Source organism: Lachnotalea glycerini (assembly GCF_003201285.1).
In the GTDB taxonomy this organism is placed as follows: Bacteria; Bacillota; Clostridia; order Lachnospirales; family Lachnospiraceae; genus Lachnotalea; species Lachnotalea glycerini.
In genome coordinates, this window is record NZ_QICS01000005.1 from 1 (window position 1) to 57,472 (window position 57,472).

Genomic DNA, 57,472 nt, shown 5'->3' on the forward strand with positions numbered 1-57,472 from the left:
AAAACATTACTCACTTTTTATGAGAATTATAAAAGGCCGTAATCCAGTAAATACAGTGGATTCCAGCCTTTTTTAACGTTACAACTGTCAAACATGAGAGTATAATGCACATGTCAAGGATAATATAGTGTCCATATTATAATAAAATTATTTTGGCTGTTTTCCAATATAAGCTAGAATACCACCGTCTACATAAAGCACATGTCCATTTACAAAGTTTGATGCGTCCGAAGCTAAAAATACTGCCGGTGCTGCCAAATCTTGTGCTTCTCCCCAACGGTTAGCCGGAGTTTTAGCTAATATAAACTGGTCAAATGGATGTTTAGAGCCATCTGGTTGAATTTCTCTTAAAGGAGCTGTTTGTGGTGTGGCGATATATCCAGGTCCAATACCATTACACTGAATGTTATACTCGCCATATTCAGAACAAATATTCTTTGTTAACATTTTTAGACCACCCTTAGCTGCTGCATAAGCAGATACTGTTTCACGTCCTAATTCACTCATCATGGAACAGATGTTAATAATTTTTCCATGTCCTTTTTTAATCATAGATGGTATCACTGCTTTAGAAACGATAAATGGTGCATTTAAATCTACATCAATTACCTGTCTAAAGTCTGCTGCTGACATTTCACACATTGGAATACGTTTTATAATACCAGCATTATTCACTAAAATATCAATTATACCAACCTCTTTTTCTATTTTAGCTACCATTGCATTAACTTGCTCTTCATTAGTTACGTCACACACATAGCCATGAGCCTTTATTCCGGCTTCTGCATATGCTGCGATACCTTTATCTACTAATTCCTGTTTGATATCATTAAATACAATAGTTGCGCCTGCATCTGCATATGCACTTGCAATTGCAAAACCGATTCCATATGATGCGCCGGTTACAAGTGCTACTTTTCCTTTTAATGAAAAACTATCTAATACTGCCATTTTAATTCCTCCATTATCAATAAATTCTCTATTTTTAGTTACCTATATGCGTGTATCAAACGTTTTTATGACTTAGTATGAAAGCTATAGTCTATCTGATATCCTTCATAGCAACCGCATCCATATCATCAAAGTCTTGATTTTCTCCTACCATTCCCCATATAAAGGTATATGCTCTGGTAGCAGAAGCGGAATGAATGGACCAACTTGGGGAAATTACTGCCTCTTCATTTCTCATAACTATATGTCTTGTCTCAGTTGGCTCTCCCATGTAATGGAAAACAACTGCATCCTCTGGCAATTCAAAATATAAATAGACTTCCATCCTTCTGTCATGAGTATGACATGGCATCGTGTTCCAAACGCTTCCAGGCTTTAATGAAGTCATTCCCATAACCAGCTGACAACTTTCTACTTGTCCAGGTAAAATGTATTTTGTAATTACTCTGTGATTCGCTTCCTCCATACTTCCAAGTTCAACCCTTACACAATCTTCCGGCTTAATCAATACGGTTTTATATGTTGTATGTGCCGGAGCACTATTGAAATAGAATTTAGCCGCATCATTTTCATTCATACTTGAAAATGTTATTTCCTTTGCTCCCATGCCAATATACATTCCGTCTTTATAATCTAGTTTATAATCTTTACCATCTACAGTAATTGTACCTTTTCCTCCAATATTTATTACTCCCAGCTCACGTCTTTGTAAGAAATATTTTGCTCTGATTTCATCTCCTGCGGTTAATATTAAAGGCTTTATTGGTACTGCTGCTCCTGTAATAATACGGTCTATATGACTATATACCGTCTTAATTTCTCCTGGGACAAATAATTCCTGAATCAGAAATTCTTCCCTAAGTCTATCTGTTGTGTAGTGTTTTACATCTTTTGGAGATGATGCTGTTCTAATTTCCATGATTCTACTCCCTTTCTTTGAAAATATTTGACTAAAGTCAATTTAAATTAATTTGATATCATTAGTATAGCATACAAAATTAGCAAATTCTTTGCACTTATTGGCTAAAAACTTGAAAATATTGAACTGATATACTATAATTAGCTTATATTGATGTTTATTTTAAGTAACTAAACTATAGAAAGGAGCGATTTTTTGATCGAATTTACTTCATGCAAAAAGGCTATATCAGAATGTATACAAACCAAGCGTTTTGCAATTGCTCATCTTTATAATGAAGAAAAACCAATGGCAATGCACATTCACGATTGTTATGAAATATACTATTCTGTATCTGGTGGTAAGCGATTTCTGATAGACAATAAATATTATGAGATTCATGCTGGTGATATTTTTATTATCAATCAATATGAAAGCCATTATCTAGATCAGATTGACTCTATGGTTCATGAAAGAATTATCATATCCATTCACCCAGACTATTTGAAACAGTTATCCACACCAGAGACAAACTTAGACTATTGTTTTTCACATCGACCAAATGAATTTTCACATAGGGTAGAATTATCCAAAGAACAACAACAGCGATTTATCTATTATATTCATAAAATGGCCAGCTTATCTGGTTTTGGCAGTGATATCCTAGAACAAACAGCATTCACTGAGCTTATGGTTCTGATTAACAGTCAATTTCAGGCTCAATGTGATTTAGAAGCAGCGGGTGAAAGTTATCAGTATAACAGTCAAGTAGCTGATATCCTGAAATACTTGAATAAAAATATACGTAATGACATAACCATTAAGTGCCTGGCTGATCATTTTTATCTAAGTGAGTCCTATATATGCCGCATTTTTAAAGCTGAAACAGGCACTACGATTAACAAGTATCTAACGGCCAGAAGAATTAGTATCGCCAAATCACTTCTTAATGTAGGACTTAGTGTCACGGAAGTATGTGAAAAAAGTGGTTTCCATGATTATAGCAACTTTTTAAAGGCATTTACAAAAGCGGTTGGTATCTCACCAAAAAAATACTCGCAATATAGTTCCAGCTAAAAAAAAGACAATATATACGCGCATTGTTCTCGCTTATATATTGTCTTTTTCTTCTTACATAGACCAGGAAATATTATCGCCACTTATGCTTATTTTATCCGCTTTTTTTAATACATAGTACACATCTATTTTTGTTATCTTCATCTTAACTCCTTTAACTCTTTACCCGCTCTGTCACTCGATTGATATGAAGAACCAAATATACTATTTCATCTTTTGACAGCTCTTTTCCAAAGGTACTTTGTATATAGTTATTAATTCGTTGACTACATTCTAGTTCTTTTGAGTATTTTAATTTGATTTGATTATACAAAAAATCATCTTTTGAATCAATAAACCTATCTTCTAATAATCTTTGACTAAAGAACTGGATATGCGTAATAAATCGAATATAATTTAGGGAATCCTTATCAAGTATAATTTTAAAATGCAGCTTCACTATGTTAAGTATATCTTTCATTATATTTGCAATCATCATTGTTTGATACATATCTTTTTCGTTAGTTTGTGCATTGACAAAATGAAATGCGATATTTCCTGCCTCTTCCTCTGGTAGATTAATTTGAAATTTCTGATTTAAGAAATTAACGGCATATTCACCAATTTTAAACTCATTTGCTTGCTTCCTCAATTTATCTTGATATTATATCACTATTTCATTTGATTCAATCACTTTCTTATACCATTCAAATGATTTTTTCATTCTTCTTTCGTATGTTCCATTTCCATAATCATCTACATCCACATAAATAAAACCATAGCGCTTGCTCATTTGAGAAGTGGAAGCAGATACTAAGTCAATACATGCCCAGGAGGTATACCCCATAAGATCCACTCCTTCCTCAATCGCCAATGCCATTTCTTTAAAATGTGACTTAAAATATTCTATTCTATAATCATCTTGTATCGTCCCATCTTTTTCTATCTTATCGAGAAGGATGAACTAACAATGCTCCAACTGCCATAGCAAGGTATTGGTTTGTTTTAAACTTCACTGCCGTAGAATGTGCAATTAATATTGGTAAAAAGTAAAATGCCGCATCAGCAACAAAATTAATGATTTGATAATTCTGTCCATCTTTACTTAAGCCAAAATAGTTCGTAAGTATCAAAAGAACTGCCTTAAGCATACCAGCTGCGGCTATTGCAGCAATTAAAGGCTGAAAAATACCTGTTATAACATAAATAAGCCTTTCAAAAATATTACCTTTAAACTTTCCACTATTTTCTGATTCTTGCTTTTTTAAATCACCTAATTTTATTAACTCATTATAAACAAAGGCTACATCATTTCCAATTACCACTTGAAACTGAGCTTTATTAACCACCCCAATTACTCCTGGAAGTTCCTTGATCTTTTCCTCATTTGCTTTTGATACATTTTTTAAAGTAAAACGCAAGCGCGTAGCACAGTGTACCAAACTAATAATGTTTTCATTTCCACCGACATTTTTAAGAATGTCAGCAGCTAGTTTTTGAAAGTTCATATTTTTACTCCTTTTCATTTTATATTCATGCTGTTTTAAAACAAGCCATTTACGAAAGGAAATAAAAAAAACCCACCAAAAATGATATATTTCTATACCATCCTTAATAGGTCTTGCCTGAATTAACAGTAACACGCCTCTATATTAGGAAATTTTTATCTACCTTTATCTAAAAATTATAACATCAATTTCTAATTTTGGCAAGTTATTAGTATATAAAAAACCTACTGCACATTAGCTATACAGTAGGTACATTTCATTATATAATCTCTAATAATACTTCCATTGCAGCGTCACCCTTACGTTGACCAATCTTAACGATTCTGGTATAACCACCTTGAGTCGTACGTGCTGCACATTTAGGAGCAATTTCATCAAATAATTTTGCAACTAAATCAACTTCTTTTGTATTTTTTTTCTTTCCTGCCACAGCAGCTGGAATCTCTGTTACATTATAAAGAACTTTAAGCATTTGTCTTCTTGCATGTAAACGAGAAGAGTTATCCTTTTTAATCGTCTTTTCTACTTCATCATAAACAGTAACTTTTTTTCCATCTACAACTTCTTTCACTCTCTTGCCATCAGCATCCTTACGAGCTACTTTTGCCTTAACAGATACTTCTTCAAAATTGTCTTTTTCTCTAATTGCTAAAGCAATCATGCTCTCAGCAATTTTACGAATTTCTTTTGCTTTCGCATCAGTTGTAACAATTTTACCATTATGAATAAGATTAGTAACCTGATTTCTGATTAATGCATTTCTTTGACTTGAAGTTCTTCCAAGTTTTCTATATTTTGCCATTTCTATTTACCTCCATTTGTGGAACATTTAGCTACGCTTCTTCGGTCTTACTAACTAAATGCTATTAATCCATAAATTGTAACATTACGGTAACAAAACCGCTACCATATTCATTCGTCACTCGGATTTAATTGAAGTCCAAGTTCTTTTAATTTAGCAAGAACCTCTTCTAACGATTTACGTCCAAGATTACGAACTTTCATCATATCTTCTGATGTCCTGTTTGTTAGCTCTTCAACCGTATTAATTCCAGCTCTCTTTAAACAGTTATAAGAACGTACAGAAAGCTCCAACTCGTCTATGTTCATCTCAAGTACTTTTTCTTTTTCATTGTCTTCTTTTTCAATCATAACTTCTGCTGTTTTAGCATTTTCTGACAGATCAATGAACAGATTTAAGTGCTCGCTTAAAACTTTTGCAGCTAAGCTGACTGCTTCGTCAGGAACAAGTGTCCCATTTGTAAATACATCCAATGTAAGCTTATCATAATCAGTAATCTGACCAACACGAGTATTCTCAACAGTCAAATTGACACGCTCAACAGGAGTATAAATTGAATCAATTGCTATAACACCAATTGGTAAATCATCATGCTTATTTTTGTCAGCACTGATATATCCCCTACCTTTATTGATAGTAAGTTCCATAAACAATTTGCTGTCCGCTCCTCCATTCAGTGTTGCAATAACTAAATCTGGATTCAGAATTTCAATATCTGAATCTGCCTGAATATCAGCAGCTGTTACTACGCCCTCGCCTTCAAACTCAATATAAGCGACTTTAGACTCATTCGTATCACTACTATTTCTAATAGCCAAGCTCTTAATGTTCATGATAATTTCAGTTACATCTTCCTTAACACCAGGAATAGAGCTGAATTCATGCAAAACCCCTTCGATCTTAACTTGTGTTACAGCAGCACCTGGTAATGAAGATAGCATGATTCTTCTTAAAGAGTTACCAAGAGTTGTACCATAACCTCTTTCAAGTGGCTCAACAACAAATTTTCCATATTTTCTATCTTCTGAGATTTCAGCAATCTCAATTTTTGGTTTTTCAAAATCGAACACTACAAAGCCCCTCCTTTTTGGGTTATATAGTATTGAGGGTGAAAAATACTCAAAAAGCATAGGAAACTCGCAAAGCGTGTTTCCTGCGGTTTAACGCGATAGTCACCAAGTACAGGCAAGCTTTAATTGGCTCTTTACTCGCGTATACAAGATGAATCGGCAAGCCGCTTCACTTGTTATGAATAATCATTAACCTTAAAGTATAAACACTTTAAGGTTAAGATGTATTTTAACCCTTGTAAATAAATAAAAACAAGATATTTTATTTTGAATATAATTCGACAATAAGCATCTCATCAACCGGAACATCAATTACTGTTCTAGTTGGAAGTTCTTTGATTGTACCTTTTAGATTTTCCTGATCAACATCTAACCATTCTGGAACTAATCTTCCTCCAGTTGTCTCCAAGATGTCTTTGTATCTTTGAGATCCTTTAGATTTTTCTCTAATCTCGATTGTGTCTCCAGCTTTTACTAAGAAAGAAGGTATGTTTACTCTCTTTCCATTTACCAATACATGCTTATGGTCAACAATCTGTCTGGCTTCTTTTCTAGTTCTGGAAAAGCCCATTCTAAAAATCACATTATCTAATCTGCGCTCAAGTAAAATCATCAGGTTTTCGCCTGTCATTCCACGCATTTTATCAGCTTTTTCATAATAATTATGAAATGGTTTCTCTAATACACCATATATGAATTTTGCTTTTTGTTTTTCTCTAAGCTGAAGACCATATTCACTCATCTTCCTGTTAGCTCTTCTAAGTTCTCTATTTGATTTTTTATCTATTCCTAAGTACATTGGTTCTAAACCAAGTGATCTACATCTTTTAAGAACAGGAACTCTATTTACTGCCATCTCATTACACCTCCTATTAGACTCTTCTGCGTTTTGGTGGACGACATCCATTATGTGGAACTGGTGTTACATCCTTTATACTTGTTACTTCAAGACCGCAAGCCTGAAGTGCACGGATTGCTGCTTCCCTTCCTGATCCTGGTCCCTTAACCATAACGTCTACTGTCTTAAGGCCATGAACTAATGCTGCCTTTGTAGCTGTTTCAGCTGCCATCTGAGCTGCATATGGAGTAGATTTCTTTGAACCTCTAAATCCCAGACCACCAGCACTTGCCCATGATAGAGCGTTTCCTTCAGCATCTGTTAATGTAACAATTGTATTATTAAAAGATGACTGAATATGTGCCTGTCCGCGTTCAACGTTTTTCTTTACGCGCTTTTTTGTCACTTTTTTGGTAACTTTTTTAGCCATTTAAACTAACCTACTTTCTTTGTTATTTCTTTATTAGATGTAGCTATGCAGTTTCTAAGTTCAATTCTCGCTATGCTCAATTTTAACAAGAAACCCATAGCAAAGTTCGTACTTACTCTTATTTCGTTAAGTGCTTTAAAGATTGTTACACATTTCTAAGTTCAATTTCAACTTTCGTTTTATTTTACTACAAAACGAATAACAAAGTTCAACCTAAATTAATACCGCACTTACAGCTTGTATTTTATAAGCATTCACTTTTTATTTTTTCTTATTTGCAACAGTTCTCTTAGGACCTTTTCTTGTTCTTGCATTGGTCTTAGTCTTCTGACCACGAACCGGAAGTCCTTTTCTATGACGGATTCCTCTATAGCATCCGATTTCCTGTAATCTCTTAATATTTAAAGCGATTTCTCTTCTCAAATCACCTTCTACTGTTTGACTTTCTTCAATAACAGCACTAATTCTTTTCACTTCTTCATCTGTTAAATCTCTAACGCGAGTGTCAGGACTAACCTTTGCTTGTTCCAAAATTCTGTTTGAGCTTACTCTACCAATTCCGTAAATATAAGTCAAACCAATTTCAACACGTTTTTCTCTTGGTAAATCTACACCAGATATACGAGCCATGTGAATATTCCTCCATTTTCTTCTGAGCAGCAATAACTTCGCAGCCCACTGCATTGCAGTGTCTGAAATGTGTACGATGCTTTTGCCACTGTATTAATATTGTCCCTAATTGAGATACTAAAGCGTATCCAACTGTGATTAGATAGATCGCAGTCTTTCCGATAATAAATTACCGGTATTAAAAGCAATAACCGTGAGTATCTCACATTTTAATTGCACATTTGGAATAAACTTCATTCCAAAAATTACAGGCAGGCATGTATGTCTGTAATCTATGATATCAGCACGAACAACTTAGCCTAGTGGTTCATACTGCAGCCGCACTAAAAAAATAAGTTACTCGAAGTAAATATTACTTCTAGTCATACATGAGTCTTCTCATGTATTTACATAACAAAAACTAAACCCTAAATTAGCCTTGTCTTTGTTTGTGTTTAGGATTTTCGCAAATTACTCTAATGCTACCTTTTCTTTTGATAATTTTGCATTTTTCGCAAATAGGTTTTACTGATGATCTAACCTTCATGGTAAAATCCTCCTTTCCACAGCGAGCCCATAAATACCCCTTAAAAGGCGCACTTACACACGGGCATTTTCAAAAAAGTTCGCTTTGTATTATAACACTATATTTTGTAAATAGCAAGTGTTTTCTATTTATCTCTCCATATGATTCTACCCTTTGATAAATCATATGGTGAGAGTTCAATTGTAACTTTATCTCCCGGTAGAATACGAATAAAGTTCATTCTTAATTTACCGCTTATATGAGCTAAAACCTTATGACCATTTTCAAGCTCAACCTGAAACATTGCATTAGGTAGCTTTTCAATAACAGTTCCTTCAATTTCGATAACATCTGATTTTGACATTGTTTGATTTCTCCTTTCATGGCATCTTTTCACTAAACTAGATCGTAACGATACATTATTTTATTGATATGAGAATAACCTCATTTACTATTTTTCAAACAAAAAAGCTTAATCACTCTTTTAATGTCTTCATTTTGAATATTGTTGTTTTCAATTAGCCTGCTTTTTAATTGTTCATCGACATACTTTATAATTTGAATATGTTTTCTGTTTTTCTTTTTAGGCGCATTTAAAGTATGATTTTTACCATTTACTAAATATACATATTCTTTGTCTATTCCAATTATTACATATAACATATCTTTATCATGTCCTGCCTTTGATACAGCTAACATACCAATTTCAAATCGCTCCATATGATTACTCCCTGTACTTACCTATTTATGATGCTGTGATTTATTATTCATACATGGTTAATAACTCAGGTTCACCTTTTGTAATAAGTACAGTATTTTCATAATGAGCTGATAAAGAACCGTCCTCTGACACTACAGTCCAATCATCTTCCAACCATTCCACGTCATAACGCCCCGCATTAATCATAGGTTCTATTGCAAGTGTCATTCCTGCCTGGAGTTTTAAACCTCTTCTTCTCTGCTTGAAATTTGGTATTTGGGGATCTTCATGTAAATTACAACCAATGCCATGACCGACTAAATCTCTAACTACACCATAACCAAAACTTTCAGCATATCTGCCAATCGCTTCTGAAATTTCAAATAGATGATTACCTTCTTTAGCAAATTTAATTCCTTCAAAAAAGCTCTGTTTTGTTACTTCAATTAATTTTTTCGCATCAGCACTAATCTCTCCTACTGCGTGAGTACGTGCCGCATCTGAATGAAAGCCCTTATAAATAACACCGGCATCCAGACTTATAATATCACCCTCCATAAGAATTCTATCCTTAGAAGGAATACCATGTACGACCTCATCATTAATTGAAACACATATGGACGCAGGATACCCATTATAATTGAGGAAAGACGGAATACAATCATAGCTTCTAATAATGTCTTCACCTATTTTGTTGATATCCATCGTAGATATTCCTGGTCTTATCACTTTTTCCAGTTCCTTATGAACATTTGCAAGAATTTTTCCTGCCTCTCTCATAAGCTCAATTTCTCTATCTGACTTAATTGTTACAGCCATAGTCTATGCTCCTAAAATTTCTACAATTGCACGAAATACTTCTGCCATATCTTTTGTACCATCCACATCCACCAGTATTTTTTTAGCAGAATAATACTCAATTAGCGGTTGTGTCTGCTCATGATAAACACTAAGTCTTTTATTTACTGTATCTGGCTTATCATCATCTCTAAGTATGAGTTCATTTCCACATCTATCACATATACCCTCTACTTTTGTAGGTATGTGTTTGATATGGTATGTAGCTCCACATGAAAGGCATGCTCTTCTTCCTGCCATTCTACTTATAATATTTTCATCTGGAACATCAACATCAATCGCATAGTCAATTTTTTCACCCAGCTCTGCCAACGCAGCATCTAAACTTTCAGCCTGAGGAATTGTTCTTGGAAAGCCATCCAATACATATCCATTTATACAGTCTGGATTCTTAACTCTGTCGATAACCAAGTTTACGGTGAGCTCATCTGGTACTAAAAGTCCCTGATCCATATATGTCTTTGCTTTCTTGCCCAATTCGGTTTCATTTTTGATATTAGCTCGAAAAATATCGCCTGTCGATATATGTGGAATCTTGTACTTATCGGCTATTTGCTTTGCCTGTGTGCCTTTTCCTGCTCCTGGTGCTCCCAGCATAATAATTTTCACTAACATTTCCTCCAATCAATTAAATTATTGCCATTAAATGGATAATTTATACTTTAGAAAAAATAGTTTATATGGATATCTTTTAATTATAATTAACACTTTTTAAATATTATAATAGTGCACTACAGCCGAAGCTGCAGAACACTATTTATGTTATCTGGTAAGCTTAGCACCAGAATTAGTCATTTAAAAATCCCTTGTAATTACGAACAATCATTTGAGATTCTATCTGTTTCAATGTTTCGAGGATTACACCTACTACGATAATGAGTGATGTTCCACCGAATGATACGGAGGCACCGAATATACCAGAAAACATTATTGGTATAACAGCTACGATAATAAGTCCTACCGCTCCAATGAATATGACATAATTTAAAATTTTATTTAAGTAATCAGTAGTTGGCTTTCCAGGACGAATACCCGGTATAAAGCCTCCTTGTTTTTTCATATTATTAGCCACTTCCATTGGATTAAATGTAATGGATGTATAAAAATAAGCAAAAAATATTACTAAAACAATATATACTAAAAGTCCTATGCTATAAATAGGTTCTTTTGGATTACACCAATTTGAAGATGTCAATCCTTTCAGAATCTTAGCACCGATTCCAGTGCCTTGATTTTTACCAATTAATGAAGCAATTACAACTGGAAATTGCATAAGTGATGATGCAAAAATAATCGGGATAACGCCCGCAGTATTTACCTTTAAAGGAATATGCGTCGATTGTCCACCAACCATTTTTCTCCCCTGCATCTTCTTAGCATATTGAACAGGAATTCTTCTTTCTCCACCTTGTAAAAATACTACAAACACAACTGTTGCAACTATAACTGCAATAATAATCAGAACAGCCAATGCGCCCTTTGCATAATTAGACGCCGAAGCAACAAATTGTTCATATAGTGAAACAAGATCATCTGGCATACGTGAAATAATGTTAATTAAAAGTACAATTGAAATACCATTTCCAACACCCTTCTCTGTAATTCTTTCACCAGTCCACATAAGAAATGCGGAACCTGCAGTAAGAGTCACAATAACCATAGCTATATTAACAAAATTATACTCCTCCAATAACCCTTGTCTACCAAATCCGATAGCCATTGCTGATGCTTCCATTAAAGCTAATCCAACAGTCAAATAACGTGTGATTTTTTGTATTTTCTTTCTTCCGTCTTCTCCATCCTTTTGCAATTCCTCTAATTTAGGAATTGCAATAGTCAATAATTGAATAATGATGGAAGATGTAATATAAGGTGTGATGTTTAACGCAAATACTGACATTTGCAAAAATGATCCTCCGGTAACGGCATCAAAAAAATTGAATGCGTCACCAGATTGATTTGCAAACCAGTTTGCGAAATAAGTCCTGTCTACTCCAGGAATAGGCAATTGCGATCCTATTCTAACTACTACTAACATTAAAAATGTATATATAATTCTATTTCTTATATCTTTAATTTTAAATGCGTTTTGGAGTGTTACAAGCATTACTAGATCACCTCAGTTTTTCCACCAAGAGCTTCTATTTTTTCTACAGCACTTGCACTAAATGCATTAGCCTGAACAGTAAGCTTCTTAGTTAATTCTCCGTTTCCAAGAATCTTAACACCATCTCTAGGATTCTTAACAATTCCTTGTTCAAGTAAAGTTTCAATTGAAACTACTGTATCATTGTCGAATACTTCAAGAGCACTAATATTAATACCTATGATAATTTTTGTATTACGATTAGTAAATCCTCTTTTAGGAATTCTTCTGTATAAAGGCATCTGACCACCTTCAAAACCTGGTCTTGTGCCGCCTGAACGAGCCTTTTGACCCTTGTGTCCCTTACCAGCTGTCTTACCATTTCCTGAACCGTGTCCACGACCTCTTCTGAAATTATCATTTTGTTTTGAACCGTCTGCTGGTCTTAAATTTGATAAATCCATTCTGACACCTCCTTCTCGAATATTATATCTCTTCTACTTTTACTAAATGTCTAACACGTTGTATCATACCTCTTGTCGAACTATTGTCTGGTAACTCAACCGTTTTGTTAAGTTTTTTAAGACCCAATGCTTCAACAGTAGCTCTTTGCTTAGGAATAGAACCGATTGTAGACTTTACTAAAGTAATTTTTAATTTATCAGCCATTTTAAATACCCTCCTTAGCCTAGAATCTCTTCAACAGTTTTTCCGCGAAGTTTAGCTACCTCTTCAGGAGTCTTTAATTTGCTTAATCCTTCAATTGTAGCAAGTACAACATTTTGTTTATTATTGGAACCTAATGATTTTGTACGGATATTTTTAATTCCTGCAAGTTCAAGAACGCTACGCGCCGGACCACCAGCGATAACTCCAGTACCATCTGGAGCTCTCTTTAATAATACTTCTGAACTACCGAATTTTCCGATATAATCATGTGAAATACTGTCGTTTTCATCTAACGTTACATTAATAAGTTTTTTTGCTGCGTCTTCTTTTCCTTTACGAATAGCTTCAGGAATTTCAGTGGCTTTACCTAATCCAGCACCTACGTGTCCCTTACCATCACCAACTACTACTAGAGCTGTAAATCTGAAGTTACGTCCACCTTTAACAACCTTAGTAACACGTTTGATTGATACTACTTTTTCTTCTAATTCTAATTGACTAGCATCAATGATTGCTCGTTTCATGTGTTCTCCTCCTTATTAGAATTTTAATCCAGCTTCTCTAGCTGCATCTGCTAATGCTTTAACTTTTCCGTGATATATGAAGCCGCCTCTATCGAAGACAACAGTTGTAATACCTTTATCTAATGCCTTTTTTGCAATAACAGTACCTAAGTATGCTGCTGCATCAACGTTATTAGTCTTTTCCATTTCAGCTTTCACATCCTTTTGAAGAGTGGATGCTGAAACAAGTGTATTTCCAACTGTATCGTCAATAATTTGAGCATACATATGATTATTACTTCTAAACACAGCTAAACGTGGTCTTTCGGTGGTTCCACTGAAACGATTACGCAATTTTCTATGTTTGTTTTCACGAATTATCGTCTTTGATTTTTTACTAATCATTTTCACACACTCCTTAATTATTTCTTACCAGTCTTACCAACTTTACGTCTAATAACTTCATCAGCATATTTAATACCTTTTCCTTTATAAGGCTCAGGTCTTCTCTTATCTCTGATTTCAGCTGCGTATTGGCCAACTTTTTCTTTATCGATACCTTTAATTGTAATCTTATTTCCCTCTACAACAGACTCTAATCCTTCAGGGTCATCCATCTCAACTGGATGAGAATAGCCTAAAGATAAAGTTAATTTTTTACCTGCTTTTGCAGCTTTGTAACCTACACCATTGATTTCAAGAATTTTAGCATAACCATCTGTTACACCGATAACCATATTAGAGATAAGTGTTCTTGTTAAACCATGTAATGATTTCATCTTCTTTAAATCACTTGGTCTGGTTACAATTACTTGGTCACCATCTAATTTGATATCCATTTCTACTGGCAGCACTCTTTCAAGTGTTCCCTTTGGACCTTTTACAGTCACTTTATTATTTTCTGCTATATCAACAGTTACACCTGCTGGTATGGCGATTGGCATTCTTCCTATACGTGACATGCCCGTACCTCCTGTTATTCTAAATTGATTGATTGATTTGTATTTGATTAAATATTGCTGAACTTACTTTGCTTACGTGAAAGAGTTCTACAGTTCCACTTAGCTAATGCTCTGTCAGCGCCTTTCGGCTTGCCACAGCATAAGTTTCGGGAACGACTTTCACACTAATCCCGTTCAGCGTCCAGAGACTTGAGCTGGCTAAGTGTTCAATGTCACCAAACAAATGCCAAAACTTCTCCACCTACGTTAAGCTGTCTAGCTTTTTTGTCTGTAACAACACCTTGGTTTGTAGAAATTATTGCTATACCAAGACCTCCAAGTACTTTTGGAAGTTCTTCTTTGTTTGCATAAACACGAAGACCTGGTTTAGAAATTCTCTTAAGTCCTGTTATTATCTTTTCGTTTTTATCTTTACCGTATTTTAATGCTACACGGATTGTCTTAAAGTTTCCATCATCTACAATTTCAAACTTCTTGATATATCCTTCATCAAATAAAATTTCAGCAATAGCTGTTTTCATTTTAGAAGCAGGAATATCTACTGTATCATGTTTAGCAGTATTTGCATTACGAATTCTTGTAAGCATATCTGCGATTGGATCACTCATAGTCATTTTAAAGTTGCCTCCTTTCGTTTATTACCAGCTTGCCTTTTTAACGCCTGGTATTTGTCCTTTATATGCTAATTCACGGAAGCAAATTCTACAGATTCCGTATTTTCTTAAATATGCATGTGGACGTCCACATATTCTGCAACGACTATATTCTCTTGTTGAGAATTTTTGTTTACGTTGCTGTTTCACCTTCATTGAAGTCTTAGCCATGAAGTTTCCCTCCTATCTATTTTGTAAACGGCATATTGAATAATGTCAATAATTCACGAGCTTCTTCGTCTGTATTAGCTGTAGTAACAAAAATTACATCCATACCTCTAACCTTGTCAACCTTGTCATATTCAATTTCAGGGAAAATTAGCTGTTCTTTAATTCCTAATGAATAGTTACCTCTGCCATCAAATGCATTTGGATTAACTCCTCTAAAGTCACGTACACGAGGTAACGCTAAATTTACAAGACGATCAAGGAATTCGTACATCTTATCGCCTCTTAATGTAACTTTACAACCGATAGGCATACCTTCTCTGATTTTGAAATTAGCTACTGACTTTTTTGCTCTTGTAAGAACTGCTTTCTGTCCAGTAATGATCTCTAAATCTTTTACAGCTGTATCTAAAAGTTTTGCATTATCTTTAGCTTCGCCAACACCCATATTAATAACAATTTTATCAATCTTAGGTGCCTGCATTACATTTTTATAACCAAATTTTTTAGTCATAGCATCTACTATTTCATTTTTGTATTCATCTTTAAGTCTGCTCAACGTCTGCGACCTCCTCTCTTAATATTAGTCGATAACTTCGCCTGTTGACTTTGCTACACGAGTTTTTTTATCTCCATCCATTTTGAAACCGATTCTTGTAGCTTTTCCTTTATGACTATACATCACATTAGAAATATCAATAGGAGCTTCTTTTTCTATGATTCCACCAGCCTGATTAGCAGCACTTGGCTTGCTATGTTTCGTAATCTTATTGATTCCTTCAACTAAAGCAGTATGGTTTTTCATATTAACGGCAATTACCTTGCCCTCTTTATCTTTATCTTTACCAGCGATAACTTTAACTGTATCACCTTTTTTTATTTTTATAGTTGACATCTTGGCACCTCCTTATAATACTTCGGGAGCTAATGAAACAATCTTCATAAATTGTTTTTCTCTTAACTCTCTCGCTACTGGTCCAAAAATACGGGTTCCTTTTGGGTTTTTATCATCTTTAATAATTACAGCAGCATTTTCATCGAATTTTATATAAGAACCGTCTTTACGACGAGCACCTTTAACTGAACGTACAACTACGGCTTTTACAACGTCACCTTTTTTAACAACACCGCCTGGTGTTGCATCTTTAACAGTAGCAACGATGACATCGCCAATGCTGGCATATCTTCTTGTAGAACCACCTAATACTCTAATACAAAGTAATTCTTTAGCACCAGTATTATCAGCGACTCTAAGTCTACTCTCTTGTTGTATCATCTAGGTTACCTCCTTCAAATTATATATAGCAAAAATTATTTTGCCCTTTCAATAATTTCAACAAGTCTCCATCTCTTATCCTTTGATAATGGCCTTGTTTCCATAACTTTAACTGTATCACCAATGTTGCATGAGTTGTCCTCGTCATGAACCTTTAATTTTAAAGTTCTCTTAATAATTTTATTATATAACGCATGCATAACATGTTCTTCAACAGCTACAACAATTGTTTTATCCATTTTGTTGCTTACAACTTTTCCTGTACGAGTTTTTCTTAAATTTCTTTCCACAACAATAATCTCCTTTCGCTAAGATTTATATCAATCAGCATTTATTTAGACATTTCAGTAATGATAGTCTGAATTCTGGCAATGTTTTTTCTAACTTCTTTAATTCTGCTTGTATTATCTAACTGATTGGTTGCGTTCTGGAATCTTAAATTGAAAAGTTCCTTTTTAGCAGCTACTAATTCATCATTTAATTCTGCAGCTGATTTTGCTTTTAAATCTTCTACATACTTATTAATTTTCACTGTTATCACCGCCTTCTAAGTCTGCGCGAGAAACTACTTTACATCTACATGGTAACTTATGAACTGCAAGACGTAATGCTTCTTTAGCGATTTCTTCCGGTACTCCTGAAATCTCAAACATTACACGACCTGGCTTAACAACTGCTACCCAGTATTCTAATGAGCCCTTTCCAGAACCCATACGTGTTTCAGCTGGTTTTGTAGTTACTGGTTTATCCGGGAAAATCTTAATCCAAACTTTACCACCACGCTTGATATAACGAGTCATAGCAATACGTGCTGCTTCAATCTGATTAGATCTAATCCAACATGGTTCTAAAGCGACAATACCGTATTCACCATTAGTAATTTTATTACCTCTTAGTGCTTTACCTTTCATGCTTCCACGAAATTGTTTACGACGCTTTACTCTCTTTGGCATTAACATTATTTATCGCTCCCTTCCTTATTTCCTTTAGTTGGAAGTACTTCGCCTTTGTATATCCATACCTTTACGCCTAATTTGCCGTAAGTTGTATCTGCTTCAGCAAAGCCATAATCAATATCTGCTCTTAGAGTCTGCAAAGGTATTGTTCCCTCACTGTAGAACTCAGTACGCGCCATATCTGCTCCGCCAAGACGTCCTGCAACAGATGTCTTAATACCTTTTACCCCAGACTTCATTGTTCTAGTCATAGATGATTTCATTGCTCTTCTAAAGGACACACGGTTCTCTAATTGTAAAGCAATGTTTTCTGCTACTAACTGAGCATCTTTGTCTGGTCTTTTTACTTCTTTGATATCAACTACTAACTTCTTAGAAGTGAATTTTTGAACTTCTTCTTTAACCTTATCAATTTCAGCGCCACCTTTACCGATTACTACACCCGGTTTAGCTGTATAAATGATAACTTTTACTCTGTCTGATGCTCTTTCGATTTCGATCTTAGAAACACCCGAGCTATATAATTTATTCTTAAGGTATTTTCTGATCTTATAGTCTTCTACTAAATAATCTGCAAAATCAGCTTCAGCATACCATTTTGAGTCCCAGTCTTTGATAACGCCGACTCTTAAGCCATGAGGATTAACTTTCTGTCCCATTATTTCCCTCCTTATCTTTCATTAAGCACGACAGTGATATGGCTAATTCTCTTTTCGATTCTATAAGCTCTACCCTGTGCTCTTGGTCTAATTCTCTTCATTGTAGGTCCTTTTTCTGCATAACACTCTTCAACAAAAAGGTTATCTACATTCATTCCGTTGTTATTCTCAGCATTTGCAATTGCTGACTTTAATAATTTTTCTATAATACTTGAAGCATATCTTGGATTGTAAGCTACAATACCAAGGGCTGTCTTAACATCTTTGCCTCTAATGGCATCTAAAACGAAACATGCTTTTTGAACAGATACTCTTGCATAAGATAACTTTGCTGATGGTCTAGTATCTTTGTTATTTGCATTTCTTTCTCTTTTGATTTGGGATCTATGTCCTTTTGCCATGAATGAAACCTCCTTTCAAACTACATCTAATTAACGAACGCCTGATTTTTTCTCGTCTTTTCCATGTCCTCTGTAAGTTCTGGTTGCAACAAACTCTCCAAGCTTGTGTCCAACCATATCTTCAGTAACATATACAGGTACATGCTTTCTGCCGTCATGAACTGCAATTGTATGTCCAACCATTTGTGGGAAGATTGTAGAACGACGAGACCATGTCTTAATAACTGATTTGTCGCCTTTTTCGTTCATAGCATCTACTTTTTTAAGTAAGCTTGCATCTGCAAATGGTCCTTTTTTAAGTGAGCGAGCCATAGGTTCTAACCTCCTTATGAATTCTACTTTTGGTTACTATTTTGTATTTAAAGCTTTACCGTCTCTTCTTCTTACGATTAACTTATTGGATTGTTTCTTTTTCTTTCTTGTCTTTAATCCAAGAGCTGGTTTACCCCAAGGAGTAACTGGACCTGAACGGCCAATACCAGTCTTACCTTCACCACCGCCGTGTGGATGGTCATTAGGGTTCATAACAGAACCACGAACGGTAGGTCTGATACCCATGTGACGCTTACGTCCTGCTTTACCAATATTGATAAGGCTATGGTCAACATTTCCTACTACACCGATAGTTGCTCTGCAAATAATCGGTACCATTCTCATTTCGCCTGAAGGTAATCTAAGTGTTGCATACTTTCCTTCTTTTGCCATTAACTGTGCTGCTGTTCCAGCCGAACGAACAAGCTGTCCACCCTTGCCTGGATACATTTCGATATTATGAATCTGAGTACCTACTGGAATCTCTGATAGCGGCAAACAATTACCAATTCTAACTTCCGCCTCTGCTCCGCTTAATACTTTCATTCCGTCAGATAAGCCTTCTGGTGCCAAGATATATGACTTTTCACCATCTGCATAATGGATCAATGCAATATTAGCTGTTCTATTTGGATCGTATTCAATACCTGCTACTGTTCCAACGATTCCATCTTTTCTTCTTTTAAAATCTATAATTCTATATTTTCTTTTTACACCGCCACCGCGATGTCTTACAGTGATTTTACCCTGACTATTACGACCTGCTGTTTTACTCTTTGATTCAAGTAATGATTTTTCTGGTGTTGTTTTTGTAATTTCAGAAAAATCCGAACCAGTCATATGTCTTCTTGAAGGTGTATATGGGTTATATTTTTTGATACCCATTCTAGTCACTCCTTTCAATTTACAATTATTATTTGTTGTCACGCTTAACTTGCGTATAGTTTCTTAGAAGATTTTTATAATCCTTCAAAAATCTCTATATCTGCACTTTCTGCAGTTAATTGAACGATTGCTTTCTTTGTCTTAGCAGTCTTGCCGGATGTTTTTCCTCTTCTTTTGGTTTTTCCATCCTGATTCATAGTGTTTACGTTCTTTACTTTTGTTCCTGCAAACATTTTTTCTACAGCTTCTTTAATTTGAGTCTTATTAGCTTCCGGATGAACTAAGAAAGTATATTTCTTGCTCTCCATTCCCTGCATACTCTTTTCTGTGATAACCGGTTTGAGGATTACATCATAATACTGAATACTTGCCATTATGCATACACCTCCTCGATAGTAGCAACAGCAGCCTTAGTAAGAATAACTGTGTTGTATTTAAGAATATCATATACATTAATTGTATTTGTTAAAGCTGTTTGTATGGAAGGTATGTTCTTAGCTGAAAGAACTACATTCTTATCATTCTCGTTTAATACAACTAATGCCTTAGATACCTTTAAGTTATCCATTACAGCCTGGAATTTTTTTGTTTTAATTTCATCAATTTTGATTTCATCAACAACAATTAATTTATTTTCCTTAACCCTTGAAGTTAAAGCAGATTGAAGAGCAATTCTTCTTTCTTTCTTATTCATTTTAAATGAATAATCTCTTGGTGTTGGTGCAAATACTACACCACCGCCAGTCCATTGTGGAGATCTTGTTGAACCTTGTCTTGCATGACCAGTTCCTTTCTGTCTCCATGGTTTTCTTCCGCCGCCCGAAACTTCTGAACGTGTTTTCGCTTTCTGAGTTCCCTGACGTTTATTTGCAAGTTGGTGAACTACTGCCATGTGTACTAAATGTTCATTTACTTCAACACCAAATACAGCATCACTAAGCTCCATAGTTCCAACTTCTTTGCCTTCCATATTGTAAACAGATACGTTTGCCATCTGTGTTTTCCTCCTTTCTTATCTCACATTAATTCGTTTTTACTGTCTCTTTAATTGTAACTAAAGATTTTTTAGGTCCAGGTACTGCACCTTTTACTAAAAGTAAATTGTTCTCTGCATCAACTCTTACAATTTCAAGATTCTGAATTGTGATTTTCTTAGCTCCCATATGTCCTGGCATTCCTTTTCCTTTGAATACCTTACTCGGGCTTGAACAAGCACCATTAGAACCTGCATGACGATGGAATTTAGAACCATGAGCCATAGGTCCTCTTGACTGTCCATGTCTTTTAATAGCACCCTGGAAGCCTTTTCCCTTTGCAATTGCAGTAGCGTCAACTTTATCTCCTGCTGCGAAAGCATCTGCTTTGATTTCATCTGCAACCTTGTAGTCCTGTGAGTTTTCAAGTCTGAACTCTCTAACGAATCTCTTACAAGAAACACCAGCTTTATCAAAGTGACCTTTCTCGGCTTTGTTTACACCATGTCTGTTTCTGATTTCTTTTTTGCCAGCCTTGTCAACAACTGTTATTTTTTCTTTCTTATCAACGAAACCAACCTGTACTGCACTGTATCCGTCATTTTCAACTGTTTTTACCTGTGTGACAACACATGGACCAGCCTGCAATACAGTTACCGGAATTAACACTCCAACTTCATTGAATATTTGAGTCATTCCGACTTTAGTAGCTAAAATCGCTTTTTTCATTTTTATTACCTCCTGTTTTCTCTACAGCGGATTACCATACGGTAATCATCCTAGAACAGCCATATAAGTGGAACTTACGTTGCTTCTATATAAACCCTTCAGGATTACTCTCTTATTTTTGTTTCATTTTGATATCAATATATACACCAGCTGGCATTTCTAATCTGGATAATGCATCAACCGTCTTTTGTGTTGGTGTTACGATATCAATAAGTCTCTTATGTGTTCTTTGTTCGAACTGTTCTCTGGAATCCTTATACTTGTGAACCGCTCTAAGAATAGTAACTACTTCCTTCTTAGTTGGTAATGGTACGGGTCCACTCACCTGAGATCCGTTCTTCTTTACAGTTTCGATAATCTTTTTAGCAGACTGATCGATTAATTGATGATCATAAGCTTTTAATGTGATTCTCATTACTTGACTTGCCATAAAAAAAGTCGCCTCCTTTTCGCACTTAATAATTTCGAAGTACGACAAGCGGTGACTGTACACTCTTCCGTGTGTATCATATGATAACTACACGTTGTTTCCATTTCAAAATGGACAATATAGATTATACAGTGACTTGTCGCCAGTTTCTTAACTTGACATTCGCTCCACGGAAAACCTGCTCGAAAGCAGCAACCTCACGCTTCTACGCTATCAATGTCACAACATTAGTTAGTATACATGAAACCTTTCATATTTGCAAGTATTTTTTATTATATTTTGTTTTTTTTTCAAAACATATTTATATTGACATTTTTCTCACTTCGATGACATTTTTTGTTTCAATAATAAACCATTTATGATATAATGCAAAAAGTATATTGATTGGAATAATGAACTTTTACAAGATATACATTTTAGCTATTGAATGAAAGGAAACTCTTTTTTATTACTGCAGCATTCCTTTCCTATAATTAAATAAATTCTTACAAGTAATTCACCAAATATATTTAACGGAGAAAAATACTATGTCTAAAAAATTCAGCATTATTTTACCTTGTTATAATGTAGAGAGCTATATTGACAAATGTTTGGATACCTTAATCAGACAAACGATTGGTCTAGAAAATCTTGAGCTTATCTGTATCAACGATGCTTCTACCGACTCTACCCTTTCTTTATTAATGTCTTATGAGCAACAATATCCAGATTCTATAATAATTATAAATCTTCCCACAAATCAACGTCAAGGTGGTGCCAGAAATATAGGTCTACAATATGCCTCGGGGGAATATATCAGTTTTTTTGATTCTGATGATTGGGCTGATTTGAGATTATATGAAAAAGTCTATGAAAAGGCAAAGCAATATGATTGTGATATCGTGCATTTCGAATGCTTTGATTTTGTCAAGGATGATACATTCATTCCCAGTTCTATAAGCACTGGTTCTAACAGCCGTCTGATAACCATTGAAAATGAGACGCAGCGAAAGTTCTTTCTTGAGAATGTAATAAATGAACGTTTCTTAGAATGCAGCTGTCGTAATAAAATCTACAAGAAGAATTTTCTTTTGGATACTAATGTATCATTTCCAAGTCATTGTGTTTTGGAGGAACCGCTTTTTGTGTACCCTCTCTATTTTTATACTAAGCGGTTTTATGTTCTGGAAGAACGTTTGTATTACTATCGCTATAATCCTTTTGGAACAATGCAGCATACGTTAAATCAGACAAACAAATGGCTTGACCATATCAAAGTACATCTATTACTTTTTGAAGAGCTGGAAAAAAGAGGCTTAATAACTCAATTTCATGATGAAATCGAGTTATACTATCTTTGGAATCTATATATAGAAACAATAGGTTTTATTTTTCGTCATACCAATCATTTTCCCATGGATTTGTATGAATACATAAGAGAAAGTACTTTAACCTGCTTTCCAAATTTTTCATTCAATACTTACATCAACCGCCCAGAATATGATTTATTAAAAAAATCCTTGCATTCACTTTATGTAAAGTTAAATCAGGAGCAATTAAATGCTTTGAAGCCCACTTGGATTACTCTATAGCACTATCAAATATTTTCATTATATGACAGAACATAATATTAAATTTTATAGGAAGTGCTTTTAATCTCATAGGATGTATATCTGAATTTCCTGAAAAAAAGGGTATCGATTGATTATTTCGTACGATACCCTCACTTGTTACCTATTGATTTGGATTAATAAATCTGTCATCCACTTTATAAATCTTACCTACTGCCTTAAATATATCAACCAAGCCTTCTCCTCGATCGGTAAGTTTATAACCTCCTCCCTCCTCTTCAATATTACCCGACTCTAATTGTTCCCAAAATCTTCGATCCAGCATTTCATATTTTTCAATAAAAATTGTTTGAAACACTTCGTTAAGTTCTTCCTCGCTATAGCTTCTGTTCTCTTCTGCCAAATAGGACAAAACGAATACTGATAAGGATCTGTCAAGTGATACTACAATAGTTGACAACCAAACCATATTAATGCTCATAAATACAACAAAGGAAAGAATAATATCCTTATAATCAAAGGTTGCCTTTTTCCAGTAGTGTTTCAATATCAGCTCAGTAATTAACAATATCATTCCTGTAATAATTAATATCACAATTGTTTTGTAAAAATAAACCTTTATAAAATCAAATATACCTATCTGCAATATCACAATATAGAAAAGCCATGCCAACACAAAGGCAGCTGCATGAAATACAAAAAATTCAAAAATCTTTTTCATAAGTGTCTCTCTTTCTAAATGTTACTGCCTTTTGCATAACATTTTAAATAATATTCTTTATAAAAACGTTTACTATTTATATGCCACAATAAAATTGGAATATTCAACCACCTGATAGCCATTATTCTTAAAAAAATCTCCTTGACTACTCTCCCATACATAAACTATATTCTCATCCAAAACAGGAAGCTCTTCTTTCGGTTTAAATACAAACTGTCCAAATGAAGCCGTCTCAAGCCAGATAGCTGGATAATTTGAATAAACTACTGTGTTAAGATACTCAGGAGTTGGAATCTTAGATGCAAACATTACCTGTGAATGATATGCCTTATCTGTAACACAAATTATATCTGGTGTTACTTCCATGGCATATTGAATTGCCTCTGTCAGTCCTGCATTAAATTCCTTAGAAATCTGTTCCTGATAGCTTGTATAGTAACTATAATTAAAAAAGCCAAAAGCAACTAAATAAACAGCCGTTATTATGTATATTAATTTTCTTCCTATCACTTCACATAATTTGTAAATACCAACTCCCGCAAATGCGATGGCGGGTATGTGAAGTATATTCAATTTATTAATATCGCATTTATCTACTATAAGAGAAGCAAGGCTTCCGATAATAAATTGAAATACCAGAAATATAAAAGGATGATATATTTTATTTTTTAACCTTTTAACACATATCCACAAAGAATAAAATAATCCCACAAATACAAATACTAATCCGAATTTATAATGAATTCCATAACCTGATACTGTGTTCCATATATTTTCATCATCCTGCAAGAACATAACCCTATAGTAGGTATAAAGTTTTCCCATAAAACCTCCGGATGCCAATTCACCGCTTCTAAAATAAGAAACCTTGGGAATTGATATAAATCCAGTTCTTATTTCCGGAAGTAGATCATAGTTAACCATCAAAAACAGCATCAGTGGCAACGCAAACAAAAAAACAATCAAGGCTGCTGCTATACTAGTAATAGAAAAACGAATTTTCTTATATGCAATTGCATAGATAATTTGAAAAATTAATATAAATGGTAATAGCGTCCACGTAAAAGCATAGCAATATAAGGTTAAACCATAGCATATGGCACAAAGTAATAAATATTTTTCTTTTTCCAGTCCTAGTATAAAGAAGTACATTCCAAACAGCAAAAATGCTGGTGTTGTTGCAGAATCAAGTCCCCATCTTACCATAACAATATGCCATGGACTGACAACAAAAAGAAATAATGTTATTAACGCAATTTTGTCATTCGTTACTTTTTTCATCAAAAGGTAAAGTGCCAAAAGCGATAAAATTCCAAGAAACGCCTGTGGAAGCCTTATAGTCCACATATTTAATCCGAATATTTTAATAAGTGGTATACTTATCCAGCTATAAAGAGCGCTCATTCCGCTTCCCCATGATGTATTATAGACTGGAAAATGATACCCAAAACAGTCCGTACCATACTCTGCCAGTGAGAATGCATCATAAGCGCTAAAGGCTTCATCCTGTGAAACGCCTCCCGGGTTTGATGATAAGCAGAGTACTCGTGCAAGTCCTCCCATCACCATCAAAATACCTACTATTATACATTGCCGATCATTTACAATCTTCTTGAATTTTTCCATACAAATCTCCTCATTATTACTCCTATCAATTTACACGATTAGCAGTAATTATGTCAAGTTGTTAACACAACAAAGAGAAGAAACCTTACTAATTATTTCATAAAGCTTCTTCCCTTTGTTCATATAAAAGACACTTCGTTATTATTCAAATACTATAAATCCGACTCCCATCGTCCAGATGCTCCGCATGGAAGAATCAAGCCTGTTTCTGTTACAGGTAGTCCAACTTCCTGTGATTCTACATGGCCTTTTAGCCCCTTTAGCTGTGTGGCAAGCATGTAGGTAAGTACAGCCGGCGCAAGACCAGTTGTGTATGAATTAACAAGAAAAAACAGTGGATTATTGGAAAGCAGCCTTGCACAAAGCTTAATCAACGGATATATTGCATCTTCAATTTTCCATATTTCCCCCTTTGGTCCTCTGCCATAAGAGGGTGGATCCATGATAATCGCATCATATTGACTGCCACGCCTTATTTCTCTTTCTACAAACTTAACACAATCATCCACAATCCAACGTATCGAAGCGTTCCCTAACCCAGAGGACACCGCATTTTCTTTCGCCCATGAAACCATACCTTTAGAAGCATCCACATGAGTAACCTCTGCTCCTGCCTTTGCCGCCGCTAAAGTGGCGCCTCCTGTATATGCAAATAAGTTTAATACCTTAATTGGTCTTTTTGCACTTTCTATTTTTTCACCAAACCAATCCCAGTTTGCAGCCTGTTCAGGAAATAAACCAGTATGTTTAAAGTTAAAGGGTTTTAGGTTAAAGGTAAGTCCTTTATATCCAATGGTCCACTGCTGCGGCAGATCAAAAAATTCCCATTCTCCCCCGCCCTTAGCGCTTCGATGATAATGTCCATTCATCTTCTTCCAGCCCTTATTCGTCTTCTCGGTATCCCAAATTACCTGCGGATCCGGACGCACTAAGAGATACTTTCCCCAACGTTCTAATTTTTCACCGCTTGCGGTATCTATTACTTCATAATCTTTCCATCCATCTGCAATCCACATATCTATACCTTTCTATCTTAAGCAAATACTAATGATTACTGCTGTAGCTTTTCACGAATAATTTCAAGAGCCTTTTGAAGCTGGTTGTCTTCATCATGTGTAATAACAGCCTGGGTCTTAAGTGACTCATCTAACTCAATTTCAACATCCGGCTCAATACCAATTTTATGAATATTATACCCTTTCGGAGTATAGTATTTGGAAATAGTAAGTTTCATTGCTGTACCGTCACCTAACTCAATCAGCCTTTGCACAATACCTTTACCAAAAGTTTTGGTTCCAACTAAGGTTCCTATTCCATAATCCTTTATAGCCCCTGCAAAAATCTCTGAAGCGCTGGCACTGTTTCCATTAATCAAAACCGCCAAAGGTTTATTAAACTGATTCTCTTCATCTGATTTATACTCTTCTCTTTCGCCATATTTATCCTCTGTATAAACAATCATGCCCTCCGGAAGAATTTGATCCAGGATACTGTTTACCACATCCAAATTACCACCTGGATTATCTCTTAAATCAACTACAAGACCATCAATTCCTTGTTTATTCAAATCATCTAGTGCACTTGTAAACTGGGACTCGGTGATTGTATCAAATTCGCTGATATAAATATAACCGATATTATTATCAAGTACCTCATAGCTTATAGTTGGTATCTCTATTTGTTTTCGTTCAACTGTCAACTCAATATTTTCACTTACGCCTTCCCGGACAAGTGTCAGATTGACCGTAGTACCTTCTTCACCCTTAATCATAGCTACTACATTTGAAATCTCCATACCAGTAACCTCGGTACCATCTACTTTATATAATATATCACCTGGCAAAATACCTGCTTCAAGCCCCGGACTATTCTCAAATGGCTTCACCATAGTAATAATCCCTGTATTTGCATCCTCAGAAACAGTTACACCGATTCCACAATATACCCCATTTGTGCTCTCCATCAGGCTCTTAAATTCATCCTCTGTATAATAAACCGAATATGGATCCTCTAGTCCGTCTACCAAGCCTTTATACATCCCTTCCACTAGCTTATCCTCATCTGCGTCCTCTAGATAATATTTATCAATGATTTGCTTAATGATACTAACTTTTGCTTCTACAGCCTTACTGCTTACTCCACTTGAAGTTGTCTGTGTTTTTGTATTATCGAATATACTCGCAGTATCAATTTCTCCTGATGTATATTTATTAATAAACAATACAATTGAAATTACAAGAGTTGCTGTTATTACTCCACCTATAAACCCTTTTAAAACTTTTTTATTATCTTCCATGGTGACCTTCCTTTGCCTATTATTTTAGTTATTAGCCCACATAGCTGTGTGGATTTACATAACTCCCGTTTAGACGGACTCCAAAATGCAAATGCGGCCCTGTTGATCTGCCTGTCGAACCGACTGCTGCAATTGTGTCTCCCTTGGATACATTTTGCCCGGTACTTACATATAATTCGGATGCATGCATATAAATTGTATACAATCCATCTCCATGATCAATCATTACATAATTACCCATAGATGAATTATACCCCGCACCAACTACCGTTCCATTATAAGCTGCCACAATAGTGCTTCCCGTGGAAGCTGAAATATCAATTCCATTATGAAATTTATATACTTCAAGAATGGGGTGTAAACGATTCCCATACTCACTGCTTATCGTTTTACTAGACGGACACGGCCATGTAAATGTACCTCCATCATATGTGGTTGTAATATTTTCGGTGGATTTCTGGTTTGAATCAGCTGTTTGTTCTGCCTCCTGAATCTTTTTAATTTCAGCTTTTTTGGCCGCTACTGATTTCTCTAATGCATCTATCACTTCATTTTGTGCTTTAATATCTGCTTCGTAGTCATCTTCTAATTCTTTGGCAGACAGAATTTCACTCTCATATTTGGCTATCTGAGTCGATTTTGTATCAATTAAATCGGATACCTCATTTTCCTTTGCCTGCGTCTGAGCTTGCAGTTCTTTAAGCTCTGACTGTTCTGTCTCCAAGCTTTCTTTTACTTGGGCAACGCAAAGCTTTGTCTCCTGAAATTTGTCCAGCATATTTTGATCGTATTCGGTTATTTGATTGATATATTCAGCAGTATTTAAAAGCTGCGAAAAAGATTTAGAATTTAGAATCAATTCAATATATGCAACATTTCCGTTTTCATACATGAATTTAATTCTTTTCTTCATTACTTCATATTGATTGGCTGCATCTTCCTCCGCCTTTTCAAGCTCTTTTGCAGTTTCTTCTATTTCAAGTTCTTTCACGTCTATTTGGCTGCATATTTCCTCAATTTTTTCTGTAATAGAATTTAACTGACTGTCCAGATCTTTCACATAGCTTTCTATATTGCTCTTTTTATCCGCAAGAGAATCAATTGCCTTTTGTGTATCTTCTAGACCTGATTTCAGCTCTTCAGACTCCGAGTTTGCATTTTCAAGTTCCTCCTCTAGCTCTTTCTTTTCCTGCTGAGCCTGCTCAGACGATGTTGTTTTAGAAGCATAAGAAATTAAGCTATGACTAAACGCCAAATTGAAAGAAAGTATAATTAATGCCATTATTATATACTTCTTCATAACTTCACCTATACCTTTAAATGTTTACGTATAGTTATAAAACTTCCCATGAAACCGATTCCCACTCCTATCAGCAATGCAATCGGTATAAGTGTTGAAAATACAGTATTGACTGGTAAAAAATTCAATAAATCCTGTAATATTTTAAACTTATCGTTGACAAATTCAATAATATTACGATACATAAAATAAAGTGCAACCAATGGAATACAAGAACCAATTAAACCAATCATAATACCTTCTACTATAAATGGGGCTCGAACAAAAAAATCCGTTGCTCCAATCAATTTCATAATAGAAATTTCTTCTCTTCGGACTGCAATACCGATCGTTACCGTGTTGCTAATCAAAAAAATTGCAACAGCAAATAAAATAACAATAATTGCTAACGATATATACCCGATTAAAACATTAAAATTAGCTAATGTATTGGCCACTATTTCTGAACGCTTTACCTCCCGAACTCCATCCAATGATTCTAAATATGTAACTAATGCCTTTTGTAATGAAACATCATTTAAATAAATCTCGTAACTAGCGGAATTTGCTAACGGGTTATCATCCTGAAAACTTTCTGCTAATTCTTGATTTCCGTTAAAAGTATCATTAATAAATCGATTCAAAGCTTCCTCCGCCGAAATATATTCGTATTTAGAAACCTCCACACGTTTGCTGATCTCATCGCCAATTGCTGTTATTTGTTCCTGAGAAATACCATCATTAAAAAATACAGAAACGGATACACCTGTTTCAGCCTGTTTTACAATATGCTGAAAATTAAAAACCATTGTATAAAATAATCCAAATAAAAAAATACATGCTGCCATGGTTGCAATAGAGGCCAAAGAAAACATCTTATTTCTAATAATATTTTTAAAACCCTGTTTTAAACTATATACAATTGAACTAACTCTCATAAGCGTACCCACCTTCTTTTTCGTCGCTTACAATTACACCTTTATTCATTGTAATAACTCTTTTTTGCATTGCATCCACTATCTCTCTGTTGTGTGTTACAACTAAAACGGTAGTGCCTCTTTGATTTGCTTCCTCTAAAAGTTTCATAATATCCCATGAATTTTTAGGATCCAGATTACCTGTCGGCTCATCAGCTAGCAAAATGGAAGGTTTATTCACTAATGCTCTGGCAAGAGCTACTCTTTGCTGCTCACCGCCTGATAATTCTTTCGGATTTGATTTATACTTTTCAGCCAAACCCACCATTGAAAGCATAGCAGGCACTTGCCTTTTTATGTTTTTCGTAGGTACTTGGATGACTCTCTGCGCAAATGCTACATTTTCATAAACATTTCTGTCCTTAAGCAATCTAAAATCCTGAAAAACAACTCCTATTTCTCTTCTGAATTTAGGAATTTGCCTTCGTTTCAGTCTAGATAAGTTTTTACTATTTACTGTAATTTTTCCTGATGTAGGCTCTAATTCCTTTAATAATAATTTTATTAAAGTAGATTTGCCTGAGCCACTGCTGCCAACGATAAATACAAACTCGCCTTTTTCAATACTAAGACTTACTCCATTTATGGCAGGGGTTCCGGTAGAATAAATCTTACTAACATTTTCCAGTTCTATCATTTTTACTCCTTAATCAATAATCCAATGTCTCCATATACTTCATATATTTAACTACCATAAGCGCAATCTTAAAGGTGATTGCATCCTCAAATACTCTCAGATCAAGGCCTGTACTTTTTTGTAATTTATCAAGCCTGTAAACGAGTGTATTTCGGTGTATATATAACTGTCTTGAAGTTTCTGACACATTTAGACTATTTTCAAAAAACTTGTAAATTGTTGTTAACGTTTCCTCATCAAAATCATCTGGTGATTTCCCATCAAATATTTCCTTAATAAACATTTTACAAAGTGGTATTGGAAGCTGGTAAATAAGTCTTCCTATTCCAAGTGTACTATAAGCTATGATGTCTCTTTCACTAAAGAAAATTCTTCCTACATCAAGAGCCATCTTTGCTTCCTTATAGGATCTTGACACCTCTTTAATTTCATTTACTATAGTACCGTATGCTATATGAACTTTACAACCATTCGCACTAAACAAATCAAGAATACTTTTGGCTGTTTTGTTCATTTCCTCATAACCTTCGTTTGTTCCTACTTCTTTTACTACGATTACACTTTTTTCATCAACAGCTGTTATAAAATCCTTGGTTTTTCCCCCAAAAAGTCCCCTGACAATCTCAAGACCATTTAAATCTTTTTCATTGTTTATCTCAATAATAAAGACGGCTCTTTTGACTTCTGTATCAATATGCAGCTTCTTTGACCTATTGTAAATGTCTACTAATAGCAGATTGTCTAACAAAAGATTTTTTATAAAATTATCTTTATCAAAACGCTCCTTATAAGCCACTAAAAGATTTTGTATCTGGAAAGCTGCAATCTTACCAACCATATATACATCTTCGCTCCCACCGTTTGCTAATAGTATATATTCCAATTGATGCTCATCAAATACCTTGAAAAATTGATATCCTTGCATAACCTGGCTGTCTGCCGGAGAATCTGCAAACGAAAGAACAACATCCTCATAAGCCTCTGCTTCATTGAAGGTTGTTGCCAATACATTCCCATCTGTATCCATTATACATAAATCTACTCTTGTAATTCCTTTCAGTCCTTCAATTGTATTTTGAAGTATTTGATTTGATATCATTACACTTCTCTCCTTTAACCTTGGTATTTTTTATTAATATACAACTTTCACAACAATAAAATACATTAATTTTATAATTAAAATAGCCTATTCTATATTTTAATGCAAAAGTGCAAAAAAATAAAGAGGAAATACGTGGTTTTTATGCATTTTCTCTTTATTTTTATCAAAAACTAAGAAAATCACACTGTACATAGTTCACAATAGTGCATAATTCAACACTTACTTGTTAAATTTATACTCCATGAAACCCTCTCCTAATACTTCTCTTACATCGCTCACTATCACAAAAGCATTGGGATCAATTTGAGTAACGATTTCCTTAACTTGGACAATTTCTTTTTTAGATACCACACACATGATTACTTTTTTTTCCAAAGAGGAGTACATTCCGGTTGCATGAAGTCCTGTAGCCCCTCTTTCCATAACAGTCATTATAGCATTTGCTACCTCATCCTGATGATTCGTTATAATATAGGCAAGCTTAGAAAATTTAAGTCCCTCTATAATTCCATCTGTAACTTGTGAAACAACAAATATTGATATAATCGCGTATAAAGCCCGATTCAATCCAAAAATATAGGCTCCGGCTAATACTACCAAGGCATCTATCAATTGTAAAATCTGTGCAATAGAATAATGCTTTAAATAATGTTGAAGAAACGCTGCCACCATGTCTGTTCCACCGGTCGTTGCCCTTGCCAAAAACACCATTCCTATTCCGATACCACTAATTACACCACCAAAAATCGCGGCTAATATATAGTCCTCTGTCATAATATTCATAGTAGGCAAAACATAGAGCCATATAGACAATGCTGCTGTTGAATAAAGTGTTCTTGCAATAAAACGAAAACCCTTTATTCTTGCTCCAATCAAAAAAACAGGAATATTCAGCATAATATTAGTCAGCCATAGTGGAATATTACTATATGCTTTTACTATAATAGCAATACCTGTAAACCCTCCGGTAACCATTGATATTGGATCATATATGGAATTGATAGCAACCGCCATAAAACAAGTTCCTATTGTCATTAGTAAATAATCAATATAAACTGGTCTGTTACTTGATATTTCCATTTCTTATTCACCGTTTTCGTTCTCGTATTTTTTAACCTTACTGATAAGAATCTTCTTTTCAATTAGTTTACTTAGCCAGTTATTCTTTAAACTCCAATCTCCAAATTGTAATACATCATTTAACCCAATCCATACTTTTGCGCTTATTCTATTTTTATTTTCTATTACAAAATTCTCCTGAAAAGGCGAAGGTAGTATTGATAATATAACATCCGGAGCTACACTGTTAATTTCATTTACAATTGAATCCCAATCAGATTCATGCCCCTCAACCGCATATTTACCCGCAATATTTAATCCAATATAACGCTTGGTAATTGCTTTCATATACCGATCAACCTCTTGCTCTTTCTCCCCCAGCACATAGATTGTTTTCTCTCTCTTAATGATATTTCTAAAAAATTGGACAATAAATTCCCTATCAGATGCTTCCCATAGCTTTTGCTCGTCTGTCAAACCAGCCGCTTCCAGAATCGCTTTGTCTCCTGCAACAGTTAGATCCATCTTCTCAATATACTCTTTGAATTCTTCATCGTCCACTGCCCGAAGTAATGTAGGAATTTGTATGATACTAATAGTATTCATACAATCATTATCTAAATATTCATCAATGAGGTATTTACTATCTGCAATCAAATAATTGTCAATTTCTATACCTAAAACATTTATTTTGTTCTCCATACTTTCACCCTATCAATTTAATTAATAGAAACACTTGAAGTGAACCATATATAACTTCTAATTTCTTTAGTACAAATTTACTATTACAATTCAATCTAGTATAGCAAACTTGGTAATATTTTTCAATTATTAATTTCATTACACCAATAATAATTGATTTATCCGCTTAATTATAGTATATTCAAGTAATAGTAATAAAAATGAATAGGAGGTCATAGAATGGATATTGCTTCTTTATCTATGGAATTAAGCCAGAACAAGGTTATGAATCAAGTTTCCACCGCTTTATTAAGCAAATCTCTTGATATGGCAGAAGATTTGACTGCTAATGTCACCGATATGATTGATACTATGCCAACTCCCTCTGCATCACCAGAGGGAATCGGAACTATGATTGACATCACACTCTAAAGGAAAATAATATCATAATCTTTTTAGAAAGAATATACCCTGCAAGTAAGTTCACCGCTTTGTGATTCTCACTTATAGGGTATTTTCTTAATTCTACAGCTCAATTGAAAGTGTATTTTCTATATCCTCTACATCTTGCTCTATTTCTACATTTTCATTGTAATTAGCCTGCACCACTTCTGATAAGACCATGTAACTAAGACAAAGCACTATGCTTACTATAAGCGGTATGCTGATTGCCTTTCTAAGAATAAATTTATCCTCACCTTTTCGAATCATAAACACCGCTCTTAAGTGGTTCTCTCTTTTGCAATGCTTACCAATCCAAATGTATACTCCGATGGCCAGTGCCGTCGTTCCAACAGCTATAATGCCATATACTCCTGCTATCATAATTAAATATTTTGGAGTCAACTGACTTTGAAGCTGCTGACTGCTTTGTTCTAAGCCCCCCCATACCTTATTAGAAAGTGCCATTATAACTACACTATTCCCATTAATAAAGAAATGTGCAATCATCGTCGCATAGATACTGCCGGTTGCTTCAATTAACAGGGCAAAAACTATTCCTAATACAAATGCATATGAAAACTGATTAAAATTCAAATGCATCAATCCAAAAACAATGCCGCTAATCACTACTCCATATAAAACACTGCTTTTTCGATAAGTATGAAATAAAATTCCTCGAAATACAAATTCTTCACTAATAGCGGGAATAACTGCCATAAGCAGCAAATTCAGCAAAAAAGAATTACCTGTTAATTCATTTGTAAGGGTCAGTACGTTATTATTGGAAAACAGCATCGATACTGAGTTAATAAATGTAATCAAAGGCATAATCAAAAAAGTCAGTAAAATAACCATAAAAATTGTTGCTACATCTATTTTCTTAAACCGAATCAACTTAAACGGATTGGTTTTTGTTATCAACAGATAGATTCCAACTGGAATCAAGATCAACAGTTGACTAAGTAACAGACTTTGATTTGTAGAATACTCAACGCTAATCTTCCTGATACTTAGCACTGTAAAAAAAGTAACTGCTCCCAAATGTATCAAAACCATTATAAAAAATAATAAATCTGCTTTTAAAGTATTTCTCATTTTAAATCTCCAGTTTCTATCTTTCCGTCATTCACAAAGTGTGAGCTTTGTCTGCCATTTTGCACGCTGTGGGGTTATAAAATAAATTCCCTAAAGTGACATATTTACTCTTAATTTAATAAATAGGAAGTTCCCATCGAACTTCCTACATTCAATCTAATTAGCCATTAATCATAAAAGATACAATTTTATCAATATCTTCTTTCTCATATGCAAGGATTTCAAGTTCTGAAATTTCACCATCAGAAAAAATATTTGCCATAGAAACATATTGTGAAAGCTTTGATTTCAGATTCAATCTGTCTCCTTCACCCGTTACCATTTCAACTCTGCCTACGCAGCTATCTACAACTTTAAAAAATTTGTCTACATCTTTAATGTTTTGTACTTTCATTAATCTATCTCCTTCCTGCTAAACCAATGCTTAGTTAGTTATTTTGGGATTATTTCCTATTGTTATTATACATCAAATAAAATTTAATGCAAAGATGTTTTTATTAAGTTTATTTTGTTGCAATTGCCTCTATTTCAAGTAAAACATCTTTTGGCAGTCTTGCAACCTCAACACATGATCTTGCCGGAAAAACTCCTGTAAAATATTTAGAATAGATTTCATTAATTTTAGAAAAATCATTCATTTCCTTAATAAAAACCGTTGTTTTAATAACCTGCTCCATACTGGTACCTGATGCCTGTAATAAATTGACTAAATTTACAAATACTTGTGTTGCCTGAGCTTCAACACCGTCTGGTATTTCTCCTGTTTCCGGTACGACTGGAATTACTCCTGATGTGTAAATTACCCCATTTACTTCTATTGCCTGTGAATAAGGTCCTATTGCTGCTGGTGCTTTGTCTGTACTGATTGCTTTTTTCATATTTAATTTTTCCTTTCGCATATTATTTATAAATAAATTTATCAGCTATAATGATAAATTATTGCTTCGGTACATAAATTACATACCATTTATCCTCATACAACTTTGTATATTTGTCGCTTTCGCCAAGTGAAACTGCAATACTATATTTATCCATATTCCAAAAACCGCTCTTGTCCTGATTCATATCTCCCAACACGATAACCGGATAATTTTCTTTTTGCATACCCTCACTCAATTGATCCTTAAAACGATCCATAGTAAGATACTCAAGATCTGGCCAAGAACTGTCAAAGAACGGCTTCATATCGGTAATAACACAACCAATATTAAAACCACCAAGCTGCAATAGTTCATAATTGTTATAAGGCTTTAACAGTACTTGCAGCCGGTCAATTAACATGGCACGCTCCTTTGAAGTCTTAATTCCTGCAAATTCCTTTGCTGTGATGCCTTGCACTAAATATTGATTATCGCTTTCATGATATACAAATGTAGTAGCATAATGATAGCCCGCCGCCAAAGGATACATAGTACAAAAACCCACCGCTGCCAAACAAAACATAATTACAGTTGGTATGATCCATTTGTTTTTCCATTGAAGCTTTTTTAATTCAGAAAGCGTCTTATATTTCTTTTCTTTATATAATAATAACTCATTTGCAAATTTAATCAAGATACAAATAATAAATGCAAGAGGAAGTCCCATATATACCCTGTAATAAGCTGATCCTGTATCAGTTCCAATTGTTAAAATTCCCTCAATGATTACAGCCGCCAAACACATATCACTAAATATAATATCCTTTTTGGCATACAATAGTGCTGCCACCGTACCAATCATAATCGCTCCAAATGCTACAAAAACATGAACATCTATGTAAACTGTATTTTTACCGATTATAGCTCCTGCCACCGATGTAACGGCAATTCCAAACGTAGCTGCAACATGAATACCTTTTGCTGAATTTTTAAAAATCAGTTTTTTAAGCAGCACCAACAACATAGCAAATACAATTAAAATGGAACCAAATTTAATCCAGTTGCCTGCACCTTGCAGCATTCCTCGATAGAACAGAGAAATAATGCGAATCAATCCATGTGATGACTCTCCACCTCCTCCAACCGAGGTCAGCATTAAAATATCATCTAAGAATTTGTCAAAGCCTAAAATGGCAATTGCTGCTAACATACTAAAAGCCGTACCAATTACTGCACCAAGCACCATCCAAAGACATTTCAACACAGCTTTCTTCAATTTTTGCCCCAAAATAAAATAATGCCAAAAAACAACACACACAAGACTTAGCTGTAATATATTCGGAAGACGAACAAAGGTATTAATCGCAAATATCATACCGCAGATTACAATTTGCTTATTATTATCTTTTCGTAGTCCATTTATTAAAATCATTAATCCAATGGTCTGAAGCAGCATACTAATAGCGTTCCAGTTAAGACAATGAACCCAGGTAATTCCAAAATAGCTTCCAACCAAAACAGATATCAGTAATGCAATTCGAGGCATATAGTCCTTTAAAAAAAAATAAATAAAAATTGCAGTTGACGTATAACATGCCCAGCTTGCCACATTTAACGCAAGCACCTGATGGCTTGGGACAAGATGATATATAATTCCTCCAACTACCTCACCAAAGAGATAAAACAATTCATTAACCTTTACATTTTTATCAAATATATATCTATATTTTGTGAGATAAGAACAAGTATCCTGAACATCAATTCCTTTGGTTATAAAAGGAAAATACCATAACAACAAAACGATAAAAAGAAGGATGCATATCACATTTTCCACCTTAATTTTTGTATCTTTTTTCATTCATTTCTCCTCTTTATGCCATAAACAAGCGGTAAATATTTCTGAATAAACCAGTCTATTGGTACTAATATTACTACAGATAACACTATTTTGGCAACCTTTTCTATTACTTGCCCTGAAAGATTGAAGCGAAAACAGACATATTCTGTCATCGTAAAAACCAAAACATGCAGTGCCAATATACCAATGGTATGCCTGCCTATGCTCTTAAGTAAGCACGACAAATGGGTTAAATGCTCCTCTACTGCCTTAGATAACAATAAAATACAGACCACACCAAAGCCACCTGCTGCAAAATTAAGCAAAACCGAATTTCCAAAGTCTCGAATTGATAGATTGCCACTACCATTCATAAATGATACCCCAATAAAAATAAGTAAAATACCTAAAATTACTGCTGGCTTATGGTACAGACACTCAAGCCCATTCTTTCTTTTTAAAATTCTTCCCAAATGTAAAAAGCCAACATAAATAAAAGCAGTATCTATGCTCCAAGGTAACAAAATAGGACAAAAGTATTTAAAAGCAATACCAATCAACATACTAATACCAATATAACTATATTCCCTTTTCTCATTTTGCTTTGCTAAACCAAGAATGAATTTATACATCACCAAACTGATAAATAAGCCTGTCAAAAACCAAAGAGGTGCATTCATCGCTGTCATCAAATGAATATTATCATTCGATACCTTAACCAATACATCTGATGAATTCGGATATAGCGCATTTCTTGAATAAATTGCTCCTATAAATGGTAATGCAGGATTTGATAAGGTCTGACCAGCAAAAATATTTTTAAACGTAACCATTCCCACCAGCAATAATTGAAAAAAGGCATATGGAATCAGTAATCGCTTTGCCTTATGTTTAGTAAAAATAAGTAACGTTTCTGATTGCCTCTCTTTAAAAGTATATCCAGAAAGCACAAAAAATACAGGCATATAAAACATGCCACCAAGATAAGTAACAATTCCTAAATGTAACTCAGCATGATTGATTAATACAAAAAGTATACCAATTGCTTTTGCTATATCAATCCAACTAATTCTATTTTTTGCCTGCATTTGTGTATTCATTTAATCAATCCTTCATTATTAATGATTCATTATTTTGTTTAGCACATAGTTAGCTAATCTGTTTCCCAGTGGTTCCACGAATCTGGTTACTATTGTTGCACAAATCAAAACCAAAGGTACTGTCAGTACAAAGTCAAGCAGCATAATTAAATTGTAATCTATACTTCCATTCATTCGCACTAAAAACCACGAAGAAAATGTGGCAATAATTGGAAAGTGAACCAGATAAATTCCAAAGCTGTATTTACCTAATAACTGTAATACCCTGACATTAAAAACCCGTTGTAAACGTTCACTGTTTAAAAGTACCCAAAATAGCAAAGTTGAACCTATCACGTAGAAAATTATAACCATAGGGACTCCAAGATATTGATAAATAGTATGCTCCAAGTTCTCTCCTGCTGCAGGATATGTTGCAAAAAGCATGCCAACTATCATCGAAAAAAGTAGAATGAATTTATTCTTGCAATATTTCTCTACAAACTTAGAACCATTCTGCATGATATCACATAGAAACATACCAATAAAAATGCATACATAATCATTGCGTATACATAGTATAATCAGAATTACATATAAAACATCCCTATATTTCCATTTCCCTGTCACATACAAAATTGCATACACCATAAGAGATCCCAAAAACTCATATTTTATAATCCACAAAACATTATTGTACATTTTAGCCTGTCCAAAAAAGCAGTCAATCAATGTCTCCTTTAACAAAGATAAAAGAGTTGGTGTACTTTCATTAAAGGTCATAAACCACTTTGTTGACCCAGAAATCACTGCTGCTGGCCCATTGTGGTAAGCTCCAAGTTTCATAAGCAAATAGGTAATCACCTCAATAAAAAGAATTGGCACAATCAAACGAAAATACCGCTTAATCGCTCCATTCACCAAATACTTTCTATCTTTGGTCTGAAAATATTTAAGACAAATTACATAACCGCATAGTAAAAAGAAAATCCGTACAGCAAGCTTTCCGTTATACAGCACATTAAATGGGGTAGTTGCAATAAAAGCATCCAGATTTCCCGGCATGTTAGCCTGCCATATATATGTGCTATATAAAGCATAATAAAATGCATATCCAAAGTGACAGAGAACTACCATGATTGCTGCTGCTCCTCTTAATCCTTCCAGATATGTTAATCTCTTTTCGCTCATCTAAACAGCTCCTAACTCTTTCTTAACACTGATATGTTTATATATGCTTCTTCCCACATCTACAATCAAAAATAAAATGACAAAAGAGTAAAGGTAGGTTGGAATAATAACATTTGATTTACCATCCTCTACCAGATATTTAGTTAAAAATAGTGTGTATGCTGCATATGAAACAATTTCATGCAAAATCGGTATGTAAAACTGATCCAATCGAAACATACAATAAATCACAGCAAAAACATCTGCCATATAGCCATATCTTTCATGCATAAAAGGTAAGAAATATACCGTCAGCATGGCAAAAAACAAAAATAAGGCAATCATAAATTCATTGGTTATCTTATAATTATTTCTCTTCTTCGCAAGTACATACAAGATACACATTAAAATACCTATAATGAAAACTTTTCCTGCTGTTGAAAACGGACCGATAAAGGAATCAATTCCATAAATATAGTAAATATTGGGCCAGTTTAAGCTAAGTGCCCATACGTCAGTGCTTCCCTGTGCAACATATATTGATAGAAGCTCTAGCAGCGGACGACCTGCAATCCATGCTGGAATTATTCCAATGAAATACATAAGAGGCATTAAAAAAAAATGCTTAATTTGTACCTTATTCTTAACCCACAATATAATGAGTGCCGGAAATACAAATAAAGTCTGTAGCTTTAATGCAAAGGCAATACTGTAAAACAGCATCGCGATAAATGGCTTATCCTTCATAAAATAATAAAAGCATATTAGTAAAAGCATAGTATAAATAACATCGCACTGACACCACAATGCACTATTATTTACTACTGTGGGAAGCATAAAAACGATTCCGTAGCAGGCAATTGCTTTTGTTTTACTTTTTGTTCCCTCATATACGATTTTTCCTGCAAAAAATGCTGCAACCACATCGAGCATACACATTGCAACCTTATAAGATATCATAGGAGAAAACGGCAAAATGGAGATAAAATAGAGAAAATACATAAATGGAGGTGTATAATCATAAAAATCCATTGTAATGGCCGCAAAGCCATGTTCTTGAAACATCGCAATCCACGGCTCCCAATAGCCGGTGTAATCCTGGGATACAACATGTAACACAGATTTACGAAGCATAATTCCTGCAAAAGTGGTTCCAAGTGCTAATAAAAACTGCAAAAAAGTAAGCTTTATTTTTCCTATTTTTAATTCCTTGTCAAATAAATTTCTTAATAAATTATCCATTTACTGCCTCCCTTTTCATTATCCTTTTATCTCTTTCACCCGTGATATAAGAATAAATTTCCAGCCCGGCCAACACAATTAGCGCAAGCTCTACCAAAGCATAATATGGGATTGGACCTGCAAAAGTCTTTGATAAATACTCCATATAAGCTGAAAAAGAGAGCATAATATGAACCAGTGGGTAATAAAACCGTTTTATTGTGGTAAACGCATATAAAATTGCAAAAATATCTGCTAAGAAACCATATCTTTCATGCATATGAGGAAGAAAATAGGCTGTCAGCATTGCAAAAAAGAATCCAACCAACAGTATCAATTCTTTATTTAGCTCATATTTACGATATGCCATGAAAAACATAATCAGCATTAAAATACCTAATATCAGCCAAATACCCGCCTTTTCATATTCCTGTATAAAAAAGGTTGATCCATACAACTGATAAATATTGGACCATTTTAAGGATAGTGAGTAAGCATCTTGTGTTCCCTGTTCCACATAGATATTAATCAGCTCAATCAATGGTCTTCCCGCCAGCCAGGCAGGCAAAATAGCAACAAAATACATGACAACTATCCATAGAAAATGCTTTAATTTTAATTTATTCTTTGCCCATAATATGATAAACAGCGGAAATATAAACAAGGTCTGAAGCTTAAAAGCAAATGCAATACCATAGCAAATCAATGCAAGATTTGGCTTATTTTTAAATAAAAATAGAATACTAAGTAATACAAGCGTAGTGTATATGATATCACATTGCGCCCATAACGCACTATTTGCGATCATTGTAGGCATAATCATAAAGATGCTGTAAACACCCATAGCCCTTATCTTGCTTCTTGTGCAATCATAGATAATTCCTGCCGCTGTAACTGCTGCAATAAAATCGAAAATACAGCATATTCCTTTATATGCTGTCATAGCATTCATTGGTAGCTTACTAATGAAATAGAGTATATACATAAATGGAGGTGCATAATCATAAAAGTCCAAAGCCAATGCATGAAACCCCCCCTGACTAAATTTCTCAATCCAAGGCTCCCAAAATATAGTCCAATCGTCCGTTACTACCGTTCGAAATACAAAACGAATCAGCAATCCTGACACGCTCATTCCTGCCATCAGCAATAAATCCAAAAGGTCAAAGGTTATTTGACCAATTTTAAATTCTTTATCCATAAATCCTCTTAAAAAATTGTCCATTCTACTTTCCTTTATCCTTTTTCATATGATTCTGAATTGAATAGTCAGTATCATAGCGTGTTTGCTTTTCCCGGTTTAGTTTCTCATCAATTGCCATCTTTTGCGCAAGAGCATTTAGCTTATCCTCTAGTTGAGAATGCTCAATTGTTTGCATAAATGCCTTGATCAACAAAATAAAAATAATTACTAAAAATACAAAATTAACAGGCGCCTGCATTCCAATGATATTGGTCGGAATTGTTACCAGAACAGGAAAAATACTGATTAAAATCAAAAGGAACGACAATATAATCCAAAAAATAGCATATTCAATCTGCAATTTGGAGTATCTAATTTTCCTTACAATATATAGCGTCGTCATTAATGAAGCAAGTATCAATATAATTCTAAATGCAAGTGACATATATTTCTCCTTTCATATCAAATCTATTTTCTCTTACGAAAGCTTTGAATAAACAGTATTGAGATAAGCATTCTTAGCATATAAAGCATGGAACGGCTGAAATTCAGGTAACTTTCCCCTTCCTGGCGTTCATCCATTTCTACCTGCACCTCTGAAATAGTAGCCCCTTGCTTAATGAGGTAAGAAATGGTATCCGGCTCCGGACCATAATTCATATTCAAAGCAAACTCTTGAATCATTTCTTTATTAAGCATTCTCATACCCGAAGTTGGATCCTTAATTGCCTTACCTGTTGTAAGCTTCATGGCTAAAGATATCATGTTACTCCCAAGCATTCTTAGAGAAAGCGGTTTTTTCTTACTAACAAACCGTGAGCCAATCACAATATCATAGCCCTTTTCTATTTCCATTAATATTTTATCGATATACTCTGTTTTATGCTGTCCATCAGCATCAAATTGAATCGCATAATCATATCCCTTAATATAAGCGTATTTTAAACCTGTTTGAAAGGCACCAGCAAGACCTAAATTAACTGGAAGATTAATCAGCTCAAAACCATGCTCCAAGCATACCAAAGCAGTGTTGTCCTTTGAACCGTCATTTACCACAACATAATCATACTGACTATAATCCTTCTTTATTTCCTCCACAACACGTACAATATTCATTTCTTCATTATAAGCTGGAATAATAATAAGTTTCTTCATAAATTCTCCTGTATTGTATCTATGATAATCATGCTTCATATGTACTACTTTAATTATCCCGTATATAGTAGCATTTATTTTCCATTTTTGCAATTAAGCTTATCTTACAAATTGCAAAAGTACTTTAAACGTTCGGCAGCAATCTGTAAACCAAGCAAACTTAATTTTATTTTCCTTTAGTGCCATATGCCCTTCCTTTAACGAGTTCAAATAGGCCTTTAATCCATTTGTACTGGTTCCTCCGTGAGACATTTTAATTAAAATCTCCGGAATATAGGATAGCCTCACCTGCTTATCTTTTAAAATTCGAACCATATATTCATAATCCGCGGAAACCTTGTAATACGGCTTATAAACACCAAATTTCTCATACACTTCTTTTTTCAGGTACAATGTTGGATGACCCGGCATCCATCCAAAACGTATATTTCCCTGTCCCTGTTTCCAGGTTCGAACCACTCTTTCCCCATCCATATACAGCAAATCTGCATGGACTCCATCTGTTTTTTCTTTCTCAATGATATGTACCATTTGAGAAATTACTGTTTTTTTTGTAAATTCATCAAAGCAGCAGCCTATGATATCTCCCTCAGATAGTTTGATCCCCTTATTAATAGCGTCAAAGATTCCCTGATCTTTTTCTGACATCCACTTTATTTTTCCCACGGATTCCTTTTCGGCCAGCTTCAGATATTCAACGGTTCCATCCACGGAACCTCCATCCACAATAATATGTTCTATATTTTCATAGTCTTGTTGTTTTACTAACGTAATAATTCTCTTTAAATTATCTAGATCATTATAGGTTGTAGTGATAACCGATACTTTCGGGTTACTTTTCATATCTGTTTTCCTCATAAACTTTCTGATATAAATTCATGTATTCTTCAAATCTATCCTTTTTATCATACTGTTTTGCTTTCTCCACACATTTTCTATATTTATTTTGATGTGTGCAGATAAATTCAATTGCTTCTCTTAGCAGATTGATATCCCCCTTTGGCACCACCTTGCCACATTCCTCATCAACCGATTCTACACTTCCACCTGTTGCAAATGTTACAACGGGTGTATTGCAGGCTAAGGCCTCTAAATTGGTGGTTGGAAAATTGTCTTCAAGGGTTGCATTTACATAAACATTGGCAAGGGAATAAAGCTGAGCTAGTTCATTTACATTCTGCGTTCTTGTAATTCCTATAATCTTAGAAGAAATTGCTTTTTTTTGCTTTTCACTTAATCCTACCAGTATAATCTGATATTTTGCTGACAGCCTATCTGCCAATTGTTCAAAATACGTAAGTCCCTTTCTTGGTTCCCACATATTGGCAACACCAAGAACGATATACTGATCCATTTTTGCGTATTGTCTGCTCAGTTCACCCTTTACCGGCTTAAACCGTTCTAAATCTATGCCATTATAGATTACTTGAACTGGATAATTCTTTAAAAAAGACTGCTTTACATAATCCCTGAGCCATTTACTCGGTGTTACTATAGTCAGAAGATTTAATCCGTTAAATATCTCTTTCTTTCTCTTATAATTATAAACGCAATTATCATGTAATAAACCATATGGGTATGCACTTTTAAACTGTTCGCAGTCATGGCACCCTGTTTTCCACTTGTCACACCCTACATAATCAAAGTAAGCACAATGCCCGGTAAAGCTCCAGCAATCATGAAGAGTCCAAACCACAGGCTTGTTCATTCTCTTTAAAAAAGCAAAAAACAATTCAATATTTAGGTAAAATCCGTGAATGTTATGCAAATGAATGATGTCCGGCTGATATTTTTCAATTTCTTTTATTAATTTTTTTGTGCATTCCACAGAAGCAAAACCATTGGCTCCCGTTATAAACTGATAGAGCACATGGCTGTAAAAATCCATCTTTGTGTTTACCTTGACTGTTTGAATATGCTTTGGGGCACTTCCTCTGCCATAAGCAATTAAACATTCACTTCCCTTTTCTTCTATCACCTGATACAAGTCAAGAGCAATTCGACCGACACTTCCCGTATCGCAGACTGTATTTACCTGAACCACTTTCACAATCCGTTATCTCCACTTCTAATTATTTGTAAACAAGACTCGACCACCTGACAAACACATGCTGTAAAAAATTGCATAGCAACTTACTATTTCCTTTATGAGACGTAATCTTTTATACCAACTCACAATCCCAGACATCTACTCCACTGTCTTGAAATACCGTACGGATTCTTTGTCTTAAATCCTCTTTCGAGTATCCCTTTTTCAAAATAACCTGCAAAAATCCTCCGCCTCCAGCACCACAAATCATTTTACCTGCAATCATATCCTGACAGCTTAAAAATATTTGATCAATACAAGTGTTGGTACAACCTGCATCCAGACGCTTGGATAATTCCCAATGTTCATTTAGCAGTTTGGTAAATGCATCAATATTTCCTTTTTCCAATTCGAATTTCATCATAACAGCGACTCTTTGAATCTCATATAATACCTCGATGGAGGTTTCATCTGAGCCTATATACTTTCCAACAACTTCTCTTAACAGATTTCTTGCAAGTCTTCTCTGCCCCGTATAAATTAACGCCATTCTCTCTTGCAATTCTTCAAGTACTTTTTCTTCTAAATGAATATGCTCTGCATGAATATCCTGTATTATTCCAGGCTTTGTGGTAATCAGCTTGATTCCGCCTGTAAGACCTCCAACCTGGTCTTGCCAGCCTCCGCCCGTACTCATAATCTGTTCCATGTAAAGCACTTTTGTATACAGCTCATTCTCCGTTAACTCTGTCCCCAAAAATTCTGCCAGCCCTTTGATACAGGCTCCTGCAAGAATACTGCTAGTTCCAAGTCCTGACCCTCTTGGTATCCCAATTACCTTAGTTGCTAAATAAAAGCCACCACCAAGTTTAGTTAATATACTATCTAATTCTGCTTTATCCTTTCTAGGAATGATTGCACTTGCAATCAATGCCGCCTTTTGTAAAGCAAAGGCATCAAAGGGATCGTTACAGTTTTGCAATTCACAAACAGAAGTAAATTCCTGATAGGCTCCAGAATCAGTACTGGCAAGAATAATACAAGGCTTATCTATTTTCCTAATGGTAACCGTAACCGGATTTATCCCATTTAGTTTAATTGCGCTATTTAAAACAGTTCCGCCATGCTCGGTGCAATAGGGTGGGGTGTCGGACCAACCTCCTCCCCAGTTAATACGTGCAGGCAGCTCTATCTGAACAAACTCCTTTTGAATAGAACTATGTTCCTCATCGGTCAGTTTATCTGCCATGGCATCACATATTGTATCACAAATGGCTTGAAAACATTCCGATTCTAATTCCTCTTCCTCTTGACCTGTCAGTATTTTAGACAGATAGTAATAGATTCGCATCCTTGTACTTAATTTACTTTTGTTGGCAATCGAAAGTAAACTTTCTTTCATATTCGCAGACAGTCCCACCTGACCAAATACCGCGGCTGCTTTCTTGATATCTTGCCTGCTTTCAATCAAATGGATAAATTGCTGAATTCTGATTTTTTGGTCTAGCTGCCTTTGCCAGATAATATTGCTCATTACATCAGCTTGATTAAAGCTCTCAAACAAACTGTAACGTTCACACGCCAAATACTCCTTTGAATAGTTTTCACCCTTACAGCCCATCTCATACAACCTTAATGCCCAATCAAGTGCTTCCTCCATTGTGTTACAAACCGGATATAATTTGGCAAACCATATATTGTGCTCCATGTCATCCCACAAATCCTCCGGTTTTAACTTTCCACGCTTTAGAAATTCGCTCAGACTAAGTGTCATAAAATCAGCGTTCTCTTCTAATGTTCCCTTTGGATTGTCATTCGTGGCGTAAATTCTTACCACATATCTCTTATCCATTAACTGCAAGCCATGAAGAGTAATCCCTTCCGGTATTATTCTATTTTCTATTGACACATTTGAGATCACACAGTTGCTTTGAACCTTAGAATTCCCCAAAATATAGCTGTCCTCTATATAGCACTTAGGAGATAGTTTTGAATCTTCACTAAGATATGCGTTATTGCAGGCATAAGAAAGCATTCTCACATCATTTGTTATAACCTTACTATTCCAATCCAGGAATTCGTAATTACTAACCTCTTCTACCATAAGCTTTAAAAGTTCTCTGGTCGTTCCAAAATGTATAAATTGAGCCGGTGATACACTTAAAAGTTTCAATTTGTACTGGCTTAACACATCCCATATCTGACTTCTGCACTCTATTAATTCCTCGCAAAGACTTCCCTCTGCCTTTTCCTTGTAGTACTGTTCTTTGGTTGCATTAGCTGCCAAAGGAAACAAAAAGTCACCATAAAAGCTGATTCTTGCTTTATCATTTACAAACTGACTAAATTTATCTGTATTCAGCTCTCCATTTATACTGATCAGTGAAAAAAGAGATTGTAAAAGATTACTGTCTAGTATAATCGCTCCTGTATCCAGATCTACATTTGCATGAGAATTGACCGCTCCAATCTTAATGAGCTGCTCAACAGACTGCTTATGAAGAAATTTTACAACATTTCCCTCGTCGTCACTTAAAAAAACGCCATGATTTTTTCCAGTTTCTACATTTTCCTTAATTGAAATAGCTGCCGCACCTTCAAACTGAAAATCAATTTGTAAGGAATTAAACAACAATAATACATCTCCTGATAAAACAAGCATTCCATCCTTGATTCTAGAGGGAATACCTGACATAGAAATGATCAATTCATCAAATAAAGTAGATCGGTTACCGTTTGGAAGTTGTCGTGGTACCGGCGAAAACAGCTTACCACATGCAGAATACTGCGGTACTCTTTTACTGTCACCTCCCGAATGAATCACAAGAATTCTTTTGTCCTGAAAGCAATCCTTTGTATCGCTAATTTCTTTGATATATTTCATCACATTGAATGTAGCACCACCTGATCCAACTCTTTTTCCATCCGGGTCGGGTAATACTGCATAATGAGTTGATGACGGCAGCAACCCTTGCTTTAAACGGCTTTCGATCTGGATGCGATATGCATCGGCTTGTTCTTCATTGGATGCTGTTAAAATAACATAATCCCATTTTATAAAATACTTCTTCGTCAAAGACTTTTCATAGTCTGTCCAAGCATCTTTATAGCTTTGACGTAAAAATAAATTTTTAATCTTCAAAGTGTTCATTTTTTCTCCTCTTGCATGCTTTTACACACGCTAGGAAGCGTATCACATGAATTCGCTCCTGCAATATTTATTTATAACAAAGTGCTTCACTAATTTACCACGTTGCTATGATAATGTATTTCAAATAGAATAAAATAAAAAAATACAGCCCTGCTCAATTTGCATAAATCTATCTTCCTATGATATAATACACCTAGCCTTAGATAGATACTAAAATATCTATACTGGCTATAGAATAGGAAGCAGGTAAATACCTGTTTTAATTTATTTGAAAGCAGGACACACTATGATAATAATACAACCTTCTGGCGGTTTGTGCAATAGAATTAGAGTAATAAATTCTGCATACGAATTAGCAAAGAAGCGTAACGACAATCTTACTGTCTTATGGCTGAATAACGCTGAGCTTAACTGTCCGTTTGAATCTTTGTTTCAGTCAGTATCAGAAATCAAAATTATTAACATTTACTCTAATTTAAATCTTCGAAAGCTCTTTTTGCAATTTAGCGCTAATCAGCGTTTCGACAATGCAATGATAGAAGCTAATAAAAAGAACGGAGTATTAAACGAAAATTTTTATACTTCTCTTAAAAAAAATGTTTTTATATCCACTTGGGAGCACTTCTACCCATCCAGTGACTATCATTTCTTTCAGCCAGCCAATGAAATACAGGCCAGAATTGATACCATAACCAAAGACTTAGGAAACAACAGTGTTGGTGTGCATATACGACGAACCGATCACACCTGGGCCATTGAGAGCAGTAAAACAAACGGTTTTGTAACAGCTATTGAGCAGGAATTAGCGGTAAATCCAGATGCAAAGTTCTTTGTGGCAACAGATGATATTACAGAAGAGAATATGCTTCGAGAAAGATTTCCTGCTCAAATTTTTTCCAATCAGAATAAGACTTTATCGCGAAATAGCATTGCAGGAATGCACGATGCTTTAATTGATTTAATGTGTCTTGCCAGTACAACCAAAATATTCGGAAGCTATTTCAGCTCCTTTACCGATATCGCTGCTGATATAAATCATATTGAGAAGATAGTAATTAAATAGATAAAATTTAAACCTTACAGAAGTATTGGAAATACTCATTATGTAATTTCTGTACTTTTATACACATTCATCCTCTTAGCTTAAAAAATACAAAGGTAATCAAAAAGCAACAGCGATACAGTTTATACCGAATCAGATTAATGTATATTTTTTCTGACATAGAAAGCTTTGGCATATCGTAGCTCTCAATCGCTAGTCTTACCTCTGGCTTTTGAAATATCTTTTTTAGGTTCCTGATTACTTGCCTAAAGCCAGACTTATAATTTTTCATAATTTCTCCTTTAATGCCAAGTATCGTAAGACACAGAAAATCATTGGTAATCTGTGTAGAGAAATCATATACATTTTTTTGTATTGAAATATTAAGAAGCTGATTCATAGTTTCTGCTATCTTTCCAACATAATCAGGATCGTGTTTTCCCGTCATAGACTTTTGATTAATCCAGTAATGATAGGGAAAATAATTATCGATCATACTCACCCGCTTTGCATCGCAAAGCACAGGAAATGTAAGCTGTAAGTCCTCTCCTATTGATACCAAATCGCTGCAATATTTGATATTTTCAAGAATAATCTGCCTTTTATACAATTTCGTTACTCTGGCAGGCTGTATCGTTCTTCCAAAGAAACTTCCATCACTTAAAAATGTTGGATAAATTTCTTTTACGATATCCGCTCGCTCATAGACCTTTCCTGACAGTTTAGAACTCTCTGTTTTTGTCTTTGTCAAACCATCCTCAAATTCATAAGTGAGTCCGCATATGGTTAAATCTGAATCCGTTTCCTTTGCTTTCTCATAAAGGGTGGTAAACATATCCATATCAATCCAGTCATCACTATCCACAAATCCAACAAATTCTCCCGATGCTTTCAGAACTCCGGCTTTCCATGCCGATGTCAGTCCGCCGTTTTCCTTATGAATGACCTGAATGCGAGAATCCGTTTTGGCATACTCATCACATATCTTTCCGGAAGTATCAGTTGCTCCATCGTCTACCAGAATAATTTCAATGTCTTTCATTGTTTGATTTTGAATGCTTTGTACACATCGTTCTAAATATTTCTCCACGTTATACACCGGTACAACGATACTTACTTTCGGACTCATATAACTCTCCTATCTACCATATTTTCATATACACGTTTAAGAGGATATTCGCGATCCGCTTCGCTACTTGTTCAATTATTCCTTGTCGTAATGCTCCATTACTTTTTCCTTTAACACTGGAGCCGAGCAGGACTGTAACAACTTTTGATAAATCATAGGACATCTATAAAATAAAGTATAGCCAATTCTTGTCTTCATCGGGAATGTTCCATATTGTCTGTTTCTTCTTGCTGCATCTCTTACCTTTTCCCTTAACATTTGCTGTTCTTTTTTCGAATCTGGCAGACCATTCTTGCATTGAAAAAACAAATCAATAATACCGTCAGCATAGGATCTGATTGCAATTGGAAGAATCTCGTTTAACCCCTTTTCCTCTAAAAAGTTAAGCCGCTGCTCCACTGACCAGGCCCAATCCAGGCGGTTTCGATTGAATTTTTTTCTTGTAATACTCTCGCCCCCCACAAAATAACCATACAAAAACCAGTCTACAAACACAGCCTGTTTTGCGGCGTAATACAATCGATGTGTTGTTGCTTCATCCTCATGAATACGCCCATTTGGATATCGTACCTGGTCAAATAAGTCTTTCTTATAAATCTTGTTCCAAGCAACTACAAAAAATGCTCCATCTGGAGAATACATTTTCTCAATCATCTGAACTCCAGTATATACATAGCTTTCACCTGCTTTGTGACTTTGCGTTAAATAGTCTCCCTTGACATATTCATATTTACACATGGCAATATCACTGTTCGACTTTTTAATTGCCTGATAGAGAATTTGAATAAAATCCATTGCTAAAAAATCATCCGAATCCACAAATGCAATATACTCTCCTCTTGCAAGGTCAATCCCTGCATTTCTGGCACCCGAAAGACCTTTATTCTTTTGGTGAATGACCTTAATTCGCTCATCTCTTTGGCTATATTCTTCGCATATTTCAGGACAACCATCCGGTGATTCATCATCCACCAAGATAATCTCCAAATCGGAATAGCTTTGATTAATAATGGAATCTACGCATCTTCTGATATACTGTTCTACTTTATATACCGGTACAATGACACTGATGAGTTCATTCATCGCTATCATCCTTTCACTTATATCATTTTTATCTTTTACTCTTATGATGCTCTTATAAAACACAAGACTTTAGCTCTTAGTCCCCCGAAGCAGATTCAGACACCACTTTCTAATATAAATAAGCAAGTAAACGATATACTTTCTCTTTCTCTTAAAAAAGAAATTAATCAATCTATAATCAATCTGTAAACCTTCTATATTCTGATTCGCATTTTGAATGTAGGAATCTTTCATATATTTCTCAATTAAATCAAGCTTTTGATCTCTGGTTATCGTCTTATCATAAGCCATTCCCTCAATTTCATCCAAAAACTCCAGTAGCAAACGTTTATATATTATATGATTACCCACTTGAATTTTTCGGTTATACTCTTCTTTATCGGCTTCTTTCAAAAGTAAAGAATAAAATTCTTTCACCGCTTCACAGATTCGTACTGCAATCTGATATTTATCCGCTCTCTTCTTAGAGGATAACGTATCCTGCCCATTTTTCTGGATGTAGTAATAAAGCGGTTCATCAAGTATCACGATGCTTTCTACTCCTTTCATATATTCCAGATTAAAAAGTAAATCCTCTCCCAAGCTTAAACTCGCATCAAATCTGTTTTTGATTAATTCTCTCAGAAATAACTTATTCCAAGGCATGTTTAAAAACCCAGCTTCATATAACTTTAAGAATTCTTCTGAACTTTCTTTCAAAATTATATGGTTTCTTTTTGCTGCTTTTACAATATCACGTTGTAAAAATAAATGGTGATATCCACAGACAGCCATTTGCGCACCTGTGTTTTCCACATTTCTAAGAAGTGTTTCACACATATCCTCAGAAATGTAATCATCACTGTCAACAAATTGAATGTATTCTCCTTTGGCATGTTGAATACCTGTATTTCTTGCTCTGGATACACCTTCATTTTCCTTTAATATCACCTTGACACGAGAGTCCTTTTTCTCATACTCTTTTCCTATATCTATGGATGTATCAGTAGGTCCATCAATAACAAGTAAAATTTCAAGTTCTGAATAGGTCTGATGAATCAGGCTTTCCAAACACCTTTGCAATGTTTTCTCACTATTATATACAGGCACGATAATACTAATCATTTCTCTTCTCCTGACAATACACATTCTTCTTTTTACATATCGTTTCTCTCTTCTGATAATAAAGTGAGTCCTCCAAAACTATCCCTTTTACCACGCTGCCTGCGGCAATAACACAGTTATCCCCTATCTGGCTTCCTTTTAGGATAACACAATTTGCACCAATCCATACATCATTTCCAATCACTACTTTTTCCTTAATAAAGCTGCTTAGAGACTTTCGATAATCGTGGTCGTGATCTACTATGACTACATTATTTGCTATCTGGCATCCCGAACCAATAGAAATGCCCGCCAAGCAAGTAATGCTTACATTACTGTTTAGAAAACATTTGTCTCCAATGCTTAAAGTACCCTCTTCTGCTCTTACTGTCACATTTGTTCGGGTTACCATTTCTTTTCCAATTGATACATTTGCTTTTGGTGAAATACGAAGAACAAATCCTTTATCAAACGCCTGAATCCAAGTAATATTTAATTTTCTTCCATATCGAATTTTCCAAAATATTATCTTTGGCAAGGTAAACATAGCTCTTTTTGCAAGCTCAAGCTGCATTACAAACACCTCCAATGTATTACTTTATACGCTTCAATCATTCCTTGTATTTCATTAGCTTTATGCTCTTCCTAATACATTCTTAATTTTATTTCTTATCATTTCACGTTCAACTTTTGTTAATATTATAAAATAATTTGCAAACACTGATACGACTCCAGCCGGAATTCCAACCAACAGCAGACTTGCATAACTGTCAATTTCATGAAATTGCTTAGAAATAAATGCAATGACAAGAATACAGCCAATCGACAAAAAGCCAAGCCCGATATCACTATAAAAACGATACCATTTTACTCCCAATGCTTTTGCTGCATAGAGTGGTGTGAAAGTAAGATTACGCAGCAAACCAATGATGGTACTGACTCCTGCTACTGCATAGATACCAAGGTTCGTATTTTTAAGAAGAACAAACACAATAATAGTTGTTAGGACTCCAGATAAAAGCATGACAAAAGCATTTTCTTTTACTTTTTTTGTGATAATAAATACATGGTAAAGAACTTGTATACTCATACTAACATAAAGAGTTCCTACCGTAAGTATTGTTAATTGATATAGTTCTATGGCATCCTGAGTTGGCTGCCATAGCGGATAAAATTCCATGCTATAAGCGGTAAGAAATGCCAATGGAATACTTAGCAAAAATATGAGCATTCGATTGCAACTTTTAATTACCTGAATCAGTTCTTCTGTATTTCCTTTTGCATAGGCTATTGTAATTTGAGGATTAAAGATTCCAATTACATTTCCCATAAAATTTGTAACAGTGGATGGTAATATCTTTGCTATTGTTAAAACTCCAGCTGCATCAGCAGAAATAAAAATATTGGCAATTACTACATCTATCTGTTCTAAAAGCGCTTGTCCAAGTCTTGTCACAGAGTTCCAGAGTCCGAGAGATACCAATTCCCATATCTTTCCCAAATCAAAATACTTTTTATCTACTTTAATGCAAGGAAGTAATTGCTTGGTAAACTTACGATTAGCAAAGGCTAAGAAAAGTGTACACACTATTGAAGCAAAACCGATATACCATAAGTATGGTCTAAAAAACACATATGCTACTGCTAAGATAATTGCACGTATTATCTCAGTTTGAATGGTTTTAATCGCCAATAAATCCAATCGGTCCGTAGCATAGGTAGCAACACTATAAATTGATGTAATAATACTGATGAAAAAATTAATAAAAATAAGAACAAATAATATCTTAACATCGCAAACTAATTCAGGCCCTATATTAAGAATATTGTCTAAAAATATTACTAAAATCACAGATGGGAGCAGCAATATCGCGCTCACTATAATATTCGCATAAAATACGGACGAAAAATATTTATTGGCATCTTTATAATTATCCTGATGAATGTTGATAGTAATAAACCTACTCGCCATTGTATTTAAAGCAGACACCAGTATTTGCGCATAGGATACAAAATCGCTTGACATCTTTACATAACTAATTCCTGCTTTTCCTACACGAGCTACTATGTATGGACTTAAAACAAAGTTAATCCCTATTGTTACAAAAATGGATATCAATTGTGCTGACATATTTATTATTAATCTTTTTTTATTCATGTACTACTCCTTGCTAATAATGCGCAGAAGAATTGTTTCACTCCTCTACGCATTGGTTTTAGAAACAAAGTGGCTTTAAGAAATACACATATGTTCCGTAAAGATTGATGAATATAATAATTGAAAAAATGATTTTATGAAACATTTCAGTTGAAATATTTACTTTAAATTTATTGTTTTTGAATACAAACATAAGTGGCAGGATAAACGGAATATAGTACCTGCCTTGTACCCCATTAATATAATTCTCTCCAACACCTGTGTAGCTGATATATAGACCTGTCCATACAAGACATGCCACACCAAAAGCCATAACTGCTAATAACAGCTTCCATTTTCTTTCTAATATATGCTTTCTGTCTGCCTCTGTTTGAAACAAAGATATTCCTAATATTAACACACTAGTAAGTGCTGCAAATATCTTTGGAAATCGACCTAAATACGCATATAACAGCCAGGTAGAAGTACCAAGTAAATAATCAAAAGCTGAATTTTTAAGGCTTCTAAGCAAAATCTTTGTATATATCAGCGGATTCTGGAAAATATATTTTATTTGGCCAACAAAGCTTGTATTAGCAACACGCTTATCACCAAAATATTGGATATTCGTCTGAATTGCATCATAACCGGAGCTTGCTGTAATTGGCGGCGATTTAATCGTATAGAGAAGCATCAAAACGATAGCAACAATTCCAACTTTAAAGAAAGCCGTCTTAAATTTGTCATCAAACTTTTCTTTTGGTAAAAAGCATAATAACAGCATCATTACAATATAAATCGTCTTTGACCATGTACCTACAACAAAGCACAGTATCATAGCAAGTGCAATGTACCACTTTATTTTTTTATCCTTATCAATTATTTCATTGAGCCATAGGATAAAACCTAAAAATACCAATGCTGTAATAAATGCATCATACGCATAAACCGATGCCAAAAACAGCGGTGTCGGCAAAAGACCGATAGCAGCAATATATATCTTTCCAAACTTAGCAATCCGAATGGCCAATGCCATCATCAATGTATAGAATAATAGATTCCCAAACTTACCAAGCATATATGCCCAGGAAAACGGAAGATCGCAAATTCTTGCTAACACAAGCATAATTGACTGCGGCAGATAGGCTCTTACATTATACAAAACAAATCTTTGCTGATATTTTAAGTCCGCCTTGCTATAATCATTTCTCTCCTGCAAATAGTCAGCTACAATTCCCTTTTCTTCTATGCTATCATAGTTTGGTACTACTAAACCTTTCATTTGAATGGCGGCTTCTGTATACTGAATCATCTGCCCAAAAGAAGCCCTATATGCACTTTCGTAGTGAACCTGCTCGTCCCAGCTTCTTTCATTCGTTCCGTCAAATAAAATCATAAAGCTGCCAAATAGCAGTGATAATATAATAAAAGCAAATTCAAGACGTTTACTGAATAAACTTTTATTTAAAATTAAAAATGCAATTGCAAGCATACCACCAATTAAATATAGCATTCTGCAATAATTAATGTGAAACTCGTTGCTAATTGCAACTGTAACATTCTTACCTGTAAATTCCTGACTTGTTGACAAGCTGATTATAATTTGGTCTGCCTGTCCATTTACATTGGTAACACTTTCACCTAGTCGGGCATTTAATGAATCGTAAACACTCTTACCATCCTGAATACCACCTAGCATTCGTGTAATTCCATAGCCCAAATCAGAATCCGTTGGATATGTCACATGAAGCTTCTTGATATAGTAATCTGTTCCAATATCGAGAGTTATGGTCGTCTGATAGACTCTTCTGGCCAGTACACCATCCTGTTCTACCAAAGATTCATCTACTTGCTCTACATATTCCTCGTTATTTAACTCAGCTACAATTTTGTCATTTTGCTTTTGAAGCTCAATCTCGGCTATTTTATCCTCCGTC

At 34.7% G+C, this 57,472-nt stretch carries 69 protein-coding genes and 1 pseudogene (1 of these 70 cut by a window edge); 4 read left to right on the top strand and 66 right to left on the bottom strand.

Features of this window, described 5'->3' with window-relative positions; genetic code table 11:
• Positions 1-147: 147 nt before the first annotated feature.
• Both C8E03_RS10930 and kduI read right to left on the bottom strand, forming a co-directional pair.
• Complete coding sequence (locus C8E03_RS10930; protein ID WP_094380510.1) at positions 148-951, bottom strand: gluconate 5-dehydrogenase; 804 nt, start codon at positions 949-951, stop codon at positions 148-150.
• 91 nt (positions 952-1,042) lie between these two features.
• Entirely contained in the window at positions 1,043-1,870 is an 828-nt protein-coding gene (gene kduI / locus C8E03_RS10935) for a 5-dehydro-4-deoxy-D-glucuronate isomerase (protein ID WP_094380512.1), read from the bottom strand.
• A gap of 195 nt (positions 1,871-2,065) precedes the next feature.
• On the opposite strand from kduI, the gene C8E03_RS10940 reads away from it, so the two are divergent.
• A complete protein-coding gene (locus tag C8E03_RS10940; protein ID WP_094380514.1) occupies positions 2,066-2,926 on the top strand; it encodes an AraC family transcriptional regulator in 861 nt (286 codons plus the stop codon).
• A 154-nt stretch (positions 2,927-3,080) separates the two neighbouring features.
• On the opposite strand, the gene C8E03_RS10945 is transcribed toward C8E03_RS10940, so the two are convergent.
• The 35 genes and pseudogenes from C8E03_RS10945 to rpsJ all read right to left on the bottom strand — a co-directional run bounded on the left by C8E03_RS10945 (position 3,081) and on the right by rpsJ (position 21,909).
• Positions 3,081-3,557: a PRD domain-containing protein gene (locus C8E03_RS10945; RefSeq protein ID WP_110291072.1), complete on the bottom strand. Its 477-nt coding sequence runs from the start codon at positions 3,555-3,557 to the stop codon at positions 3,081-3,083.
• Positions 3,558-3,569: 12 nt separating this feature from the next.
• Positions 3,570-3,857: pseudogene (locus C8E03_RS10950) on the bottom strand (family 1 glycosylhydrolase); the annotation flags it as partial.
• Complete coding sequence (locus tag C8E03_RS22605; RefSeq protein WP_146212322.1) at positions 3,853-4,431, bottom strand: PTS transporter subunit EIIB; 579 nt, start codon at positions 4,429-4,431, stop codon at positions 3,853-3,855. The gene C8E03_RS22605 and the pseudogene C8E03_RS10950, both read right to left, overlap by 5 nt.
• 241 nt (positions 4,432-4,672) lie before the next feature.
• On the bottom strand, positions 4,673-5,215 hold the full coding sequence (locus C8E03_RS10960) for a bL17 family ribosomal protein (RefSeq protein WP_110291075.1): 543 nt from the start codon (positions 5,213-5,215) through the stop codon (positions 4,673-4,675).
• Between the two features lie 110 nt (positions 5,216-5,325).
• On the bottom strand, positions 5,326-6,285 hold the full coding sequence (locus tag C8E03_RS10965; protein ID WP_110291076.1) for a DNA-directed RNA polymerase subunit alpha: 960 nt from the start codon (positions 6,283-6,285) through the stop codon (positions 5,326-5,328).
• Positions 6,286-6,547: 262 nt separating this feature from the next.
• The gene (rpsD, locus tag C8E03_RS10970; RefSeq protein WP_110291077.1) at positions 6,548-7,141 is read right to left on the bottom strand and encodes a 30S ribosomal protein S4; all 594 of its coding nucleotides are present in this window, start codon (positions 7,139-7,141) and stop codon (positions 6,548-6,550) included.
• Between the two features lie 16 nt (positions 7,142-7,157).
• Positions 7,158-7,553: a 30S ribosomal protein S11 gene (gene rpsK, locus C8E03_RS10975; RefSeq protein WP_110291078.1), complete on the bottom strand. Its 396-nt coding sequence runs from the start codon at positions 7,551-7,553 to the stop codon at positions 7,158-7,160.
• Between the two features lie 261 nt (positions 7,554-7,814).
• Entirely contained in the window at positions 7,815-8,183 is a 369-nt protein-coding gene (gene rpsM / locus C8E03_RS10980; protein ID WP_110291079.1) for a 30S ribosomal protein S13, read from the bottom strand.
• Between the two features lie 412 nt (positions 8,184-8,595).
• A complete protein-coding gene (gene rpmJ / locus C8E03_RS10985; protein WP_003497809.1) occupies positions 8,596-8,709 on the bottom strand; it encodes a 50S ribosomal protein L36 in 114 nt (37 codons plus the stop codon).
• Positions 8,710-8,833: 124 nt separating this feature from the next.
• Complete coding sequence (gene infA / locus C8E03_RS10990; RefSeq protein ID WP_099470173.1) at positions 8,834-9,052, bottom strand: translation initiation factor IF-1; 219 nt, start codon at positions 9,050-9,052, stop codon at positions 8,834-8,836.
• A gap of 80 nt (positions 9,053-9,132) precedes the next feature.
• Positions 9,133-9,408 (bottom strand): KOW domain-containing RNA-binding protein, encoded by a 276-nt coding sequence (locus C8E03_RS10995; protein ID WP_110291080.1) that lies wholly within the window; start codon positions 9,406-9,408, stop codon positions 9,133-9,135.
• Between the two features lie 43 nt (positions 9,409-9,451).
• On the bottom strand, positions 9,452-10,207 hold the full coding sequence (gene map, locus C8E03_RS11000) for a type I methionyl aminopeptidase (protein WP_110291081.1): 756 nt from the start codon (positions 10,205-10,207) through the stop codon (positions 9,452-9,454).
• Between the two features lie 3 nt (positions 10,208-10,210).
• Complete coding sequence (locus tag C8E03_RS11005) at positions 10,211-10,855, bottom strand: adenylate kinase (RefSeq protein ID WP_110291082.1); 645 nt, start codon at positions 10,853-10,855, stop codon at positions 10,211-10,213.
• Between the two features lie 178 nt (positions 10,856-11,033).
• Positions 11,034-12,353, bottom strand: coding sequence for a preprotein translocase subunit SecY (secY, locus tag C8E03_RS11010; protein ID WP_094377147.1), 1,320 nt, complete (start codon positions 12,351-12,353; stop codon positions 11,034-11,036).
• A 2-nt stretch (positions 12,354-12,355) separates the two neighbouring features.
• A complete protein-coding gene (gene rplO, locus C8E03_RS11015) occupies positions 12,356-12,796 on the bottom strand; it encodes a 50S ribosomal protein L15 (protein ID WP_094377148.1) in 441 nt (146 codons plus the stop codon).
• 22 nt (positions 12,797-12,818) lie between these two features.
• On the bottom strand, positions 12,819-13,001 hold the full coding sequence (rpmD, locus tag C8E03_RS11020; RefSeq protein WP_094377149.1) for a 50S ribosomal protein L30: 183 nt from the start codon (positions 12,999-13,001) through the stop codon (positions 12,819-12,821).
• Between the two features lie 14 nt (positions 13,002-13,015).
• Positions 13,016-13,525 (bottom strand): 30S ribosomal protein S5, encoded by a 510-nt coding sequence (gene rpsE / locus C8E03_RS11025; protein WP_094377150.1) that lies wholly within the window; start codon positions 13,523-13,525, stop codon positions 13,016-13,018.
• 15 nt (positions 13,526-13,540) lie between these two features.
• Positions 13,541-13,909, bottom strand: coding sequence for a 50S ribosomal protein L18 (gene rplR, locus C8E03_RS11030; RefSeq protein WP_094377151.1), 369 nt, complete (start codon positions 13,907-13,909; stop codon positions 13,541-13,543).
• A gap of 17 nt (positions 13,910-13,926) precedes the next feature.
• On the bottom strand, positions 13,927-14,466 hold the full coding sequence (gene rplF, locus C8E03_RS11035; RefSeq protein WP_094377152.1) for a 50S ribosomal protein L6: 540 nt from the start codon (positions 14,464-14,466) through the stop codon (positions 13,927-13,929).
• Positions 14,467-14,678: 212 nt separating this feature from the next.
• Positions 14,679-15,080, bottom strand: coding sequence for a 30S ribosomal protein S8 (rpsH, locus tag C8E03_RS11040; RefSeq protein ID WP_094377153.1), 402 nt, complete (start codon positions 15,078-15,080; stop codon positions 14,679-14,681).
• A 24-nt stretch (positions 15,081-15,104) separates the two neighbouring features.
• Complete coding sequence (locus C8E03_RS11045) at positions 15,105-15,290, bottom strand: type Z 30S ribosomal protein S14 (RefSeq protein ID WP_094377154.1); 186 nt, start codon at positions 15,288-15,290, stop codon at positions 15,105-15,107.
• A gap of 16 nt (positions 15,291-15,306) precedes the next feature.
• The gene (gene rplE / locus C8E03_RS11050; protein WP_094377155.1) at positions 15,307-15,846 is read right to left on the bottom strand and encodes a 50S ribosomal protein L5; all 540 of its coding nucleotides are present in this window, start codon (positions 15,844-15,846) and stop codon (positions 15,307-15,309) included.
• A 24-nt stretch (positions 15,847-15,870) separates the two neighbouring features.
• Positions 15,871-16,182 (bottom strand): 50S ribosomal protein L24, encoded by a 312-nt coding sequence (gene rplX / locus C8E03_RS11055; RefSeq protein ID WP_094377156.1) that lies wholly within the window; start codon positions 16,180-16,182, stop codon positions 15,871-15,873.
• Positions 16,183-16,194: 12 nt separating this feature from the next.
• Entirely contained in the window at positions 16,195-16,563 is a 369-nt protein-coding gene (gene rplN, locus C8E03_RS11060) for a 50S ribosomal protein L14 (protein ID WP_094377157.1), read from the bottom strand.
• 35 nt (positions 16,564-16,598) lie between these two features.
• Positions 16,599-16,853, bottom strand: a complete 255-nt coding sequence (gene rpsQ / locus C8E03_RS11065) for a 30S ribosomal protein S17 (RefSeq protein ID WP_094377158.1) — start codon at positions 16,851-16,853, stop codon at positions 16,599-16,601.
• Between the two features lie 41 nt (positions 16,854-16,894).
• Positions 16,895-17,095 carry a 50S ribosomal protein L29 gene (gene rpmC, locus C8E03_RS11070; RefSeq protein WP_094377159.1) on the bottom strand — a complete coding sequence of 67 codons (201 nt, stop codon included), beginning with the start codon at positions 17,093-17,095 and terminating at the stop codon, positions 16,895-16,897.
• Entirely contained in the window at positions 17,085-17,522 is a 438-nt protein-coding gene (gene rplP / locus C8E03_RS11075; RefSeq protein WP_094377160.1) for a 50S ribosomal protein L16, read from the bottom strand. The genes rpmC and rplP overlap by 11 nt, the downstream gene beginning before the upstream one ends.
• Entirely contained in the window at positions 17,522-18,178 is a 657-nt protein-coding gene (rpsC, locus tag C8E03_RS11080; RefSeq protein ID WP_094377161.1) for a 30S ribosomal protein S3, read from the bottom strand. Before rpsC ends, rplP begins: the two co-directional genes overlap by 1 nt.
• Positions 18,179-18,189: 11 nt before the next feature.
• Positions 18,190-18,579 (bottom strand): 50S ribosomal protein L22, encoded by a 390-nt coding sequence (gene rplV / locus C8E03_RS11085; protein ID WP_094377162.1) that lies wholly within the window; start codon positions 18,577-18,579, stop codon positions 18,190-18,192.
• Positions 18,580-18,609: 30 nt separating this feature from the next.
• Complete coding sequence (rpsS, locus tag C8E03_RS11090) at positions 18,610-18,891, bottom strand: 30S ribosomal protein S19 (RefSeq protein WP_094377163.1); 282 nt, start codon at positions 18,889-18,891, stop codon at positions 18,610-18,612.
• A 36-nt stretch (positions 18,892-18,927) separates the two neighbouring features.
• On the bottom strand, positions 18,928-19,776 hold the full coding sequence (gene rplB / locus C8E03_RS11095) for a 50S ribosomal protein L2 (protein WP_094377164.1): 849 nt from the start codon (positions 19,774-19,776) through the stop codon (positions 18,928-18,930).
• Positions 19,777-19,850: 74 nt separating this feature from the next.
• Positions 19,851-20,150, bottom strand: coding sequence for a 50S ribosomal protein L23 (gene rplW / locus C8E03_RS11100; RefSeq protein ID WP_094377165.1), 300 nt, complete (start codon positions 20,148-20,150; stop codon positions 19,851-19,853).
• Positions 20,150-20,770 (bottom strand): 50S ribosomal protein L4, encoded by a 621-nt coding sequence (gene rplD / locus C8E03_RS11105; protein WP_094377166.1) that lies wholly within the window; start codon positions 20,768-20,770, stop codon positions 20,150-20,152. The genes rplW and rplD overlap by 1 nt, the downstream gene beginning before the upstream one ends.
• 28 nt (positions 20,771-20,798) lie before the next feature.
• The gene (rplC, locus tag C8E03_RS11110) at positions 20,799-21,479 is read right to left on the bottom strand and encodes a 50S ribosomal protein L3 (protein ID WP_094377167.1); all 681 of its coding nucleotides are present in this window, start codon (positions 21,477-21,479) and stop codon (positions 20,799-20,801) included.
• A 112-nt stretch (positions 21,480-21,591) separates the two neighbouring features.
• The gene (gene rpsJ, locus C8E03_RS11115) at positions 21,592-21,909 is read right to left on the bottom strand and encodes a 30S ribosomal protein S10 (protein WP_094377168.1); all 318 of its coding nucleotides are present in this window, start codon (positions 21,907-21,909) and stop codon (positions 21,592-21,594) included.
• Between the two features lie 527 nt (positions 21,910-22,436).
• On the opposite strand from rpsJ, the gene C8E03_RS11120 reads away from it, so the two are divergent.
• Positions 22,437-23,480 (top strand): glycosyltransferase family 2 protein, encoded by a 1,044-nt coding sequence (locus tag C8E03_RS11120; RefSeq protein WP_110291083.1) that lies wholly within the window; start codon positions 22,437-22,439, stop codon positions 23,478-23,480.
• Between the two features lie 142 nt (positions 23,481-23,622).
• Here C8E03_RS11120 and C8E03_RS11125 read toward each other — a convergent pair whose 3' ends face one another.
• The 10 genes from C8E03_RS11125 to C8E03_RS11170 all read right to left on the bottom strand — a co-directional run bounded on the left by C8E03_RS11125 (position 23,623) and on the right by C8E03_RS11170 (position 33,858).
• Positions 23,623-24,180 carry a hypothetical protein gene (locus tag C8E03_RS11125; RefSeq protein ID WP_094377170.1) on the bottom strand — a complete coding sequence of 186 codons (558 nt, stop codon included), beginning with the start codon at positions 24,178-24,180 and terminating at the stop codon, positions 23,623-23,625.
• A gap of 72 nt (positions 24,181-24,252) precedes the next feature.
• Positions 24,253-25,806 (bottom strand): glycosyltransferase family 39 protein, encoded by a 1,554-nt coding sequence (locus tag C8E03_RS11130; RefSeq protein ID WP_094377171.1) that lies wholly within the window; start codon positions 25,804-25,806, stop codon positions 24,253-24,255.
• A gap of 152 nt (positions 25,807-25,958) precedes the next feature.
• The gene (locus C8E03_RS11135) at positions 25,959-26,822 is read right to left on the bottom strand and encodes a class I SAM-dependent methyltransferase (protein ID WP_094377172.1); all 864 of its coding nucleotides are present in this window, start codon (positions 26,820-26,822) and stop codon (positions 25,959-25,961) included.
• 35 nt (positions 26,823-26,857) lie between these two features.
• Entirely contained in the window at positions 26,858-28,102 is a 1,245-nt protein-coding gene (locus tag C8E03_RS11140) for a S41 family peptidase (protein WP_094377173.1), read from the bottom strand.
• Positions 28,103-28,133: 31 nt separating this feature from the next.
• A complete protein-coding gene (locus C8E03_RS11145; RefSeq protein ID WP_110291084.1) occupies positions 28,134-29,402 on the bottom strand; it encodes a murein hydrolase activator EnvC family protein in 1,269 nt (422 codons plus the stop codon).
• 8 nt (positions 29,403-29,410) lie between these two features.
• A complete protein-coding gene (ftsX, locus tag C8E03_RS11150) occupies positions 29,411-30,319 on the bottom strand; it encodes a permease-like cell division protein FtsX (RefSeq protein WP_094377175.1) in 909 nt (302 codons plus the stop codon).
• Positions 30,309-30,995: a cell division ATP-binding protein FtsE gene (gene ftsE / locus C8E03_RS11155; protein WP_094377176.1), complete on the bottom strand. Its 687-nt coding sequence runs from the start codon at positions 30,993-30,995 to the stop codon at positions 30,309-30,311. The genes ftsX and ftsE overlap by 11 nt, the downstream gene beginning before the upstream one ends.
• A gap of 13 nt (positions 30,996-31,008) precedes the next feature.
• Complete coding sequence (locus tag C8E03_RS11160; RefSeq protein WP_094377177.1) at positions 31,009-32,094, bottom strand: PucR family transcriptional regulator; 1,086 nt, start codon at positions 32,092-32,094, stop codon at positions 31,009-31,011.
• A gap of 222 nt (positions 32,095-32,316) precedes the next feature.
• Entirely contained in the window at positions 32,317-33,177 is an 861-nt protein-coding gene (locus tag C8E03_RS11165; RefSeq protein WP_094377178.1) for a YitT family protein, read from the bottom strand.
• 3 nt (positions 33,178-33,180) lie between these two features.
• On the bottom strand, positions 33,181-33,858 hold the full coding sequence (locus C8E03_RS11170) for a WecB/TagA/CpsF family glycosyltransferase (RefSeq protein WP_094377179.1): 678 nt from the start codon (positions 33,856-33,858) through the stop codon (positions 33,181-33,183).
• Between the two features lie 219 nt (positions 33,859-34,077).
• On the opposite strand from C8E03_RS11170, the gene C8E03_RS11175 reads away from it, so the two are divergent.
• Complete coding sequence (locus C8E03_RS11175) at positions 34,078-34,269, top strand: YjfB family protein (RefSeq protein ID WP_094377180.1); 192 nt, start codon at positions 34,078-34,080, stop codon at positions 34,267-34,269.
• Positions 34,270-34,362: 93 nt separating this feature from the next.
• Here C8E03_RS11175 and C8E03_RS11180 read toward each other — a convergent pair whose 3' ends face one another.
• The 13 genes from C8E03_RS11180 to C8E03_RS11240 all read right to left on the bottom strand — a co-directional run bounded on the left by C8E03_RS11180 (position 34,363) and on the right by C8E03_RS11240 (position 49,061).
• On the bottom strand, positions 34,363-35,376 hold the full coding sequence (locus tag C8E03_RS11180; protein WP_110291085.1) for a CPBP family intramembrane glutamic endopeptidase: 1,014 nt from the start codon (positions 35,374-35,376) through the stop codon (positions 34,363-34,365).
• Positions 35,377-35,536: 160 nt separating this feature from the next.
• Complete coding sequence (locus tag C8E03_RS11185; protein ID WP_094377182.1) at positions 35,537-35,770, bottom strand: polya polymerase; 234 nt, start codon at positions 35,768-35,770, stop codon at positions 35,537-35,539.
• Positions 35,771-35,879: 109 nt separating this feature from the next.
• A complete protein-coding gene (locus C8E03_RS11190; protein ID WP_094377183.1) occupies positions 35,880-36,254 on the bottom strand; it encodes a RidA family protein in 375 nt (124 codons plus the stop codon).
• Between the two features lie 58 nt (positions 36,255-36,312).
• On the bottom strand, positions 36,313-38,094 hold the full coding sequence (locus C8E03_RS11195; RefSeq protein ID WP_110291086.1) for a hypothetical protein: 1,782 nt from the start codon (positions 38,092-38,094) through the stop codon (positions 36,313-36,315).
• On the bottom strand, positions 38,091-39,173 hold the full coding sequence (locus tag C8E03_RS11200; protein WP_110291087.1) for an acyltransferase family protein: 1,083 nt from the start codon (positions 39,171-39,173) through the stop codon (positions 38,091-38,093). The genes C8E03_RS11195 and C8E03_RS11200 overlap by 4 nt, the downstream gene beginning before the upstream one ends.
• 18 nt (positions 39,174-39,191) lie before the next feature.
• Positions 39,192-40,343 carry an acyltransferase family protein gene (locus C8E03_RS11205; protein ID WP_110291088.1) on the bottom strand — a complete coding sequence of 384 codons (1,152 nt, stop codon included), beginning with the start codon at positions 40,341-40,343 and terminating at the stop codon, positions 39,192-39,194.
• The gene (locus C8E03_RS11210; RefSeq protein ID WP_110291089.1) at positions 40,344-41,564 is read right to left on the bottom strand and encodes a hypothetical protein; all 1,221 of its coding nucleotides are present in this window, start codon (positions 41,562-41,564) and stop codon (positions 40,344-40,346) included.
• Entirely contained in the window at positions 41,557-42,744 is a 1,188-nt protein-coding gene (locus C8E03_RS11215; RefSeq protein WP_170122977.1) for a glycosyltransferase 87 family protein, read from the bottom strand. Before C8E03_RS11215 ends, C8E03_RS11210 begins: the two co-directional genes overlap by 8 nt.
• Before the next feature lie 25 nt (positions 42,745-42,769).
• The gene (locus C8E03_RS11220; RefSeq protein ID WP_094377189.1) at positions 42,770-43,171 is read right to left on the bottom strand and encodes a DUF2304 domain-containing protein; all 402 of its coding nucleotides are present in this window, start codon (positions 43,169-43,171) and stop codon (positions 42,770-42,772) included.
• A gap of 23 nt (positions 43,172-43,194) precedes the next feature.
• A complete protein-coding gene (locus C8E03_RS11225) occupies positions 43,195-43,881 on the bottom strand; it encodes a glycosyltransferase family 2 protein (protein WP_094377190.1) in 687 nt (228 codons plus the stop codon).
• Positions 43,882-43,980: 99 nt separating this feature from the next.
• Positions 43,981-44,724, bottom strand: coding sequence for a glycosyltransferase family 2 protein (locus tag C8E03_RS11230; protein WP_170122978.1), 744 nt, complete (start codon positions 44,722-44,724; stop codon positions 43,981-43,983).
• Entirely contained in the window at positions 44,714-45,931 is a 1,218-nt protein-coding gene (locus C8E03_RS11235) for a glycosyltransferase (protein ID WP_110291092.1), read from the bottom strand. The genes C8E03_RS11230 and C8E03_RS11235 overlap by 11 nt, the downstream gene beginning before the upstream one ends.
• A gap of 112 nt (positions 45,932-46,043) precedes the next feature.
• On the bottom strand, positions 46,044-49,061 hold the full coding sequence (locus C8E03_RS11240) for a fucose pyrophosphorylase domain-containing protein (RefSeq protein WP_110291093.1): 3,018 nt from the start codon (positions 49,059-49,061) through the stop codon (positions 46,044-46,046).
• 286 nt (positions 49,062-49,347) lie between these two features.
• Between C8E03_RS11240 and C8E03_RS11245 the strand changes: the two genes are divergently transcribed.
• The gene (locus C8E03_RS11245) at positions 49,348-50,124 is read left to right on the top strand and encodes an O-fucosyltransferase family protein (RefSeq protein ID WP_110291094.1); all 777 of its coding nucleotides are present in this window, start codon (positions 49,348-49,350) and stop codon (positions 50,122-50,124) included.
• Between the two features lie 67 nt (positions 50,125-50,191).
• Here C8E03_RS11245 and C8E03_RS11250 read toward each other — a convergent pair whose 3' ends face one another.
• From C8E03_RS11250 to C8E03_RS11275, 6 genes are all read right to left on the bottom strand, one after another.
• Positions 50,192-51,232, bottom strand: a complete 1,041-nt coding sequence (locus C8E03_RS11250) for a glycosyltransferase family 2 protein (RefSeq protein ID WP_110291095.1) — start codon at positions 51,230-51,232, stop codon at positions 50,192-50,194.
• A gap of 75 nt (positions 51,233-51,307) precedes the next feature.
• Positions 51,308-52,315 (bottom strand): glycosyltransferase family 2 protein, encoded by a 1,008-nt coding sequence (locus C8E03_RS11255; protein WP_170122979.1) that lies wholly within the window; start codon positions 52,313-52,315, stop codon positions 51,308-51,310.
• 69 nt (positions 52,316-52,384) lie between these two features.
• Positions 52,385-53,419: a glycosyltransferase family 2 protein gene (locus tag C8E03_RS11260; protein ID WP_170122980.1), complete on the bottom strand. Its 1,035-nt coding sequence runs from the start codon at positions 53,417-53,419 to the stop codon at positions 52,385-52,387.
• Positions 53,412-53,972, bottom strand: a complete 561-nt coding sequence (locus C8E03_RS22465; RefSeq protein WP_242993496.1) for an acyltransferase — start codon at positions 53,970-53,972, stop codon at positions 53,412-53,414. The genes C8E03_RS11260 and C8E03_RS22465 overlap by 8 nt, the downstream gene beginning before the upstream one ends.
• A gap of 60 nt (positions 53,973-54,032) precedes the next feature.
• Positions 54,033-55,556 carry a lipopolysaccharide biosynthesis protein gene (locus C8E03_RS11270; RefSeq protein ID WP_094377198.1) on the bottom strand — a complete coding sequence of 508 codons (1,524 nt, stop codon included), beginning with the start codon at positions 55,554-55,556 and terminating at the stop codon, positions 54,033-54,035.
• Positions 55,557-55,614: 58 nt separating this feature from the next.
• Positions 55,615-57,472 carry the 3' portion of a DUF2142 domain-containing protein gene (locus tag C8E03_RS11275; protein WP_110291098.1) on the bottom strand. The gene runs 191 nt beyond the window's last position, so 1,858 of the gene's 2,049 nt are visible here — the last part of the coding sequence; its start codon lies beyond the right edge, outside the window; its stop codon occupies positions 55,615-55,617.

What these genes read in the sequence shown, in the direction of transcription:
- C8E03_RS11185 (WP_094377182.1), bottom strand. Translation starts at nt 35,770, where the DNA reads ATGAAAGTACAAAACATTAAAGATGTAGACAAATTTTTTAAAGTTGTA.
- rpsS (WP_094377163.1), bottom strand. Translation starts at nt 18,891, where the DNA reads ATGGCTCGCTCACTTAAAAAAGGACCATTTGCAGATGCAAGCTTACTT.
- C8E03_RS11195 (WP_110291086.1), bottom strand. Translation starts at nt 38,094, where the DNA reads ATGAAAAAAGATACAAAAATTAAGGTGGAAAATGTGATATGCATCCTT.
- rplO (WP_094377148.1), bottom strand. Translation starts at nt 12,796, where the DNA reads ATGGATTTATCAAATTTAAGACCAGCAGACGGTTCAAAACAAAATGAT.
- rplW (WP_094377165.1), bottom strand. Translation starts at nt 20,150, where the DNA reads ATGGCAAGTATTCAGTATTATGATGTAATCCTCAAACCGGTTATCACA.
- C8E03_RS11165 (WP_094377178.1), bottom strand. Translation starts at nt 33,177, where the DNA reads ATGGAAATATCAAGTAACAGACCAGTTTATATTGATTATTTACTAATG.
- C8E03_RS10930 (WP_094380510.1), bottom strand. Translation starts at nt 951, where the DNA reads ATGGCAGTATTAGATAGTTTTTCATTAAAAGGAAAAGTAGCACTTGTA.
- C8E03_RS11240 (WP_110291093.1), bottom strand. Translation starts at nt 49,061, where the DNA reads ATGAACACTTTGAAGATTAAAAATTTATTTTTACGTCAAAGCTATAAA.
- C8E03_RS11160 (WP_094377177.1), bottom strand. Translation starts at nt 32,094, where the DNA reads ATGATATCAAATCAAATACTTCAAAATACAATTGAAGGACTGAAAGGA.
- C8E03_RS11180 (WP_110291085.1), bottom strand. Translation starts at nt 35,376, where the DNA reads ATGAGAAATACTTTAAAAGCAGATTTATTATTTTTTATAATGGTTTTG.
- rpsK (WP_110291078.1), bottom strand. Translation starts at nt 7,553, where the DNA reads ATGGCTAAAAAAGTTACCAAAAAAGTGACAAAAAAGCGCGTAAAGAAA.
- C8E03_RS11260 (WP_170122980.1), bottom strand. Translation starts at nt 53,419, where the DNA reads ATGATTAGTATTATCGTGCCTGTATATAATAGTGAGAAAACATTGCAA.
- rplD (WP_094377166.1), bottom strand. Translation starts at nt 20,770, where the DNA reads ATGGCAAACGTATCTGTTTACAATATGGAAGGCAAAGAAGTTGGAACT.
- infA (WP_099470173.1), bottom strand. Translation starts at nt 9,052, where the DNA reads ATGTCAAAATCAGATGTTATCGAAATTGAAGGAACTGTTATTGAAAAG.
- C8E03_RS11125 (WP_094377170.1), bottom strand. Translation starts at nt 24,180, where the DNA reads ATGAAAAAGATTTTTGAATTTTTTGTATTTCATGCAGCTGCCTTTGTG.
- C8E03_RS10995 (WP_110291080.1), bottom strand. Translation starts at nt 9,408, where the DNA reads ATGGAGCGATTTGAAATTGGTATGTTAGCTGTATCAAAGGCAGGACAT.
- C8E03_RS11250 (WP_110291095.1), bottom strand. Translation starts at nt 51,232, where the DNA reads ATGAGTCCGAAAGTAAGTATCGTTGTACCGGTGTATAACGTGGAGAAA.
- C8E03_RS11135 (WP_094377172.1), bottom strand. Translation starts at nt 26,822, where the DNA reads ATGTGGATTGCAGATGGATGGAAAGATTATGAAGTAATAGATACCGCA.
- C8E03_RS11230 (WP_170122978.1), bottom strand. Translation starts at nt 44,724, where the DNA reads ATGAAAAGTAACCCGAAAGTATCGGTTATCACTACAACCTATAATGAT.
- C8E03_RS11120 (WP_110291083.1), top strand. Translation starts at nt 22,437, where the DNA reads ATGTCTAAAAAATTCAGCATTATTTTACCTTGTTATAATGTAGAGAGC.
- C8E03_RS11255 (WP_170122979.1), bottom strand. Translation starts at nt 52,315, where the DNA reads ATGAATGAACTCATCAGTGTCATTGTACCGGTATATAAAGTAGAACAG.
- rpsD (WP_110291077.1), bottom strand. Translation starts at nt 7,141, where the DNA reads ATGGCAGTAAATAGAGTTCCTGTTCTTAAAAGATGTAGATCACTTGGT.
- rpsJ (WP_094377168.1), bottom strand. Translation starts at nt 21,909, where the DNA reads ATGGCAAGTCAAGTAATGAGAATCACATTAAAAGCTTATGATCATCAA.
- rplX (WP_094377156.1), bottom strand. Translation starts at nt 16,182, where the DNA reads ATGTCAACTATAAAAATAAAAAAAGGTGATACAGTTAAAGTTATCGCT.
- kduI (WP_094380512.1), bottom strand. Translation starts at nt 1,870, where the DNA reads ATGGAAATTAGAACAGCATCATCTCCAAAAGATGTAAAACACTACACA.
- rplV (WP_094377162.1), bottom strand. Translation starts at nt 18,579, where the DNA reads ATGGCAAAAGGACATAGATCCCAAATCAAAAGAGAAAGAAATGCAAAT.
- C8E03_RS11270 (WP_094377198.1), bottom strand. Translation starts at nt 55,556, where the DNA reads ATGAATAAAAAAAGATTAATAATAAATATGTCAGCACAATTGATATCC.
- C8E03_RS11170 (WP_094377179.1), bottom strand. Translation starts at nt 33,858, where the DNA reads ATGGAGAACAAAATAAATGTTTTAGGTATAGAAATTGACAATTATTTG.
- rpsE (WP_094377150.1), bottom strand. Translation starts at nt 13,525, where the DNA reads ATGAAACGAGCAATCATTGATGCTAGTCAATTAGAATTAGAAGAAAAA.
- C8E03_RS11245 (WP_110291094.1), top strand. Translation starts at nt 49,348, where the DNA reads ATGATAATAATACAACCTTCTGGCGGTTTGTGCAATAGAATTAGAGTA.
- map (WP_110291081.1), bottom strand. Translation starts at nt 10,207, where the DNA reads ATGGCTGTAACAATTAAGTCAGATAGAGAAATTGAGCTTATGAGAGAG.
- rplC (WP_094377167.1), bottom strand. Translation starts at nt 21,479, where the DNA reads ATGAAAAAAGCGATTTTAGCTACTAAAGTCGGAATGACTCAAATATTC.
- rplB (WP_094377164.1), bottom strand. Translation starts at nt 19,776, where the DNA reads ATGGGTATCAAAAAATATAACCCATATACACCTTCAAGAAGACATATG.
- rpsM (WP_110291079.1), bottom strand. Translation starts at nt 8,183, where the DNA reads ATGGCTCGTATATCTGGTGTAGATTTACCAAGAGAAAAACGTGTTGAA.
- secY (WP_094377147.1), bottom strand. Translation starts at nt 12,353, where the DNA reads ATGCTTGTAACACTCCAAAACGCATTTAAAATTAAAGATATAAGAAAT.
- C8E03_RS11210 (WP_110291089.1), bottom strand. Translation starts at nt 41,564, where the DNA reads ATGGATAATTTATTAAGAAATTTATTTGACAAGGAATTAAAAATAGGA.
- C8E03_RS11045 (WP_094377154.1), bottom strand. Translation starts at nt 15,290, where the DNA reads ATGGCTAAGACTTCAATGAAGGTGAAACAGCAACGTAAACAAAAATTC.
- C8E03_RS11215 (WP_170122977.1), bottom strand. Translation starts at nt 42,744, where the DNA reads ATGGATAAAGAATTTAAAATTGGTCAAATAACCTTTGACCTTTTGGAT.
- C8E03_RS11200 (WP_110291087.1), bottom strand. Translation starts at nt 39,173, where the DNA reads ATGAATACACAAATGCAGGCAAAAAATAGAATTAGTTGGATTGATATA.
- C8E03_RS22465 (WP_242993496.1), bottom strand. Translation starts at nt 53,972, where the DNA reads ATGCAGCTTGAGCTTGCAAAAAGAGCTATGTTTACCTTGCCAAAGATA.
- C8E03_RS11225 (WP_094377190.1), bottom strand. Translation starts at nt 43,881, where the DNA reads ATGAAGAAACTTATTATTATTCCAGCTTATAATGAAGAAATGAATATT.
- C8E03_RS11190 (WP_094377183.1), bottom strand. Translation starts at nt 36,254, where the DNA reads ATGAAAAAAGCAATCAGTACAGACAAAGCACCAGCAGCAATAGGACCT.
- rpmD (WP_094377149.1), bottom strand. Translation starts at nt 13,001, where the DNA reads ATGGCTGATAAATTAAAAATTACTTTAGTAAAGTCTACAATCGGTTCT.
- rpsH (WP_094377153.1), bottom strand. Translation starts at nt 15,080, where the DNA reads ATGACTATGAGTGATCCAATCGCAGATATGCTTACAAGAATTCGTAAT.
- C8E03_RS10960 (WP_110291075.1), bottom strand. Translation starts at nt 5,215, where the DNA reads ATGGCAAAATATAGAAAACTTGGAAGAACTTCAAGTCAAAGAAATGCA.
- rplP (WP_094377160.1), bottom strand. Translation starts at nt 17,522, where the DNA reads ATGTTAATGCCAAAGAGAGTAAAGCGTCGTAAACAATTTCGTGGAAGC.
- ftsX (WP_094377175.1), bottom strand. Translation starts at nt 30,319, where the DNA reads ATGAGAGTTAGTTCAATTGTATATAGTTTAAAACAGGGTTTTAAAAAT.
- C8E03_RS11220 (WP_094377189.1), bottom strand. Translation starts at nt 43,171, where the DNA reads ATGTCACTTGCATTTAGAATTATATTGATACTTGCTTCATTAATGACG.
- rplN (WP_094377157.1), bottom strand. Translation starts at nt 16,563, where the DNA reads ATGATACAACAAGAGAGTAGACTTAGAGTCGCTGATAATACTGGTGCT.
- rpsC (WP_094377161.1), bottom strand. Translation starts at nt 18,178, where the DNA reads ATGGGACAGAAAGTTAATCCTCATGGCTTAAGAGTCGGCGTTATCAAA.
- C8E03_RS11205 (WP_110291088.1), bottom strand. Translation starts at nt 40,343, where the DNA reads ATGAGCGAAAAGAGATTAACATATCTGGAAGGATTAAGAGGAGCAGCA.
- rpmJ (WP_003497809.1), bottom strand. Translation starts at nt 8,709, where the DNA reads ATGAAGGTTAGATCATCAGTAAAACCTATTTGCGAAAAATGCAAAATT.
- ftsE (WP_094377176.1), bottom strand. Translation starts at nt 30,995, where the DNA reads ATGATAGAACTGGAAAATGTTAGTAAGATTTATTCTACCGGAACCCCT.
- C8E03_RS11140 (WP_094377173.1), bottom strand. Translation starts at nt 28,102, where the DNA reads ATGGAAGATAATAAAAAAGTTTTAAAAGGGTTTATAGGTGGAGTAATA.
- C8E03_RS11175 (WP_094377180.1), top strand. Translation starts at nt 34,078, where the DNA reads ATGGATATTGCTTCTTTATCTATGGAATTAAGCCAGAACAAGGTTATG.
- rplR (WP_094377151.1), bottom strand. Translation starts at nt 13,909, where the DNA reads ATGATTAGTAAAAAATCAAAGACGATAATTCGTGAAAACAAACATAGA.
- rplF (WP_094377152.1), bottom strand. Translation starts at nt 14,466, where the DNA reads ATGTCACGTATAGGAAGAATGCCAATCGCCATACCAGCAGGTGTAACT.
- C8E03_RS11130 (WP_094377171.1), bottom strand. Translation starts at nt 25,806, where the DNA reads ATGGAAAAATTCAAGAAGATTGTAAATGATCGGCAATGTATAATAGTA.
- C8E03_RS11145 (WP_110291084.1), bottom strand. Translation starts at nt 29,402, where the DNA reads ATGAAGAAGTATATAATAATGGCATTAATTATACTTTCTTTCAATTTG.
- C8E03_RS22605 (WP_146212322.1), bottom strand. Translation starts at nt 4,431, where the DNA reads ATGAAAAGGAGTAAAAATATGAACTTTCAAAAACTAGCTGCTGACATT.